Origin of the sequence: Pseudoalteromonas fuliginea, assembly GCF_000690055.1 — a bacterium.
Lineage (GTDB): Bacteria > Pseudomonadota > Gammaproteobacteria > Enterobacterales > Alteromonadaceae > Pseudoalteromonas > Pseudoalteromonas fuliginea.
This window is the reverse complement of sequence record NZ_JJNZ01000069.1, coordinates 1-56,863: the sequence shown is the minus strand read 5'-3', so window position 1 is coordinate 56,863 and position 56,863 is coordinate 1. Positions and strand designations below refer to the sequence as shown.

Sequence of the window (56,863 nt, the reverse complement as noted above, 5' to 3'; positions counted from 1 at the left end):
TATTGAACGGCAGCTTCGGTTCAAAATCATTCCAAATTGGTTCAAATGCAAACGAAACAATTAACGTATCACTGTCTAGTGTAGCGGCAGAAAAAATTGGTTCTAACCAAGTTAATCTACAATCAGCAGCAGCAGATGGTTTTGGTCAAGCTGCAGCTGCTACAGCAACACTAGCAACAAGTGCTGTTGCAGGCGGTACATATGATATCTCTGGACGTAATGACGCTCAAGTTACTATTGCTGCAGGCGCTAGCGCAGAAGATGCAGCTGCTGCAATTAACAGTGTAACGAGCTCTACAGGTGTTACAGCTCAAGCAAGAACTGAAGCTGGCTTATCTCTTTCTGCGCTAGCTGCTGCAGATGAATCTGTAAGTTTTGAACTTAATGGTGAGAAGTTATCATTTGTTGCTACAGGTTCTAAATCAGGTGATGAGCAAGCATTAGCAGAAGCTATCAACAGTGCAACAGACGAGCATGGTGTAACTGCAACGATCGAAAATGGTGCTCTTTCTGTATCGAACAATAATGGTGCAGATATTACATTTGCAGATTTAACAGACAGTGCCGGTACACCTACAGTTGAACTTGATGTTACTCCAGAAGGTTATGATGGGGCTGCTGGTACAGCGGTAACATTAAATACAGCCGCTGGTGCAACGAGAGTATCAGGTGCTGTTCAGTTGAATTCTTCAGAGACATTTAGTGCTCAAGCAAGTGATGCGTCTTTAGCCGCCGGTACAACTGATGTAACAAGTAAGCTAAATGATGTTGCTGATGTTGATATTACAAGCCAGAAAGGCTCGCAAGATGCGTTAGCAATTATTGATAACGCGATTGCAAACATCGACTCACAACGAGCGAGCTTAGGTGCGGTGCAAAATCGTTTTGACCACACAATAAGTAACTTAGCGAATATATCAGAGAACGTGTCTGCATCACGTAGCCGAATTCAAGATACTGACTTCGCAACAGAAACAGCAGAGATGACGAAAAACCAAATATTGCAACAAGCAGGTACATCAATCTTGTCGCAAGCGAATCAGTTACCGCAAACAGCGCTTAGCCTACTAGGTTAATAAGCTAATAGTAGCGGCTAGGTTGTTGGCTAACTAATACAAAAAGTCAGTATTAGTAATTAAAAAGGAGATGGCTTTAGCTATCTCCTTTTGTAGTTTAAAGCTACAATTAGTACCAATCATATGCGTAATGCAGGAGGTGATATGAACACCATAACTTCAAGCTCGGAAACGATGTTGCCAGTTTCAACTACAGCGAGTGATGTAAAGCAAGCAGGTAACACTGCTAGTAATTTAACTGAACGTGCTATTGATGATGTAAAGCAAGTAGATACACAGACCCAGCAGCAATTGCAGCAGAAAATGTATGAAAAAGAGGCTGAAGATAAACAACAGCCTTTAGAACGTGAGCAACTAGAAGAAATGGCGCAACAATTGCAGGACTTTATGGGAGAAATGAATCGCAGTCTGCAATTTAAAGTAGATGAAGATTCAGGACGTGATGTAATTAAAGTGCTCGACAAAAACAGTGGAGAAGTAATTAAGCAATATCCTTCGGAGGAAGTATTAAGCTTAGTGTCTAAGCTGTCTGAATCGGCAGGTATTTTGATTGATCAAACGGTTTAGTATCAATATTAAATTAGTTTGTTTTTTAAGTATTTAAAGAGGTGAAGTATGTCTATTTCGTTTAATGGCTTAGGCTCTGGTTTAGCTGTATCAGATATTGTTGATGCATTAGTAAATTCAGAACAAGCACCAGCTGAAGCCCGTTTAAATACTAAAGAAGCTAGTTTAACAACTGATATTTCAGCCGTTGGGGCGTTAAAGTCAGCGCTTGAAAAAGTGCAAACCTCAATGGAAGCCCTTGGTGATAGTGACAAATATCAGCAACGTAGTACATCAGGCACTGATGATTTTATATCAATAAGTGCAGATGAAGACGCACAACCAGGCAGTTATAACGTAAAAGTGGATGCATTAGCGCAGGCTCATAAGTTATCATCAAGCGCATTTACTTCAGATGAGGCAATAGGGGCAGGTGTAATTACGATAGGCTCTGGTGATAATAGTTTCTCCACTGTTTTATCGGCTACCAATACTTTAGAAGACTTACGAGACCAAATTAATAACGGGCCTTTTACTGGCAATGATAGTAATGACTCAGTTGTTGCAACGATAGTAACAAGTGATTTAGGTCAGCACCTAGTGCTCACAAGTAAAGAGACCGGTGAAGAAAACGCGATTAAAATCACTGTACAAGACAGTGATGGTAATAATACAGATACAGGTGGATTATCTCGATTAGCCTATGATGTAACAGATGCAGACCCCCTAAATCATACAACTAACTTAACTGAAGTAAACGCTGCGCAGAATGCACAAATCACCATTGATGGCACGTTGGTTGTATCTAGCAGTACTAACGAGTTTAGTAATGTGATTGATGGTGTCGATATTACCGCTAAAAAACTGCATGATGCCGCGGATAGTGGTGACATAAGTGACATATCGGTCACTGAAAATAATAATAATATTAAAAGTGGTTTAAGCGGTTTTATTGCAAGCTACAATGAGTTGCTAGAACTTAGTAACACTTTAGGTGCATCTGGCGAAGATGGCGTAGGTGTAATGGCGGGAGATTCCTTATTACGTGGAGTCATGTCTAAACTAAGAGATACAATAACAAATTCAGTTAATGTAGAAGGTAATTCGCTGTCACTTTCACAACTAGGTGTAACAACAGACCGATATGGTGTGCTTAGTTTAGATAGTGATACCTTAAGTGACCAAATTAATGCAGATGTAGGTTCTGTGCAGCAGTTTTTTGTTGGCAGTAACGATGATGATGGTGGTTTTGCACAGTCGTTTGATGAGTTAATGAGTTTCTATACAGATTCTGACGGAATTATTCAAAACAGAATCGATAGTAAAACAAATCAACTAGATGATTTAGATGATCAGCGAGAGAGTTTAACAAGTAAAATGGAATCGTTATCGTCTCGACTATATGCTCAATATAACGCAATGGATTTATTAGTTGCAAGCCTTAATAACACCAGTAGTTATGTTCAAGCTCAATTAGAAAATATGCCAGGTGTAGTTAGACAATCAAATTAATCCTTTAGTAAAAGCTTTACTAAACGTGATCAATAAAAAACCGCTAAGTTTAAACTTAGCGGTTTTTTATTGTGTAATATTTATCTGAGATAATACTTATACTAATCTGCTTATATGGGGTCTATTTAACCTAAACTCTGGACAATAAATCTATCTCGGGCAGCTATTTTCAGCGCTAATACCAATCTGCAATAAAACTCGATAAATTTGAGGGCTTAAACTTGGCGCTAACTGTGTTAAAAATTTCTGATATAGAACAACTAAATAACGAAATTTTTGCCCAGTTATCGACAAGGTTTTCTTTCCTCAAAATAGCTCACTTAATTAAGCTGATTGGTATAAATTACGTGTAATATATAGAGTATTGAATAAAGTTATTTAATTTACTTACTAAGTCGCTTTATAAGCCTTAATAGCCCTTCCTGACTTTTTATACTTAATAATTGCTTTAGATGATTCACTTTTAGCTATGTTAGCTTTAGCTAAAATGGAATTAATTGTAATTTGAATTGACTGTAATTGCTCTGCATTAGGGCTGTTATTACTTTCACACCATTTTTTTAAATCTGTATTTAAGGTTTTTAAAATGGGTTGAGCTTCATCGGCATTATTATCGTTCACTAACGATTCAATTTCCTTAAGCAGTATTTTTATATGTTCTGCTTGATTTGTTGTTAGCTGCTCTGAAGCATTACTCGCATTCATAATATAAGCTAAACCGCAGAAACACGTTGATCAACAGGAATATTATCCCAGCCTTCTTTTATTTCTTTTACAATGTTAGACACCTCTAATACCGCGTCAACATCATTATTTAAATTGGCTTTGGTTAATGTGCGTTGGCAATAATCGTAAAGTGCCAATAAGTTGTTAGAAATACTAGGGTCTTGTTCTACTTCTAAATTAAGTGCATCTTGCAGCGCGCCGAATAACAAAACGCAGGCTGATATATTCTCGCCCTTTTTTTCAATCTCTTTTCGCTCAATAAATCCTTTTGTAGCTGCTAAACGACCAATAATATTACTGAAAATAAGATTTATTTGTTCGTACGGGGTCATTTCGGCAATATTACTTACACGAACTTGACTGTATTTTTTTACTGAAACATGAGCCATGGGGAAATCCTAGATTTAAACGATAAAAATTATGTAAAAATAAAAGCAATAATAATGCCAAGCATTTTTTACTTATCTATTTATCGGCATGTTCGCTTTCAACTTAAGCTAATATTAGATTATATTTACTAAGAAAGTCAGCTTTGCTAAGGAATTAAATAATTTTAAAAAAATAATTTTGACACAACTTTAATAATTGGTACTTAATGATTAACTCTTAAGTATTGTTATTTTAACTAGCTGTCTGTTTTTTGGCGTTTATGTCAAAAAAATGCCGCTATCGCTTGCATCCATGGCGAACTGGCTTACAATTTAGGTAATTAAATAAATGAGTGAAAGTACGGCTCGCTAAATATGATCTTGATTTTAGATAATAATAACAATCGCGCAATAGGTTTAAATGCATCGCTTACTTTTATTGGTGAAGCAGTACAATTGTTAAATGAAACAAATTTTGAACAAGAGTGTGAAAAGTACCAACAAAAAGAATGCATGATCATTTTAGGTGCATTGCAGTTTCTTGATCACGAAGGTTTAATTAAGCGCTACCCAACCTTACCTTTTTTATTAATAGGCGAAACCCTTAAACCATTACTAAGCATTGCTAATGTGGTTGGCCTCATTTGCGAACCGTTTAGTCATGAAGTAACAACACAGTTGCTTCACGATTGTCAGCAATATCAGCGAATGTTACCAAATGGACATAAACATACCAAACCCCTTAAAACCTTTGACGGGCTAGTGGGTGAAACAGATGCAGTAAAAGATGTACGCTTTTTAATTGAGCAAGTGGCAAAAACGGACGCTAATGTTTTAATTTTAGGTGAGTCAGGAACCGGTAAAGAAGTCGTTGCTCGTAATGTACACCTGCTTTCTAAGCGTAACAATGGGCCATTTGTGCCTGTTAACTGTGGTGCTATTCCGGCGGAGTTATTAGAAAGTGAGTTATTTGGCCATGAAAAAGGGGCATTTACAGGAGCAATATCCGCTCGTAAAGGACGCTTTGAACTTGCACAAGGTGGTACGCTGTTTTTAGATGAAATAGGTGATATGCCGTTGCAAATGCAGGTTAAGTTGCTGCGCGTATTACAAGAACGCAGTTACGAGCGAGTTGGCGGTACAAAGGCGATTCAAGCTGATGTACGTGTTATTGCTGCAACGCACCGAAATTTAGAAAATATGATTGAGGAAGGTAGTTTTCGTGAAGATTTGTACTATCGATTAAATGTATTTCCTATTGAAAACCCGTCATTAAGTGAGCGCGCAGATGATATTCCACTGCTTTTAAAAGAACTGATGCGCCGTGTTAACGATCAAACAGGTTCTACCGCTAAGTTTACTGAGCGCGCAGTGGAGAGCTTAAAAGAGCATGCTTGGCCTGGTAACATTCGTGAGCTAGCTAATTTAGTGGAACGAATGGTTATTATGTTTCCTGAAAAGGTAGTCGATATTCCCGATTTACCCAATAAATACCGCTATATTGAGGTAGAAGCATATGAGCCTGAGTACCCAGAAGAGTTAATGGAAAAAGACGCGTTTAACGATATATTTAGCACAGGATTCAGTGATTACGAAAACGAACCTGAAGCAGAGTTTAACCAAGTTGGAAGTGGGTTGTTGCCCGATGATGGTATTGAACTTAAAGATTACTTAGCCGAGCTTGAAATTAGCTTAATAACGCAAGCGTTAGAGCGCTTTGATTACGTTGTGGCTCGCGCAGCAGAAATATTAGGTGTACGCAGAACCACGCTAGTTGAAAAAATGAAAAAGTATAACCTTTCAAGAGATTAGTTTTTGAACGCCTGCAAGCAGCGCGTCTACAAAACAACCTCAAAAACTTTGGTGGTAGACGTCTAGCTTGCTCACGTGAAAAGCGAAGCTTTTAATTATTTAAACACCCATCCAAAAAACTACGTTTTTGAACGCCTGTAAGCAGCGCGTCTACAAAGCAACCTCAAATCAAAACTTTGGCGTAGACGCTGAGCTTGCTCGCGTGAAAAGCGAAGCTTTTAATTACCTACCTATTTACCTGCTTACTCACCACTAAAAGCCTTAATAATTTCTTCTTTTCTAAAACAGTCATTACTGTGATCGTTAACCATACCGCAGGCTTGCATGTGTGCATAGACTGTTGTTGGGCCTAAAAACTTAAATCCTCGCTTTTTTAAGTCTTTAGCAAATGCAGTTGATTGTTCAGTTATAGCAGGGTAGTCCTCAATATTATTCACGTGACTAACAAGCGGCTTATTACTCACAAATTGCCATTGATAATTGCTAAAGCTACCAAACTCTTTTTGAATATCGATAAAACATTTTGCGTTATTAACAGTTGCTGCAATTTTTAAACGGTTACGAACAATCTCTTTATTTAACATTAGACGCTCAATGTCATCTGATGTAAATTCAGCTACTTTTTTTACATCAAAATTAGCAAATGCCTTTTTATAACCTTGGCGTTTTTTTAATATGGTGTACCAACTCAAACCCGCCTGTGCTGATTCAAGAGTTATAAATTCGAATAGTTTTTGGTCATCATAAAGTGGCACCCCCCATTCTTCATCATGGTAAGTAACGTAGTCAGGTTTAGTCGTGTCTAGCCATGGACAACGGCATTCTATTTGCTCACTCATTATTATTCCTTAGCGTGCGTCATTTTTATGTCGCTTGTTTTTCTTATGTAACTTAATGATAAATATATAAATAAACTTTGGTACAAATTGTGCATTTAACTCTGTATCTACATTAGTTTGAGATTTGATTATGGCCCTTGCAAGCGTGCTAAAACCACAGTTTATTTCTGCAAATAAGTATAACCCATGTTTACTTCAAGAGGAGTACATTGGTGAGCTAAGTGATCTTCGTAAGCAGGCAAGTTGGCTTTCGCACTTGGTTGATACAATGCCCACTGGTGTTGTTGTACTTGATGGTAAAGGCATGGTTGCTAAAGCGAACCAAATTGCGATTGATATGCTTGGTGAACCACTTGAAGGTGAAAAGTGGTTTTATGTTATTCAGCGGTCTTTCAAACCACATCAAGATGATGGACACGAAGTATCATTAAAAGACGGGCGTTTAATTAAGCTCGATATCACCGCTTTGGCTCCAGAGCCGGGACAACTTATTTTAATGACGGACTTAACTGAGACGCGACGTTTACAAAAACGTGTTGCACATATGCAGCGATTAAGTGCGCTGGGTAAAATGGTGGCGTCTCTTGCGCATCAAGTACGCACGCCTCTATCTGCAGCAATGCTTTATGCTGCTAACTTAGGCTCAAAGCGCTTGCCAGAAGCATCTCGCGATAATTTCCAAACTAAATTGATGTCACGATTAAAAGATTTAGAAACGCAGGTTAATGACATGCTGTTATTTGCTAAAAGCGGTGAGCAGCAAGTCGTTGAACAAGTCTCTATGCAGCAATTATTAACAGAAGTGAAAACCGGTGCTGATGCCATGGTCGCACTTAATGAAAGCGAGCTGGATGTAAGTCTTCCTGAACCAGATATTGTAATAGTGGGGAATAAGACAGCGCTAGCCAGTGCTGTTCAAAACCTTATTCACAATAGCATTCAAGTGATTGGTTCTGGGGCTAAAGTGCATTTGAGTGCCGCGACTGATTTACAAGATCACGACTTTGTGCGTATTAGTGTAAGCGATAATGGTCCCGGTATTGATTTAAGTCAGGCTGATAAAATGTTTGAACCCTTTTTTACTACAAAAAGCCAAGGCACTGGTCTAGGGCTTGCTGTTGTAAGTTCGGTGGTTAATGCGCATCAAGGACGTGTTGACGTTAGTAACAATGCTCATGGTGGAGCTTGTTTTAGTTTACTGTTGCCAATACGCGCGACATCTAAATTAGAGGAATCATTATGAGTAATATTATTTTAGTCGTAGAAGATGATGCGGGGCTCCGTGAAGCTTTAATTGATACGCTGGAGATGTCAGGTATTGAATGCGTTTCAGCTAATAGCGCAGAGCAAGCGATGTTATTGCTTAAAAAAGAGCAATTTTCATTAGTCGTAAGTGATGTGCAAATGGGAACCATGAGCGGTTTGGACTTACTGCGAAGTATTAAATTAAATTATCCCGATTTACCTGTATTGATGATGACGGCCTATGCCACGATTGATGATGCTGTTGAAGCTATGCGTTTAGGTGCTATTGATTATATGGCTAAACCATTTGCACCTGAAGTGCTGCTAAATATGGTGAGTCGCTATTTGCCTGAAAAAGCGAGAGAGACAGATGGCCCTATTGTTGCCGACCCAAGTAGCATTCAATTACTCGAACTTGCAAGTAAAGTTGCACGCTCTGATGCGAGTGTAATGGTGCTCGGGCCTAGTGGTTCAGGTAAAGAAGTGCTCGCGCGTTATATTCACGATAAATCGAGTCGATGCAATGAACCCTTTGTTGCTATAAATTGTGCTGCGATCCCTGAAAATATGCTTGAGGCCACTTTATTTGGTTACGAAAAAGGGGCGTTTACAGGTGCTATTCAAGCATGCCCTGGTAAATTTGAACAAGCGCAAGGCGGAACAATTTTACTAGATGAAATCACTGAAATGGATTTAGGATTACAGGCAAAGCTACTACGAGTGCTACAAGAGCGGGAAGTAGAGCGTTTAGGTGCTCGTAAGACAATCCAACTAGATGTTCGTGTGTTAGCAACGAGTAATCGTGACTTAAAAGAAGCGGTCGCTAAGAACCAATTTAGAGAGGATTTATATTACCGACTTAATGTTTTTCCATTAATGTGGCGACCTCTTTGCCAGCGCCCTGGTGATATAATTATACTCGCAAAGCATTTAATAGAACGCCATATAAATAAAAGTAAAGAGCCTATGGCCTACTTAGATAAAGCAGCAGAGCAAAAACTACTTGCTCATGCATGGCCTGGTAATGTTCGTGAACTGGATAACGTAATTCAGCGAGCACTGATACTACGAAGTGGTAATACAATAAATGAACATGCTATTTTTATCGAAAACTTAGTAGCAAGCGATTTTGTAATTACACCAACTGAAGTGTTGGAAACAGTAACGTCAAACGAAGCTATAAATAGCTTAAGCACGGCATATTACGATGAAAAAATGCCTATGGTTGGTGAGGCAAAGCAAGATTTACTTGCGGTTGACACGGGGAGCTATAAAGATGAACTTAAAGACAAAGAGCATAGTATTATTTTAGAAACATTAGCCCGCTGTCAAGGTAAGCGCAAAGATGTAGCAGAAACATTAGGTATTAGCCCTCGAACATTACGTTATAAGCTAGCGCAAATGCGCGATTTAGGTATTTCACTTCCTGCATAATCCCTCTAAACCCCAAATTTAATTTGGGGTTGTCAAAACTCTGACTCACAATTTAACTGTAATCAATTGTTTTTATTGTATTTTTAATTGGCATGGTTTGTGCTTCATTCTCTTTATAAGCTTAACTGCATTGTCAGAGAAAAATTATGAAAATTCAAAATAGCGCTGTCTTTCAAGAAATGCAATCAATGGCCCTTGAAGCTGGCCGTAATAATCAAATTAATAAATTGCCAACTCAAGTGCAGTCTACTTCTACTGCACAATTTGGCGATATGCTAAGTAATGCGCTAAATACAGTGCATGAGTTACAACAAGATACAGGCCAAAAAGTAAAAGCAGTTGAAATGGGTGACCGAAGTGTATCGCTTGCTGAGGCGATGATTGCTTCTCAGAAATCTTCGGTTGCATTTGAAGCTACAGTACAGGTTCGTAATAAACTTGTAGAAGCCTACAAAGAAATCATGAACATGCCTGTTTAACTAGGTAGTGGAGAATTATCGTGGCGCAATCTAACCAATCTACAGACCTTGCACTTGCTAGTGGTGATATCGACCAAAGTGATAGTGATGATCAACAAGAACAGAAATCAGGCTATTTAAGTGCTTTAAATGGTACAGATGTATTACGCCAAGTGACACTGGTTATAGCTCTGGCTATTTGTTTGGCTATTGCCATTTTTATCATTATTTGGGCACGTCAGCCAGATATGCGCCCATTGGGTAAAATGCAAACAGAAGAGTTAATTCAAACCCTCGATTTTTTAGATGCACAAAAGATAGAATATCAACTTGATGGTAATGTCGTATCGGTTGATGAAAGTGAATATCAAAATATAAAATTATTAATGACTCGCGAAGGGTTAGACCAAGGACCTACTTCGGGATCAGATATTATCATGCAAGATATGGGGTTTGGGGTTAGTCAGCGTCTTGAACGTGAGCGCCTCAAACATGGTAGAGAGCAGCAATTAGCACGTACTATAGAAGAGCTTAATAATATTACTCGTGCGAAAGTATTGCTTGCGATACCAAAAGAGAACGTATTTGCGCGCAGAGAGAAAAAGCCATCTGCCACCGTTGTGTTAACACTTAAACGTGGGCGCTCTCTTAATGGTGAAGAGATAGACTCTGTTGTTGATATGATTGCTTCAGCAGTACAAGGCTTAGAGCCAGCTAGGGTGACTGTTACAGATCAAAATGGTCGCTTATTAAATTCAGGTTCGCAAAGCTCATTAGCAGCACGTTCTCGTAAAGAGTACGACTTAGAACGTAAACGAGAACAAGAATATTTAGAAAAAATAGACAGCATTCTAATACCTGTCGTAGGGCTTGCAAATTACACAGCCCAAGTTGATTTAAGTATGGACTTTAGTGCGATAGAAGAAACACAAAAACGCTACAATCCAGATTTACCAGCAGTGAGAAGTGAAACCACATTTGAAGAAAATAACATAGGCGGTTTAGCCGTTGGTATTCCAGGTGCGCTTACGAATCAGCCTCCACTAAACTCGAATATTCCAGAAGTAGCAGGACAAGGTGGTGCAGGAGCAGGTACTTCGCCAACTCGTAATCACAAAGAATCTACGCGAAACTATGAGCTTGATACTACTATTTCGCATAAACGCCAGCAAACGGGGGTAATACGCAGAATAAGTGTATCGGTTGCTGTTGATTATATTCCAAAAGTGGGTGAAAACGGCGAAACGACCATGACACCACGATCAGTGGAGGCATTGTCAAATATTCGTCGTTTATTACAAGGCGGTGTAGGGTTTGATATGCAGCGTGGCGATGCACTTGAAGTGGTAACAGTGCCATTTGTGCGTGAAACGACAGGTTTAGACCTTGAAGTTCCAATGTGGGAGCAAGATTGGTTTGTGAAGTATGTGCGTCTGGGTCTAGGTGCCTTAGTAATTATTGTTCTTATTATGGCCGTTGTTAAACCAATGCTTAAACGTCTAATTTACCCAGATAACACCTTGGAAGAGTATGATGAAGATGCATTGAGTTCAGGGGTTGATATTGGTGACAGTACACTTGATATGCTAAATAAAGACTTTGATTCTGCTTCAATTGGCTTCTCTAGCGATGGTACACTACAGTTACCAGACCTACATGGTGACGAGGACTTATTAAAAGCAATTCGTGCCCTTGTAGCTAACGAACCAGAACTATCATCACAAGTAGTGAAAGCGTGGTTAACAGAAGATGACTGATCAAGAACAAAAACAACTGCCAACAGCATTTGATGTTGATAAGCTCGATGGTGTAGATAAAGCGGCTATATTACTTTTGAGTTTATCAGAAGAAGATGCGGCGCAAATACTCAAGCATTTAGAACCTAAACAGGTACAAAAAGTGGGTATGGCAATGGCGGGCTTAGATGACTTGTCTCAAGCTAAAATAAGTGCCGTGCATAATTTGTTTATTGAACAAATTCAGAGTTTTAGTACGATAGGCTTCCAATCAGAAGATTTTATCAAAAAAGCACTTACAGCTGCATTGGGTGAAGATAAAGCAGCCAGCCTTATTGACCAAATTGTTATGGGATCAGGCGCTAAGGGACTTGATTCTCTTAAGTGGATGGACTCTAAGCAGGTAGCGAATATTATTCGTAATGAGCATCCGCAAATTCAAACTATTGTTTTATCTTATTTAGAGCCAGAGCAGTCTGCTGAAATATTGGCACAGTTTCCTGAAAAAGTACGTTTAGATTTAACTATGCGTATTGCTAATCTTGAAGAAGTGCAACCTGCGGCATTGCAAGAGCTCAATGAGATTATGGAAAAACAATTTGCAGGTCAAGCGGGTGCGCAAGCAGCTAAAATGGGCGGTTTAAAAGCTGCAGCTGATATTATGAACTACCTTGATACAAATGTAGAAGGGCAGTTAATGGACTCTATTCGTGAGCACGATGAAGAGATGTCACAGCAAATTCAAGACTTAATGTTCGTATTTGAAAACTTAATGGATGTTGAAGACCGTGGCATTCAAGCAATTTTGCGTGAAGTACAACAAGATGTACTTATGAAAGCGATTAAAGGCACAGACGATGCTCTTAAAGAGAAAATATTAGGTAACATGTCTAAACGTGCAGCAGAAATGCTTGCTGATGATTTAGAGGCAATGGCACCTGTAAGAATTAGTGAAGTTGAAGCTGCGCAAAAAGAAATTTTATCAACTGCACGTCGTTTATCTGATTCTGGCGAGATTCAGCTAGGTGGTGGTGGTGGTGAGGAGTTCCTGTAAAGCATGAGTAAGTTAAAAGGTCGTCCACTCAATGCAGAAGAAGCAGATGAATTATTAAGAAACTGGTCAGTGCCCAATATGGCTCCGGACGAAAGAAGTTTTGGAGATCGTTCAACTGCTTTTGGCACACCACTTTCGGATTTATACAAAAAAGAAATGGCCGACGAGGTACCTGTAGAGGAACCTCAGGAACCTGAATTACCTTCTATTACTATGGCTGAACTTGAGCGAATTCGACAAGATGCTTATGAAGAAGGTCTTAAACAAGGGCATGAGCAAGGTTATATTGATGGTTTTGATAAAGGCGTTACAGAGGGAAAAGAGGCCGGTTATAAAGAGGGGCTTGAACTAGGTAAAACTCAAGGTCATGAAGACGTAAAACCATTAATTGAAGAGCAACTCACGGGTTTGCGTAGCATATTAGATAATTTAACTACTCCTTTGAATAAAGTGGATGAACAAGTTGAAAAACAATTAGTCCAATTGACAGTAATGCTTGCTGAAGCAATAATTTATCAAGAAGTAAAAACCTCTCCTGATGTTATTTTACATACACTTAAACTAAGTATAGATTCGCTTAATGCTGAGCAAGAAAAGGTACGTATACATTTACACCCAGAAGATTTAGAACTCATAAAAAACAGCTATGGAGAACAAACCATCGCAGATAATAATTGGCAACTAATCGCTGAACCTACACTTGAACGTGGCGGTTGCGAGGTTAAAACGGCCCAATCCTCACTCGATATGACCTTGAAAACTCGCGTCAAAGAAACATTGGATAGTTTTTTGCATAATAGTGGTATCTAACTACTTTATTGGCATGTCATGTCTGAACAATGTGCATCTTTAAGCGAACGCTTATCTCAATATAAACAGCATATTAATACACCAGCCCTCGCGGTAGCGGGTATTTTAACACGTGTCGTAGGCCTCACACTTGAAGCAAAAGGTCTACGTGCGCCTGTTGGAAGCCAATGCAAAATAGAAACTATGAATGGTTTTGTTGATGCTGAAATAGTAGGTTTTAATGAGCAAACTCTTTACCTAATGCCTAATGATCATATTTCAGGAGTATTACCTGGTGCTCGAGTGATCCCTCAGGTCAATAACTTAGGTTTACCCGTTGGAATGAGTTTGTTAGGCCGCGTTGTTGATGGATTAGGTCGCCCACTTGATGGTCTTGGTAAAATAAATGCGGAGCATTATTTAAAATTTGCACAAAATACTATAAACCCACTTTCTCGACGTCCGATAAGCCAGCCTATGGATGTGGGAGTGCGTGCTATAAATTCGGTCATTACTGTAGGTCAAGGCCAGCGCATGGGCTTGTTTGCAGGTTCTGGTGTCGGTAAGTCGGTGCTTTTAGGTATGATGACACGCGGCAGTGAGGCGGATGTTATTGTTGTTGGACTAGTAGGTGAACGTGGCCGAGAAGTAAAAGAATTTATTGAAGAGATTCTTGGTGTAGAAGGGAGAAAACGTTCAGTTGTTGTTGCTGCACCGGCTGATTCATCTCCTCTTATGCGTTTAAAAGGCTGTGAAAGTGCTGTAACAATTGCTGAGTATTTTCGTGATCAAGGTTTAAATGTATTGTTGCTACTAGATTCAGTTACTCGATATGCAATGGCACAACGTGAAATTGCACTTGCTGTTGGCGAGCCTCCAGCTACAAAAGGTTATCCGCCATCAGTGTTTGCTAAATTACCGGCGCTGGTGGAACGCGCCGGTAACGGCGGGGAAGGGCAGGGATCAATTACTGCTTTTTTCACAGTATTAAGTGAAGGTGATGATATGCAGGACCCCATTGCTGATGCTGCACGGGCTATTTTAGATGGTCATATTGTACTTTCCCGTGATTTAGCTGACAGTGGTCATTATCCGGCAATTGATATTGAAAAGTCGATTTCACGAGTGATGCCTCAAGTTGTCTCACAAAAGCATATGCAACAAGCTCGTGTGCTTAAGCAGGTATATTCTATGTATCAGCAAAATAAAGATATGGTCACTTTAGGCGCTTATCAAAAAGGCACTGACCAAATGCTTGATCAAGCTATTAATATGATGCCCAGAGTTAATACTTTTTTACAGCAAGGTATGCGTGATGTGATTAGTTACGATGATGGCTTACAAGGCTTAGCACAACTATTAGGACAAGCATAATGGCTAAGAATAAGCTGCATTTGTTGCTCAAACTTGAAAATGAAAAAGAAGAAAACTTGCGCATGAGTTACCTACAAGCAAATCAGAATTTGCAGGCCAATCAACAAAAATTACAAGGTCTGAATGATTTTCGAATGGAATACATGCAACAGTTACATGTAAAAGGCCAGTCAGGTTTATCAAGTGCAGGATTTAGTCAATATCATGCTTTTATAGCAAAAATAGAAGAAGCAATTCGCCAACAGGCGAGTACAGTTAATACGGCTAAGCAAGTAGTCAGTCAACGAAAAGCAATTTGGTTAAAGCAACAAATTAAAGCTAAAGCTGTTGCTAAGTTAATTGAAAACCAAAAATTAAAAGCAGATGTGCTTATTGCGAAAAGTGAGCAAAAAATGTTAGATGAGTTTTCATCCAACCAATTTTTTCAGCGTCGTAAAGTTTTATAAATTAGGCACGTAAATTGCTTTATTTAGGCAGTCTTTAATTTTTGGCAATATGCGGTGGCGTGTTGCCGCAATAGTGTTAGGTGGTTTATGGTGATGAATGATATTTCTAGTTTGGTTGCGTCTGAGCAAGATTCTTATTTAGCCTCTAAAGACAATCGTTTAGCTAAAGATAAAGAAAGTAATGACACCGAGTTTCTAAATCAGTTACACAGTGCGCATAATTCAATTGAAGCGGCAAGTAAACGTAGCTCTTCAGGTGATGCGAAAGATTCGATTCGTGCCGCTGAGCCTAAACAGGCCAAAACCGATATTGTAGAAAATGAGCAAGAAAACCAAGATAATACTAATTTATCTGGAGATAGTATGCTGGCTCAAATCAACTCTGCACAAGCTATTGATATATCAGTTAAAAAACACTCTGAACAGAGTTCTGATACTATTGATACTGATTTAGATAAAACTAAAAGTAAATCCGCTGATAATATAATTTCAAGTGCATCACAAAACATCGGGCAAAAGGCCGCTGAACAAAAAAGCACTGAATCGCAAGCTACTGACAAAGGTACTAGCGATGCTCCAGCATTAAATAAAAGTAATATAAATAAAGGTTTTGCCGCAGAGAAGCTTGATGAGCAATTAAATCCAGTCGTTGATAAAAATGAACACGATAAAGAGGGGCCTATTATAGATAAACCAGGCGTCGCCAAACGTGTTGCTGCTGATGAATCACAAATTAAACCTGCCTTGGTAGACAACAAGCAAACGCCAAAAGGTGAGATCACGAATACTCAACGTGTAAGTAATGTGGATTCTCAAAGCAGTAACAGTGCTGCAGTTGAAACGTTGTTAAGTAAAGATGATAGTGCAATAAAGTTAGATAAAATATTGTCAAGTTTGACTCCTGAGCAGCGTGAACAATTAATTACTCAATCTCAAACCGTAAATAAATCAACTAACAATGATAATATTACGGCTTTAAAACAAATGCTTAATGCGTTTGTGACTGAAAATAATAAACCACAAGCTTTAGTACCTAAACAATCTTTTAATGCAGAAATTAGCGCGTTAACGACGACTGAAAAACAAGCGTTATTGTCTCAGTTAACAACTTATATTAAAACCGAACAGCCACAAGGTGCTCAGTTAACTTATCTCAAAGAAGCGGTAAGTGTGCTTGAAACATCAATCAATTTTGAACAACCAAATAATAAAATAACTACTTTTGTTGCAGGTGAAACTCCAAATACTGTTTACAATCCGCAGAAGCAGAGTGTGAAATCGACAATAAATGAAAATAGTATTCCGCCAGACCAATTAGCTGAGGCGGACGATGATTTGATAAAACAACTAGACATGATTCAAAAAGATGGCTCTAAAATCAATAATGCAGAACAGCTAACCCCGCGTTCTATGAAGCTATTTACACAAATCACAGGCGCACTTGATACCTTGCAAAGGGGCGGATTAAGTAATTACGATACTTTAGGCTATGAACAAGCAATACTAGATACGCAAGTGTTGCAATCTCAACAATTACAAAGCACTGCGCAAGGTAAGCAAATGAGTATTGATCCGGGTGTTATGCAGGCGGTTAATATTATTAAAAGTGATGCCGCTAAGCTCTTGCAAGAGCGCGTCAGTTCAATGCTAAGTATTAACAATAAAGAAGCTGAAATACGCTTAGATCCACCTGAAATGGGCAGTATGCAAATACGTATTAGAAGTGATGCTGAGCAAGCCCAAATTAATTTTGTAGTACAAAATCAGCAAGCAAAAGAGGCGTTAGAACAATCATTACCTCGTTTGCGTGAAATGCTCGCACAACAAGGTATTGAATTAGGCGATAGCAGTATTTCATATGGCGATTCTAAGAACGAAAGCACAGAACAAAATGACGATGATTCAAAAAGCGGTTTGGTTAATAAAAATACCATTAACGAAGAAAATGCCGATTCAGGAGAGGCTCAACTACAAAGTTCTCGACAACAAACTTCATCAGCAATAGATTACTATGCCTAAGTACTGCTATTATAATAACTAAAACAAGTAAGTACCTTTGCAAATAAAGGAAATACAATGGCTGAAGACACTAATTTAGAAATTGAAGAAACAGGTAAAAGTAAAAAGAAGCTGATAATTATTATTGTTGCCGTTGTACTTGTTGTTGGTGCCGCCGCAGGTTATTTTTTAATGTCAGGTTCTGATGAGGTCCCAGCAGAAACGTTAGATGAAGAAACAGCCATAGTGGCTGAGGCTCCTGTTGCTTCTGGCTCATCTGCTTCGATTGGCAGTGCACTGTATGTTGCTATGCCCAGACCTTTTGTATTTAATGTACCAGGTTCAAGTCGTGATAGGATTGTACAAATTAAAGTGCAGTTATTGGTACGTGGTGAAGTCAATGAAGAAACTGCAAAAAAACATATCCCACTTATAGAAGGCACGTTATTAAGTGTATTTTCTACAACTACAGCTGATGAATTAAGTACGAGTGCAGGCAAAGAAACATTGCGTTTTTCTGCGCTTGAAAAAGTACAAACAGCTTTAGCTGGCGTTGAAGGTAGTAAAGTAATTGAGCGGGTTCTGTTTACCGGCTTTGTGATGCAATAAGGGGTTAGCGTGAGCGATTTATTATCCCAAGACGAAATTGATGCGTTATTACACGGTGTTGATGATGTCGAAGAGGAAGAGCACGATAGTGAAGACGGCGGAGGTAGTACACTTCAGTACGACTTTTCTTCGCAGGATCGAATCGTGCGTGGTCGCATGCCGACACTTGAAATTGTTAACGAACGTTTTGCTAGGCATATGCGAATTAGCCTATTTAACATGATGCGCCGTACTGCTGAAGTATCGATAAATGGTGTGCAAATGATTAAATTTGGTGAATATATTCACACCCTTTTTGTACCTACCAGCTTAAATATGGTCCGCTTTCGACCGCTAAAAGGCACCGGACTAATCACCATGGAAGCACGACTTGTGTTTATTTTGGTTGATAACTTTTTTGGTGGCGATGGACGTTATCATGCAAAAATAGAAGGCCGCGAGTTCACACCAACAGAACGTCGTATAGTACAAATGCTACTTAAAATAATCTTTGAAGATTACAAAGAAGCATGGGCGCCTGTCATGGATGTATCTTTTGAATACCTCGACTCAGAGGTCAACCCTGCCATGGCTAATATTGTGAGCCCCACAGAGGTTGTAGTTATTAGCTCTTTTCATATTGAGCTTGATGGTGGTGGTGGTGATTTTCACATAGCATTACCTTACTCCATGCTTGAGCCAATCAGAGAGCTGTTAGATGCAGGTGTGCAGTCGGATACTGAAGATACTGATTTACGATGGAGTAAAGCGCTTCGCGATGAGATTATGGATGTAGAAGTTGGATTATCAACTCAATTACTTGAAGTTGATTTGTCTTTAAAGCAAATAATGGAACTCAAAGCAGGCGATATAATCCCTGTTGAAATGCCTGAGCACATTACAGTATTTGTCGAAGAGTTACCTACATTCAGAGCCAAAATGGGCCGTTCTCGTGATAGTGTTGCCTTACAGATTAGCGAAAAAATTAAACGACCTGATTCAGTTAAATCTGAGCTGCATGTATTTACCAAAGGCGGCAAGAAAATTGACTCAGATGCAGAATTAGCAGAATTAGAGGATGATTTACACCTTTCTGATGGTGTAGATTTAGACTGGTAATTGATTAAAAGGTTAAAAGTATGAGTGATGATCAAGATACTATGGACGAGTGGGCTGCTGCGCTTGCAGAAGCCGATGCCCCAGATGAAGGTGCTGAGGCGCATGTTGCGGAATTAGATGAGTTAAGTGATTCAAAGCACGAAATCAGCGGCGATGAAAAACGTAAACTCGATACGATTTTAGACATACCAGTTACCATTTCTATGGAAGTTGGCCGTTCTAAAATAAATATTCGTAATTTACTGCAGCTTAACCAAGGATCAGTCGTTGAGCTTGATCGTGTTGCGGGTGAGCCATTGGATGTTTTGGTTAATGGCACTTTGATTGCTCATGGAGAGGTTGTTGTAGTAAATGACAAGTTTGGTATTCGCTTAACTGATGTAATAAGCCAAATAGAGCGGATCAAAAAACTACGATGAGCTTATTAGTTGCTTTAACGAGTTCCGTTTTTTCAAAAGCAGGTGTGGCAACACCAACTGGAGATATACTCTCTATGGTGCTGTCACTCGTAATGGTGCTAGTACTTATCATCGTGCTGGCATTTTTTGTAAAGAAGCTTAATCCAAATCTAGCAAACAGCGATGAGTTTAAAGTAGTCAGAAGCCTACCTTTGGGTTCTCGTGAGCGTTTAATGGTTGTTGAAATAGACAATGCGCAGCATTTGCTTGGTGTAACGCCTCACAGTATTAATTACTTACACAAGTTAGAAACCCCATTAAGTGAAAAAGAACTTCCTGAATTAGCTAAACGATTTGGTAAACTTTTAAATCCGCAATCAAACCAAAATAAAAAGAATTAGACCTATGACAAAGTGGCTGCTTATTATTTTCGCCATGGTATTTGTACCAAGTGTCAGTGCTGAGGGTATTGATGCGCTAACCATTACAACAAACGCCGATGGCACACAAGATTACTCAGTAACGTTACAAGTTTTAGCGATTATGACGGCGCTGAGTTTTATACCAGCCGCTATAATCATGATGACCTCATTTACACGTATTATTGTTGTGCTTGCTATTTTACGCCAAGCAATTGGTTTGCAGCAAACACCGTCGAATCAAGTGTTACTAGGCATGTCGCTTTTTTTAAGTATTTTTATAATGTCTCCTATTTACCAGCAGGTAAATGAAAGAGCTATAGAACCTTACTTAAATGAACAAGTAACGTCAATACAAGCACTGGAGCTTGCAAAAGAACCAATGAAAACATTTATGCTGTCTCAGGTCCGGCTAAAGGATTTGGAAACGTTTGCTAAAATAGCTGGTTACGATCAATTAGATTCTCCAGAAGCAACGCCATTAATCGTATTGATACCCGCGTTTGTGACTAGCGAATTACAAACTGCATTTATAATTGGTTTTATGTTCTTTATTCCATTTTTAATTGTTGATTTAGTTGTTGCCTCGGTATTAATGGCGATGGGTATGATGATGCTATCGCCTATGATTGTGTCCTTACCATTTAAAATCATGTTATTCGTGCTTGTTGATGGTTGGAGTTTAGTGATGGGTACCTTAGCAAAAAGCTTTGGTTTAGGAACTTAGTATGCAAAGTATTAATGTAATTCAACAATAGGGGGACAACATGGAACCGGAAATTTTTGTTGATATTCTAAGTGATGCCTTGTTTTTGGTTATTAAGTTGGTGTCTGCAATTGTAGTACCTGGCTTAATTATTGGTTTAATTGTTGCTGTATTTCAGGCTGCAACATCAATCAATGAACAAACACTCAGTTTTTTACCTCGTTTATTAATCACTATAAGTGCGCTAATTGTGGGTGGCCATTGGCTTACTCAAGAGTTAATGGATTTTTTCACTCGTTTAGTATTGCTCATTCCTGAAATAGCAGGTTAAAAGTGGAGTATCCGTTTTCAGTCGTAATTCAATGGTTGAGTGATTTTTTGTTGCCCTTAGTTCGCATCAGCTCAATGATAATGATTATGGCTGGTTTGGGTGCTAAAAACGTCCCTACTCGGATAAAAATGGGGTTATCGGTTGTAGTAACTCTCGTTGTTATACCTGTATTACCCCCGGCCACCTTCACTAATTTGTTTTCGTTTGAAATGATTTTAGTTGTTATCCAGCAAATGTTGATTGGTATTGCGATTGGTTTTGCATCTATACTTTTATTAAACACCTTTGTGTTAGCTGGGCAAATATTAGCAATGCAAACAGGTTTAGGTTTTGCTTCAGTTATTGATCCCTCTAATGGTGCAAGTGTGCCTGCTGTTGGACAGTTTTTTCTGATTTTAGCGACACTTCTATTTTTTGTTTTTAATGGTCACTTAATGATGATTCAGATGGTGGTCCATAGTTTTCAAGTGTTACCGATTGATGGCACGTGGTGGTCTGTAGATCATTACTGGGACATAGTGACCTGGGGCGGCTGGATGTTTACTACAGCACTTGTACTCTCACTTGCACCGCTCACAGCTATGCTCGTTATTAATATGTCGTTTGGTATTATGACGCGTGCAGCGCCGCAATTAAATATTTTCTCTATTGGTTTTCCGTTTACCTTGGTAGCGGGACTTATTATTATTTGGGCGACATTAGGCAACTTTGTTACTCAGTTTGAGTTTCAATGGTTAAAAATGATTGAGCTAATGTGTACTTTAGTTGGTTGTTCACCTTAGGAGAAAGTCATGTCTGAAGACTCAGGGCAGGAAAAAACAGAAGAACCCACATCCAAAAAACTTGACGAATCTAAAAAGAAAGGTCAAATAGCGCGCTCAAAAGAGTTAGGTACCATGTTTGTGCTTATTTTTTCGGCTATATCTCTTTTGATGTATGGACCAGAAATTGGCAAAGGTTTATATAATGTGATGGGCCGTACACTTAGCTTAAACCGTAACGAAGCATTTGATACAACTAAAATGTTTGCCGTTTGGGGAGAAGTTGCTGACGCTTTAATGTTCCCGATGGCCATGTTTGTATTAATTATTGTTTTAGCCGCATTTATTGGTAATACATTGTTAGGTGGTTTTAATTTTAGCTGGGAAGCTGCCGCGCCTAAAGCAAGCAAAATGTCACCAATGAAGGGCTTTAAGCGAATGTTTGGCCCGCAAGCGGCTGTTGAGCTTATAAAGTCACTTTTAAAATTTGGTTTAGTTGCAAGTTTTGCAGTGTTTTTAATTGATACTTTTTTTGATGAAATACTGCACTTAAGCTTAGAAAGTGCACCGAGTAATATTATTCATGCCTTAGAGATTTTAGCGTGGATGTTTTTAGGGCTTTCATGCACTTTAATTATTATTGCAGCAATTGATGCGCCATTTCAAAGTTATAACCATAACAAGCAACTTAAAATGACAATGCAAGAGGTTAAAGATGAGTATAAAAACTCGGAAGGTGACCCACAAATAAAAGCACGTATTAGGCAAACACAAAGGCAAATGTCGCAAAAACGCATGATGCAAGATGTGCCTGATGCAGATGTTATTGTTACTAACCCAACTCATTACTCAGTCGCTTTAAAGTACGATACGGAGCGTGCAGGAGCGCCTATTGTACTAGCCAAAGGTATTGACGAGATGGCAATGCAAATTCGTAAAGTAGCAATTGGTAATGAAGTCCCCATTGTAGAGTCCCCCATGCTAACTAGAGCACTTTATCATACGGCTGAAGTTGGCGATCAAATACCTGATCAGTTATTTACGGCTGTTGCACAAGTGCTAGCGTATGTATTTCAGCTAAAACGTTTTAACAAGGGACGAGGAAAACGCCCTACAAAGCTTAGTAATAAACTCCCCATCCCTGACGCCTACAAGTATTAATATCGCAAATTTACTAACTTGGAATAGTTATTGCTAATTCTATATAGTGTCAATTTTTTGAAATTGTAGAATTATGAGTTTTAAAGCGGTATTACAACAACTTAACAGAGACAAAAAAGAATATGCCAAAGGAGTAGGGACTCCTTTGCTTGTGCTTGCTGCACTGGGAATGGTGATTTTACCATTACCGCCATTTTTACTCGACATCCTTTTTTCGTTTAATATTGCGCTCGCATTAGTTGTATTACTCGTGACTGTTTACACGATGAAACCAGTTGAATTTGGTATGTTCCCCGCTGTATTACTTATCGCTACGATTATGCGCTTAGCGCTCAACGTTGCAAGTACTCGAGTTGTGTTACTTGAGGGTCACAACGGTGGTGATGCTGCAGGTAAGGTCATTGAAGCATTTGGCTCAGTTGTAATTGGTGGTAACTATGCAGTTGGTTTAGTTGTATTTTTAATTCTTATCATTATCAACTTTGTAGTAATAACAAAGGGTGCTGGACGTATTTCTGAGGTATCTGCACGTTTCACCCTTGATGCAATGCCAGGTAAACAAATGGCAATAGATGCCGATTTAAATGCGGGCTTTATTAGTGCTGAGCAAGCGCGTGACCGTCGCGAGGAAGTAACTCGCGAAGCCGATTTTTACGGTTCAATGGATGGTGCGAGTAAGTTTGTAAAAGGCGATGCAATAGCCGGTATCGTTATTTTAATTATTAATATTGTAGGTGGCTTATTTGTTGGGATGATCCAGCATAATTTAAGTTTTAGCCATGCAATGGAAGTATATACACTTCTAACCATTGGTGACGGTCTGGTTGCTCAGCTTCCATCATTATTGCTCTCAATTGGCACGGCAATTGTAGTAACACGTCAAAATGAGTCGCTTAATATGGGTGACCAATTCAAGAAACAACTTGGTAACGAAAAGTCACTCTTTATTGCTTCAGGTATTTTGATCATCATGGGGTTAGTCCCTGGTATGCCGCATTTTGCTTTTTTGAGTTTAGGCGCACTACTTGGTTACTTAGCCTATTACACGCAGCAAAGTAAAATCAAAGCTGCTGCAGCCGAAGCTGAAGAGGCTGCAAATGGTGGAAGCACGGCGACAGGTGTTGCTAATAAACAAGAGCAAAAAGAGCTTGGTTGGGATGATGTTCAACAAGTTGATGTAATAGGATTAGAAGTAGGGTATAGATTAATCCCGCTGGTTGATCAATCACAAGGTGGTGAACTGCTCAACCGGATTAAAGGAGTGCGTAAAAAGCTTTCTCAAGAGCTTGGATTTTTAGTTCCTCCTGTTCATATTCGCGATAATTTAGAGCTAGACCCTAATGCTTACAGAATAACGCTAATGGGAGTATCTACTGGTGAGGGGGAGCTTAAGCATGGTGATGAGCTGGCTATTAACCCAGGGCAAGTATTTGGTCCAATAAAAGGAATTGAAACTAAAGATCCTGCATTTGGATTAGACGCGGTTTGGATTAAACCGGATCAAAAAGACGAAGCTCAATCTTTAGGCTATACCGTTGTTGATTCTGCCACAGTGGTTGCAACTCATATTAGTCAGTTGTTAACTAACAGCGCAGCGTTGTTACTAGGGCATGAAGAAGTTCAAAACTTACTTGATATGCTTGGAAAGAGTCATCCTCGTTTGGTTGAAGGACTTGTCCCTGATGTATTGCCATTAACCGCTATTGTAAAAGTACTACAGAACTTATTGAACGAAGGGGTGGCTATTCGCGATATGCGATCAATTGTACAAACCCTTGTTGAGTATGGTCCTCGTAGCCAAGACCCTGATGTATTAACGGCTGCAGTGCGTATTTCTCTGCGTAGATTAATTGTTCAAGATGCGGTTGGAATGTCATCTGAAATACCTGTCATAACCTTGGCGCCTGAGTTGGAACAGATGTTGCATCAGTCATTACAAAATGCAGGCGATGAAGGTGCCGGTATAGAGCCAGGACTTGCAGAGCGACTTCAAGTGTCATTGAATGAAGCGCATCAAAATCAAGAAATGGCCGGTGAACCTTCAATACTGTTAACGTCAGGAATGTTACGTACTGTGTTATCTCGTTTTGTTAAGTACACCATCCCAGGATTAAGGGTGATGTCTTATCAAGAGGTGCCAGACGAAAGACAGATAAAAATTGTCAGCTCTGTAGGCCAACAATAAGATTTTAAAGGGGTTGAATAATGAAAATTAAACGTTTTTTTGCTAAAGATATGCGTACAGCACTTAAAGAAGTGAAAGATGAACTTGGTGTTGATGCGGTTATTATGTCTAACAAAAAGCTGGCTAATGGCGTTGAGATTGTAGCCGCAGTTGATTATGAAAAAGCGGCCCCTAAATCAGTTGCACAGCCGCAAAATACTTTAGCGCGTGCGGATGACTCAGCACAATCACACAGTATACATAATTTTGTAAAGCCAGAGCCACAACGCCCTAAAGCGGCTCCCCAAGCTAGGGTTGCAGATAGTTTAGAAGCTTTACTAGAGCGTCAATCTCCTCGCCCACGTTCACCTGAATTAGCATCAATGTTTTCTCAATCGGGTATTGAAACGACCGATAATTATCAAGAGCCCGTTGTCAAACCTCGCTCAGCGAATATGTTTGCTCGCGAAGATATTGCACCAACACGTCCACAGACCCAAGCCGATAGTTTAGGTTTTGATGACCTAGATCGTGATTTTGATGATCTAGATAGCCCTGTAACACCTCAAGCGCACGTTAAAAATAATGAAAGTGAAGAAATGACGTCAATGCGTGAAGAAATGAACGCTATTCGTCAATTGCTAGAGCACCAAGTATCAGGTTTAATGCAACAAGATATGGCACGCCGTGACCCCACACGTGCTTGTATGATTGACCGTTTAGTTGGTATGGGAATCGATAAAGAAGTTGCAGAACAAATGGCGTGTTTTGTACCTGATGACGTATCTCGCCAACAAGGTTGGAAGGCTTTGTTAACAATGGTCGAAGACCAGATGCAAACTACGAATAATGAAATACTACGTCAAGGTGGTGTTTACGCATTGGTAGGCCCAACTGGTGTGGGGAAAACGACAACAGTTGCAAAGTTAGCTGCTTTAGGCGCACAGAAATACGGTGCAGATAAAGTGGCGCTAATAACCACCGATACATACAGAATTGGTGCTTATGAGCAACTTGCAACATACGGTCGAATTATCGGTTGTGGAGTAAAGCAGGTTAAAGATGCTAATGAATTAGCTGAAGTTTTATACCATTTACGAAATAAACGTCTAGTATTAATTGATACAGCAGGTATGAGTCAACGAGACTTACGTTTAACAGAGCAATTGAATACGCTTATGCGCAATCAACGTGTTGATATTCGTAGTTATTTAGTATTAAGTGCAACAGCGCAAATAAATGTCTTGCAAGAAACAGTACGACACTTCAAAAAAGTGCAGTTAAGTGGTTGTATTTTCACCAAGTTGGATGAATCTTTAAGTTTAGGTGAGATTATTAGTATTGCGATTCAAAATCGCCTTCCAATAGGGTATCTTACTAATGGTCAACGAGTTCCAGAAGACATTCGTGTTGCAAATGCAGAAAAACTAGTAAAAAAAGCTGAGCAATTGTATTTGAAAAGAATAAAAGCACAACATTCACGACACCAAGCAGTGGCGTCGAGCACAGTAGGGATGTATGATTAACACAGTATTAGATCAAGCAAGCGGCCTGCGCAAAATGAGTCAAAACAATAACAACGGCGTAAAAGTTATCGCTGTTACTGGTGGCAAGGGTGGTGTAGGTAAAACAAATGTTTCACTTAACACGGCAATAGCATTAGGCCAGCAAGGTAATCGAGTTTTAGTACTTGATGCCGACTTAGGTCTAGCGAACTGTGATGTGATGCTCGGATTACGGGTTGAACGTAATTTATCACATGTACTTTCTGGTGAGTGTGAACTCGATGAGATTTTAGTTGAAGGTCCTGCAGGAATTAAAATTGTACCAGCGACCTCTGGTTCTCAGAGTATGGTGGAATTATCACCGTCTGAACATGCAGGCCTTATACGCGCTTTTAGCGAATTAAATACCGAATTTGATATCTTAATTGTAGATACCGCTGCGGGTATTTCAGATATGGTACTGAGTTTTTCTCGTGCTGCTCAAGATGTAATGGTTGTAGTGTGCGACGAACCGACTTCAATCACAGATGCTTATGCACTTATTAAAGTGTTAAGTCGTGAGCATGGGGTGTATAAATTCAAAATTGTAGCTAATATGGTTCGTAGTATGCGTGAAGGTCATGAGTTATTTGCAAAACTTTCAAAAGTAACGGACCGATTTTTAGATGTGTCAATGGAGTTGGTTGCAACAATCCCCTATGACGAAAATATGCGTAAGGCAACTCGCCGTCAAAAAGTGATTGTAGAACTTTTTCCTAGTTCTCCTGCTTCAGTTGCCTTTAAAGCACTGGCGACAAGAGCAGTGAAATGGCCTATACCTAACCAACCTTCAGGACATTTAGAGTTTTTTATAGAGAAGCTAGTTAACGGCTAATTATGACAACATTGGTAAATAGAGCTATGGGATATCAATCAACACAAAATTTAAATGTGATTGTTGAAAAACATGCATCGCTAGTCAAAAAAGTGGCATGTCATTTAATTGCTCGTTTGCCTCCAAGTGTCCAACTCGATGACCTAATTCAGTCGGGTATGATAGGCCTAATTGAAGCATCAAAAAACTTTGATGCAACCAAAGGCGCAAGTTTTGAAACGTTCGCGGGAATACGAATTCGCGGTGCCATGCTTGATGAAATGCGCCGTGGTGACTGGGCTCCTCGGTCGGTTCATAGAAAAAGCCGTCTTGTAGCCGAGACGATTGCTGGATTAGAAAGTAGCTTAAATCGTGAACCAACCGATATAGAAGTTGCTGAAAAACTTGAAATTTCGTTAAATGAGTACCATCATATTTTAAACGATGTAAACACAAGTAAAGTGTTAGGCATCGAAGACCTCGGGGTCGATGAAGATGTTATTACCACGGCGGGCCAAGATTTAACGCTAGACAAACCGTTTAATAACGTTAAAAATGAACGATTTAATGAATCATTATTAAATGCTATCAAGTCATTACCAGAGCGAGACGCAATGGTACTTTCTTTGTACTATAACGATGAAATGAATTTAAAAGAAATTGGACATATACTCGATGTAAGTGAATCGCGTGTAAGTCAGATACATGGTCAGGCGATGATTAAGCTAAAAGCAAAAATCAATGACTGGATAAACTAGTAGTAAGTAAATACAGGTTAAGACCTCACTGGAGGATGTTTTGGATAAAAACATGAAAATTCTTGTTGTTGATGATTTTTCGACAATGAGACGTATTATTAAAAATCTATTGCGCGACTTAGGCTTTACCAACGTCCAAGAAGCGGATGACGGCTCTACAGCCTTACCCATGTTACAAAATCAAGTTTTTGATTTTGTGGTAACAGATTGGAACATGCCAGGAATGCAAGGTATTGATCTTTTGAGAGCGATAAGGGCTGACGATAAATTAAAACACCTTCCTGTTTTAATGGTGACAGCTGAAGCTAAAAAAGAACAAATAATAGCAGCGGCTCAAGCTGGTGTTAATGGCTATATTGTAAAACCATTTACAGCTGGCACATTAAAAACTAAATTAGAAAAAGTGTTCGAACGCTTAGGTTAATAATAGGGGAAAGGCTTATGCCAGCACCTGCTGCGCCTCGGATAACGTTAGAACAAGCTCGTCAGCTCGTCACTTTTTTAGAAAATGGCGAACATGATAAAGCTGATCAACTAATTTTAGATACTGCATCTAAAGAGCAGTCAGAAATATTTGACGAAGTGGGAAAGTTGACGCGTCAACTACATGAAGCTTTAAAAGGCTTTGAGCTAGACACGCGCCTAACAGATCTCACTAACGACGCTATACCTGATGCTAAAAAACGGCTTAATTATGTCATTGAGATGACAGAAAATGCTGCAAATAAAACCATGGATGCGGTTGAGGCGAGTTTACCGATAGCACAACAGTTAGCGGATGAAATATCCCATATCAAACCGACATGGGACCGTCTAATGAGTCGTGAAATTGAACTCGGTGAATTTAAAGTACTGTGCCACAGCATTGATAAATTCATGAGCAGTTCTCATCATAAAACTGATGAGTTACAAAGCTTCATGACTAACATATTAATGGCCCAAGATTATCAAGATTTGACAGGTCAAGTAATTCGCCGAATTATAGAACTTGTTAGGGAAGTTGAAGAAAGCTTACTTCATCTTTTAACTGCTTTTTCTGAACAAGATATCAGTAAAGCAGTCGCCCTAAAACCACAAAAAATAGATGACCCAGTTGACCCAGAAACATTAGCAGGTCCTGAAGGGCCTATTATTGATAAAGAATCACGTAATGATGTTGTGTCTGATCAAGATGAAGTCGATGATCTTTTATCAAGTTTGGGCTTCTAAGAGGAGAGTAACTGCATGTTTGAAGTCGATGAAGATATTTTACAAGACTTTCTTGTAGAAGCAGGAGAAATCCTTGAGCTTTTATCTGAACAGTTAGTTGAACTGGAAAACAATCCAGAAGATACCGAGTTGCTAAATGCTATATTTAGAGGCTTTCATACCGTAAAAGGCGGTGCTGGATTCTTAGCTATGACTGAGCTTGTTGACGCATGTCACGGCGCAGAAAATGTATTCGACTTGTTAAGGCAGGGCGTTCGTTCTGTTAATTCTGAGCTAATGGATGTTATCTTACAAGCACTTGATACTATCAATGAAATGTTTGCGACGATTCAAAATCGTGATAAACCAGAACCTGCGGATCCTCAACTACTTGAAGTTTTACATAAGTTAGGTCTCCCCCCCACAGAAGACGAGTTATCAGGTACTTCTCCTGAAGTTGTTGTAGAACAGCCTCAAGAAGCCGCTGAAGCACAAACTCCCAGTACTGATGGTGCGGACCCTTTTGCTTTTGATGAGCTGTTTAGTGGCCCAACTTCATCTGAAACTGACTCTCAAATTGATGAAATTACAGAGGATGAGTTTGAAAACCTACTTGATGAATTACATGGTACAAGCCAAGAATCGGCAGTAAAAGCCCCCACAAATAGTCATGATTTGAATGGTGATATTACAGACGATGAGTTTGATAATTTACTAGACGAGCTTCATGGTGTTGGCAGTTTCGGCTCTGTTGCAGCGCAAGAAAGTAATGTTACACCTGATGTACAAAAGCCATCGCCTTCGACTAACAATACAGATTCATCGAACGATGATATCAGTGATGATGAATTTGAATCACTGTTAGATGAACTTCATGGTAAGGGAACTGCACCTAAATCTTTAGAAAGCACTCCTGCGATTGCTGAAAAACCAGCCGCAAAACAAGCTGTTCCTAAGCCCAAAGCAGCCCCAGTACCAAAAGTTGAAGCATCAAAACCAGTACCTGCAAAACCTGCTGAAAAAACAGCTGCTGCAGCTCCAAAAAAGGCTACTGCACCAACTGCTGAAACGACAGTGCGTGTTGACACTAAACGCTTAGATCAAATTATGAATATGGTCGGTGAATTGGTACTTGTTCGTAACCGCTTAGTTAGCTTGGCTACGAATTCTGAAAGCGAAGCAATGGGTAAAGCTATATCTAACTTAGATGTTGTTACTGCTGATATTCAAGGTGCGGTTATGCAAACCCGCATGCAACCAATTAAAAAAGTGTTTGGCCGATTTCCTCGAGTTGTTCGTGATTTAGCACGCAGCTTAAATAAAGACATTAATCTATTATTAGTTGGTGAAGAGACTGATTTAGATAAAAATTTGGTTGAGGCATTAGCCGACCCTTTAGTGCATTTAGTGCGTAACTCTGTTGATCACGGTATTGAAATGCCAGATTTTCGTGAGGCTGCTGGAAAACCAAGAACAGGTACTGTTACGTTATCAGCATCTCAGCAAGGCGATCATATTTTACTTACCATTAAAGATGATGGTGCTGGTATGGATGCTGAGAAGCTGAAAAAAATAGCGATTAGTAAAGGTGTTCTTGATCACGACCAAGCAAGCCGGCTTTCTGATACTGAAGCATATAATTTAATTTTTGCACCTGGTTTTTCAACAAAAGAAGAGATTTCGGATATTTCAGGTCGTGGCGTTGGTATGGATGTAGTTAAAACCAAAATTACCCAACTTAATGGCTCAGTAAGTATTCAGTCAGAGTTAGGTGTTGGGACTACTTTAGAGATAAAAGTACCATTAACTCTCGCTATCTTGCCGACCTTAATGGTTGTTGTTGGAGAGCAAACATTTGCATTACCACTTGCGGGTGTTAGCGAAATATTCCACCTCGATTTAACTAAAACGAATGTTGTTGATAGTCAATTGACAATTATTGTGCGCAAAAAAGCAATTCCATTGTTTTATCTTGAGCATTGGCTAGTTAAAGGCGCTGACCGCTCTCAGCGTAAAGCACATGGTCATGTAGTTATTGTCCAAATTGGTACACAACAAGTAGGCTTTGTCGTAGATTCGTTAATAGGGCAAGAGGAAGTTGTAATAAAACCTCTTGATGCTTTATTACAAGGAACACCCGGTATGGCTGGTGCTACAATTACTTCCGATGGTGGTATTGCACTTATTTTAGATGTACCAAATATGTTAAAACATTACGCGGGCTGATAATAAATAAAGTAGGTGCACTGTAAAAGTGCCCTACACTTCAATTTAATAAGAGAGCTAAATGGCCGTTAAAGTTTTAGTTGTTGATGATTCTAGCTTTTTTCGCCGCAGAGTGAGCGAAATACTTGAGCAAGACAGCGATATAAAAGTAATAGGTTTTGCTGTGAATGGCAGAGAAGCTGTTGAAAAAACAGCTGAACTACGCCCTGACATGATTACAATGGATGTAGAAATGCCTGTGCTTGACGGTATTAGCGCAGTTAAAGAAATAATGTCGAGTAATCCGACACCAATTTTAATGTTTTCTTCACTAACTCGAGATGGTGCAACGGCAACGCTTGATGCATTAGATGCCGGAGCAATGGATTTTTTACCGAAAAAATTCGAAGATATTGCACGTAACAATGAAGATGCAATAAAGCTTTTACAAGCTAAAGTGAAAGAAATTGGTCGAAGAAGAGTTCCCCGTACATTCAAGCCCATAAAACAAGCTAAACCGCAAAGTATGCCATTAGCGACTCCAAGTTCATTAAGGAACACGGCAACGTTAAAGCAGCCAGATAGAAGCTTTCAACGTACGAATTCTAATGCCTCCGTTCATGCTAGTGGTAAAAAATATCAACTTGTTGCTATTGGTACATCGACTGGCGGACCCGTTGCATTACAAACAATATTAACTCAATTACCAGCAAATTTCCCGCATCCTATATTATTAATTCAGCATATGCCTGCCGCATTCACACCTGCATTTGCTTCGCGTTTAAATGGTTTATGCCAGATAAAAGTAAAGGAAGCTCAACAAGGGGATCGATTACAACCAGGGACTGCATACTTGGCTCCAGGTGGCCAACAAATGATGGTTGAGGGGCGTGGGTCTTCAAAAACATTGCGCGTATTTGAAGATAACAGTGAGCGAATAACATATAAACCAAGTGTTGATGTGACTTTTGCAAGCGTTGCAAAAGCTTGTCAAGGTGACGTACTGGCTATTGTTCTTACTGGTATGGGGGCTGATGGGCGTGATGGTGCTCGAATGTTGAAGCAGACTGGCGCCACTATTTGGGCACAAGACGAAAAAAGTTGTGTTGTTTACGGTATGCCACAGGCGGTTGCAAGTGCTGGCTTAGCAAGTGAAAGTCTTGCTCTAGATGATATAGCTCTAAGGATTAAAAAAGAGATTGGTTGTGGATAAGCTTTCTATATTAGGTTTATTTATTGCGTTAGGCGCTATAGCGATAGGTTATTCTTTAGAAGGCGGTGTTGTCTCTGCGTTATTCAATGGACCAGCACTTATAATCGTAGTTGGTGGTACGCTTGGCGCTGTGATGTTGCAAACATCATCTAGTACTTTTAAAAAAATGCTAAAAATAAGCCACTGGGTTTTTATTTCGCCAAAGCATGATGTAGACGAAGCGATCGAACAAGTTAAACAATGGTCTCACAAAGCACGACAAGAAGGCTACTTAGCACTTGAAAATGAGGCCTTAATTCATCCCGATCCATATGCAGCTAAAGGTCTTAGCTTACTTGTTGATGGTTGCTCTGAGCAAAAGCTGCGCGATACACTTGAAATTGATTTATTATTAGAACGCGACCGTTTATTAGAGGCAGGACGCGTTTATGAAGCTATGGGCGGGTATAGCCCAACAATAGGGATTTTGGGCGCAGTGCTTGGTCTTATTCAGGCTATGTCATTTATTACCGATCCGCAAAAGCTGGGTGCTGGTGTCGCGACAGCATTTATAGCCACTATTTATGGTGTCGGTTTAGCTAATTTACTATTTTTACCGATGGCAAATAAACTAAAACAACGTGTTGAACAAAAAATGTTGTATCACGAACTGTTAGCTGAAGGTGTTATTGCAATCAGTTTAGGCGAAAGCCCTGTTAATATTGAACTAAAGTTAGAAGCTTATCGTGTAGAACGCCCTAATTTAGTGGATAAATAACGATTATGCTACGTCGACGTTTACGTCACACTTCCTCTAAAAGTCAGCATACTGAGCGTTGGCTTGTGTCTTATGCAGATTATATGACGATAATGTTTGCTTTTTTTGTGGTTATGTACGCTATTGCTATAGATAAGGAAGAAAAATTTCAAATATTATCGGATTCGCTCGAGCATGTTTTTGATAAATCTGCGCGCCAACATTCACAAGTTGGTGACGGTGTTAATGGGAGTGGGATCTTAACCGACAGAGTAACGCCGGAACAAGAGGTGTTGTATGGCGAAAGTATTCAAAAAAAGGAACAAGGCCCTGAGTTATTAGATGGTCAAAGTGACACAAGTAACATTAAACAAAAATATTTAGGAAAACCATTAGATAGCTTGTTAACTAAACTTCAATCAGCACTCATTGATGAAATTCGTGATGGAGAAGCGAGTCTTGAATTGAATCAAGATTGGCTCATTATAGAGTTGAGTTCAGGAATGTTATTTTCTAGTGGTAGTTCAGTTGCTCATTCGCGTGCTAAGCAAGTCGTAAAAATTGTCAAAGATATTATTGATCCAGTCGATAACTACATTAGAGTGCGCGGTTATACAGATAATGAGGTTATTAGTAACGAAATATTTCGTTCAAACTGGGAGCTTTCAGTTGCAAGATCCACCTCAATTTTAGTCGAGCTTGAAGCGTTGGGTATTAATTCTGCACGAATGGCAATAGAAGGTTATGGCCAGTATTCTCCTTTTGCTGATAATAACACAGAGAAAGGTCGAGCTGAAAACCGTAAGGTTGTAATCGCTCTTTCTAAGTATGGTTTACCACCTAAAGATAGTCCATCGTTAGAGCAAAAAAATATAGCAGTACAGACAGAGCCTGAAGTGGAACTACCATCAGACGATAATACAATAAAAATAATTCGTTTACCTCATGGTGGGATCCGAATAACGACGCGAAATTAATAGCAATTAGGATGTAATGTGAAGATTTGGACTGTTGCGAATCAAAAAGGCGGGGTCGGTAAAACAACAACGGCAGTTAGCCTAGCCGGTATTTTAGCGTTACAGGGCAAACGTGTATTGCTTATTGATACAGATCCCCATGCATCACTAACTTATTATTTTGGTATCGACTCTGAAGATTTAGAAGTCAGCGTGTACGATATTTTTGCTCGCGGAACAAGTATGCAAAGTGAAGAAATATTGCAAGCACTTTGCCCGTCAACTCTTGAGAATCTTGATATTTTACCCGCTACTATGGCAATAGCTACACTTGATAGAAGTATGGGTAATAAAACAGGCATGGGTTTAATACTAAAGAAAACGCTTGCTAAAATTAGTGAGTATTATGACTATGCAATACTTGATTGCCCGCCGGTTTTGGGGGTTTTAATGGTTAATGCATTAGCTGCGAGTGAGCGTATTTTAGTTCCCGTACAAACCGAATTTTTGGCCCTGAAAGGGCTTGATAGGATGATGCGGACTATGGAATTAATGCAAAGCTCTCAAGCGAAAAGTTATCAATATACTATAATTCCTACTATGTATGATAAACGCACTAAAGCATCGTTGGAAGCATATAAAACTTTACAAGAAACCTATAAAGATAAAGTGTGGCCAGGTGTTATTCCTGTTGATACAAAATTTAGAGATGCGAGTTTGGCACAAAAAGTGCCAATAGAGTTTTGTCCTCGTTCCCGTGGTGTTTTTGCATATAAAGCATTATTAGACTATTTAATAGAGCAAGGTTAATGAATGAGTAAGCAATTATTTGCTAATGAAAAAGTAATGACTCAATATTTAGGTGCGTTATTACGTGATGACGAGCCTACAGATAACCTTGAACCTGTGGCAAAACTGCTTGAACAAATACCGAGTGAACAGCAAAAAGGGCAAGTACATTTAAAGCCTAATGAACAATTAAAAGCAGCGGAAAAAATATTTGCTCAAGATCTGCAAACAGAAGAGCTAAAACCATTAGATATTACTAATGAGCCAGAGCCAGTTAAAGCTGATTTAGTTGTAGAGACAAGCTCACATTTATCAGTAGAGCCGGAACAAAGAGCAGTAACAAAAAGCCAAGAAGATTATTTTGACGGTGAGTTTCAAGCATTATTTTTTGAAGTTGCGGGTTTGACTTTGGCTGTACCATTAAAAGCGTTAGGTGGGATTCATCAGTTAGGTGAAGTAAATCACTTATTTGGTAAGCCAAAATGGTTCAAAGGCGTTATGCTTAATAGAGATGAAAAACTTAATGTTGTTGATACAGCGCATTGGGTGATGCCTGAGAAGTATGACGAAAAACTAGAAGCGTCACTTAACTATCAATATTTAATAACGTTAGGTGACAGCCAATGGGGGTTATTAGCTGAAAAGTTAATAAATAACATTACATTGAGTAAAGAAGATGTAAAATGGCGTACAGATCAAAGTAAGCGCCCATGGCTTGCTGGAGTTATTAAAAAGAAAATGTGTGCTTTAATTGATGTAGATAATTTAAATGCGCTATTAGAGAAAGGCTTAGATAGTCGTCAGTAATAATGACCATTACGGAGTAACAGCATGAATCAAGATAAATTACTGTCAGCAAATAAAAATGCAGACAATGACGAAATATTACAGTGGGTTACCTTTAAGTTAGAAGAAGAAACTTATGGCGTAAACGTAATGCAAGTCCAAGAGATATTACGTTACACTGAAATAGCTCCAGTACCAGGTGCTCCTTCTTATGTAATTGGTATTATTAATTTACGGGGTAACGTAGTAACAGTTATTGATACGCGTGCTCGTTTTGGTTTAGACGCCGCTGATGCAACCGATAACTCTCGTATTTTAATAATAGAAGCTGAAGAGCAAGTTATTGGTATTTTAGCCGATAGTGTTTCTGAAGTTGTATATTTACGCAGTTCAGAAATTGACAGTGCACCTAATGTCGGTACTGAAGAGAGTGCTAAATTTATCCAAGGTGTTTGTAATCGTGATAATGAGTTACTTATTTTAGTCGATTTAAACAAGTTACTCAGTGATGATGAATGGGATGAGTTAAGCGATTTATAAGCTTTACCAATAAAAATATGCTGTTACTTAGTATTGCAATAGCTGCGCTGGCGATAGGTCTAATATCGTTAGCGTTAGTTTTTGCATTGAAAAATAAACAAACGAGTGAGCTGAATTTTGTCATGCAGCAGCTTAAAGATACCTCCGAACAAACTCATATTTTGCGAAGTGAGGTTTCTGAATTACGAACAGGCTTGTTGAGTATAGGTAAGCGTGTACTTGATGTTGAACAGCAGCATCAAGAATTAGTTCAACAACAAGCGGCTCAAAAGTATGATGATCCAGATGCCAAAATTTATTCGCGTGCTGTTAAAATGGTTGAGTTAGGGGCTGATTTAGAGGAGGTAATACGCGAGTGTGAATTACCTCGCGCTGAGGCTGAATTACTCTTTTCATTGCATAAACAAAAAGGCGCTTAGCGCCTTTTTAGTTATCAGCGTATAAATAATCTCATGCTTTAATATTCAACTTACCTTGAAAGTCTTGCCAACCTGGCGGGAATTGACCCCTTAATACATACGAAAATGCAATGAGTTCTGCAATTACATAATAAAGTTCTTTTGGGATCTCTTCTCCTAACTCTAAATGCGACAACGTTTTAGCAAGTGCAGCATCTTCGTGGATCATAATTCCTTTTAGTTTAGCCGCTGCTATTATTTCATCAGCTAACTCACCAAACCCCTTCACACTTACAGTGGGGGTGTTGCCAGCTTCGTATAAAAGTCCAATGGCTGATTTATTAATAGGTGTATCACTCATAGCTAAACCTTAATATTAATAATTGCATGAGATTTATAAAATGCCTGATTGTTAGCATCTCCTCGTTTTAAATTAAGTTCACCAACTTGCAAACCATGTTTAGCTAGTTTTGATCTTAAATTATCTAGGTGAGGGTGAGCAATTGCGCTTACTTCTTGGCTTGAGGCTAATAGCTGGCAATCAAGTGCTTTATCCATTAACTCAGCAGTAATTTGTAGCTGCCCAAGTTGGGCGTAATCAAAGTTTAGCCTTACAAACCATACATTTTTATCTCCTAATTTATCTGCGTTTGGCTTTTTATATTGCCCCAGTGTTATTTCTGTTTGTGCTGCTTCTGGAGGTAATCTCATGGGTAATAAAAATTGTGCAAGCGGGTTTGTGTCTGGCTGTTGATTTGGTGTTGAGACACTTACTTGGGTAAGTGTATTTTTAACTTGTACAATTTCGCTAGCCAAAGCTTGAACTTGAGCCTGTTGGAGTTGCTCAAGCATTTTTGCTCCAGTGTTACCTGTTTTAAAAGTAGGTATAAGTACTTGCAAAAGTGCATCTAAGCCAGTTTGATTATTAAAACTGATAGGTGTTACTGACTGGCTAATTATAGGGGCGGCTAAAATACTCACAGCTACTTGTTCAAGCCCTTTAGTGAAACTACTTTGCAAAATGTCCCCCGTTAGATGAGACGGTTGTAAAGTAGCAAGTATTTCACGCTGTATGGTCGCAGGGTGTGTGTTATTGCTTGAGACCATACGATTAAATGCTTGGTTGATTAACCGAGTTAAATCGGGTGTTTCTTTTGTTACTTTATTTGTAATATCAGTGATCTGATTACTTAAAAGTTGTTTATTGCTAGCCATTTTATCTGTAGAGGCGGTGGTGTCAGGAAGCTTTAATAATATAGTTAATAGCTTTGCTTCTATTGGTTGAAGCATTTGACTACGAGATCCTGTATTAGATAACGGCTCTGCTAATGAGATAATATTTTTAGTAACTGTTTCATTTGTAGTCTTAATTAACGTGTCAGTTTTACTGTTAGTACTCGCATTTAGGATGTTTAATTGATTTGCTTTTAAATCACTTGGTGTAGAGCTAGCTACTGTATTTTGAGTAATGTTATTTGTTGTTGGCGTGTTGGTTGTTATGTTTGAAGATGATTGCCAAACACTAACACTTCCTTTCATAAGCTGAGTTAGTTGCACAACCGGCGGGAGTCTAGAAAAGTGCTCGGTCAAAATGTTACTTGTATTTTTTGATATCTGAACACTTGCACTTTGGGTAATGTTAACTCTGTCTAGTGATACAACTTTGGTGTTTTTTTGTAAGGCGGCGGATGAATTGGCAGCTGTAAACTCTGACTTATTTTGTGTCGTAAAAGGCTTACTTTCAAAATATTTTACCGCATCATTAATTCGTGTTCTTAAGTCACTCAAGCTATTTTGTAGCCACGATTTTATTGGGCTATCAGTAGTAAGTAATGGATTTACTTTAATATTACTCGCAGAAACGGCTACTTCAGGTGCATTATTTTTTTGAGCTAAAAGCAACTCGTTAAATGGTTTCGAGAAGGAGTTATTAAGCATCACTTTTATGTTGCTAGTATCGGTTTTAATAAACAATTTATCAGCCTGGTTTACTAAGTTTACCTTAATAGTCGTGCTGGGTAGTTCACTAACTTGTTTATTATTTATAGGCGTTGTAAACGACCCCGACTTTTGTGGATGAGTTAAAATGGCCAGTTTTGGTGTTGCTTGCAGTTGTGCATTAGGTAGCAGCGCTGCGAGTAATTTAGTCAGTCTTGTTTGACTCAGTGGTTGCGAATGAACTGTATCAGCAAAGCTGTTAATAATATTTAGCTGTGCGCCTTTATTGTTAGTGCTTACAATTACTTTTAAAGGTTGCTCGGTTATAAGTAGCTGCGCTACGTCTTTATTTATTGCAATACTGGCGTTGAGTTTATCAATGACTAATTTGGGAGTAGGCGATAAAACAACCTGGACATCCATTGGCTTACTTTCTACCTCAGTGCCTGTGCTTACATAATTTAATAAACGCTGTAACTGAGTTGGTTGACTTAAGGTGAGGGTTGTACTGTTTGGTATAATGTTGAGCTTTTTGCCATCAGGGCTGAGCTGTATGTTAGCACTGGCTATTTTTTGTAAGTTTTGAGGTGCGCTTGTAGTGCCAAGCCTTAATGTTTGCCAATGCTTATCAATAAATACATCAAGCGTAATCGAATCTTTCGAAAATTGTATATTTTTAGCGGCAAGCACCTCATCAGGTAATTGCGATAATTCATTCGTTTGAGCATTGCTCGATTGATTGATAACCAATGAATTAGATAATGTGATTTGCGTTGGCGTATTCATTATTTTAAATCAAGTTTTCTCTATTTTAAGTGAATCGATTTTAAAGCAATATTCGTATTACCCTATCATTATGGTAGACTAACGCCTAATTTTTGGCAGAGAGAATCGTCATCTTGTTACACATTAAGTCCGTCACCTGCATCAAGCAAGATCGTTGTTTGTTTGCGGATCTTAATTTTAGCCTTAATAACGGTCAAATCATGCAATTAGCAGGCCCTAACGGGGCTGGAAAAACATCGTTATTGCGTATTGTCGCAGGCTTTTCTGCGCCTGATGAAGGGGCTATATTATACCAAGAATTGCCGATATCTAAGTACTATGAAGAGTATGCCAGAGAGCTATTGTTTATAGGTCATAAAACGGGCGTAAACACTCAGCTTAGTGCAGTGGAAAATGTTAGCCATTGGTTGCAAATTAATGGCTATAGCGAGCCTGAACTATACCCTATTTTAGCGAAACTAGGCCTTGTTGGACTTGAAGATGTGCCTGTTAGGATGTTATCTGCAGGGCAGCAGCGACGTGTTGCTTTAGTAAGACTATGGTTAAGTGATGCTAAACTATGGGTGCTTGATGAGCCATTTACTGCGCTTGATAAAAGTGGTGTCGCCTTTTTACAACAACGATTTACTGAGCACTTACAAAGCGGTGGTGCTATCTTATTAACAACCCACCAAGACTTAACGACCCACTTTAGTAACTTACAAACGGTTACACTGGAGTATCGCCACTAATGACTCGTCAACACTCTTATTGGTTGCTATTTAGTGCGGTATTTACCAAAGATGTAAAACTTGCGTTTCGCCAGCGCGCCGAAATTGTAAATCCTATTTTATTTTTCTTAATTGTAATCTCATTGTTTCCGTTAGCAATAGGGCCTGAGCCCGGTCTACTTGCGAGAATGGCGCCAGGTATTATTTGGGTTGCCGCATTACTCTCTACCATGTTGGGCTTAGATAAGTTGTTTAGGGATGATTTTAACGATGGCTCGTTGGAGCAGTTAATTGCATCCTCTTATCCATTATCGCTAACCGTACTTGCTAAAGTGGCTGCTCATTGGGTGGTAACAGGTTTACCGCTTGTATTAATGACACCATTGTTTGCATTGTTATTGAATCTAGAAAGTTCGGCGCTAACAGCGACCGTTTTAACATTATTATTAGGCACACCGCTATTGAGCTTTATCGGCGCAATTGGCGCTGGGCTTACTGTGGGATTACAAAAAGGGGGAATTTTGATGAGTTTACTCGTACTGCCTTTGTATATTCCAGTTTTAATTTTTGCAACGTCGGCTATCGATACCAGTACCATGTCACTGGATTATAGTGGACAGCTTGCTATCCTTGGTGCAATGTTACTTATTGCTATTATTAGCGCACCAATTGCCATATCGTCAGCTTTAAAAGTGAGTGTAAGTTAATGTGGAAGTGGTTACATCCCTATGCTAAAGCGGAGCGTGCATATCAATTATGCAATACGTTACTGCCTTATTTTGCCGTAGTTACTGTAGTTAGTATGATTGTTGGTTGGGTATGGGGGCTTGGTTTTGCACCTGCCGATTACCAGCAAAAAGACAGCTACCGTATCATTTTTATTCATGTTCCTTCCGCCATTTTATCTATGGGCGCTTACTCATCAATGGCTATTGCAGCTGTTGTTGCACTTGTATGGCAACTACGAAATGCCGAACTTGCCGTTATTGCTATAGCGCCTGTTGGTGCTTGTATTACAGCTATAGCGCTTATTACTGGCGCTGCATGGGGTAAGCCTATGTGGGGTGCTTGGTGGGTATGGGATGCGCGTTTAACGTCTGAACTTATTTTATTATTTTTATATCTTGGCGTGCTTTCGCTTTACCATGCATTTGAAGATAAGAAGTCAGCAGGGCGTGCGGCTTCTATTTTAGCGATTGTGGGCGTAATCAACTTACCTATTATTCATTACTCAGTTGAGTGGTGGAATACGCTACACCAAGGCGCAAGCATTACAAAATTAGACACAAAAGCAATAGACCCAAGTATGTTTTGGCCACTTATGGTTAATATTTTAGCCTTTGCTGCTTTTGTAGGAACAGTGACTTTAATTCGTCTTAAAAATGAAATTTTACAACGCGAAAAGCACCGACCGTGGGTACGCTCGTTGTTAAATAAGGGGTAATTATGCAGTTTGACTCTTTTTCTGATTTTATTGCAATGGGGGGCTATGGGTTTTATATATGGCTTTCTTTTGGTACATGCGCACTTATTTTACTCGGTATTTTAGTGAGCTCTTTAAGAGATACCAAACGCATTATGGCTTCAGTAGAACAGCAAATAATACGCGAAGCGCGAATTAAAAAAGCTAAACAGGAACAAGTCTCATGAATCCAAGACGTAAAAAGCGCCTATTGGTAATTATTGCCGTGCTGTTTGGTATTGGTGGATCAATTGGTTTAGTGCTTTATGCACTTCAAGAAAACATTAATCTTTTTTATACGCCAAGCGAACTTATTGATGGCAAAGGGCCTAATAAAGAAAAGCCTTTCATTGGCCAAAAGTTACGTATTGGCGGCATGGTTGTACCAGGCACCGTTGAGCGTAATGAACAGAGCTTACAAGTAAGCTTTAAGCTAATAGATACAGGTCCATTAGTGACCGTGCGTTATCAAGGTATATTGCCAGACTTGTTTCGTGAAGGGCAAGGCATTGTAGCGCAGGGCGTATTAATCGAACCTAACGTTATTGAAGCATTTGAAGTGCTAGCAAAGCATGACGAAGAATATATGCCAGCAGAAGTTGCAGAGGCAGTTAAAGGTATTAAGCACGAAAAACCAAAATACAACTTAGATAGTGGTAATTAGCTATGATCCCAGAAATTGGTTATTTTTCTTTAACGCTTGCCATGGTATTAAGCGTTTTACTGTGTATTTTTCCTCTTTGGGGCGCGCATACCGGTAATCTTCGATTAATGCGTGCAGCTCCCTCTTTAGCAATTGGGCAATTCGCTTTTGTTTTAATCTCTTTTGCAGCACTTATTTACGCCAGTGTAACGGATGATTTTACCGTATCGTACGTAGCATATCATTCAAGTAGCACGCTGCCTTGGTATTACAAAATCACCTCTACATGGGGCGGCCATGAAGGCGCTATTTTACTGTGGCTTGTAATGCAAGCGGGTTGGACTGCAGTAGTTGCTGCACGCTCTAAATCACTCCCTTGGGTGTTACGTGCTCGCGTATTGGGTGTGCTTGGCTTTTTAGGTGTCGGTTTTATGATGTACACCTTGCTACTTTCAAGCCCGTTTGAGCGCCTACTTCCTTATTTTCCGGTAGAGGGGCGTGATTTAAATCCGTTACTTCAAGATCCGGGTATGATTATTCACCCGCCATTACTGTACATGGGTTATGTAGGGCTATCGGTTGCTTTTTCTTTTGCTATTGCTGCGTTATTAACCGGTAAGCTTGATAACACATGGGCTAAGTGGTCACGTCCATGGACAATGACTGCATGGGGCTTTTTAACTCTAGGAATCACAATTGGTAGCTGGTGGGCATATTCAGAGCTTGGCTGGGGCGGCTGGTGGTTTTGGGACCCAGTAGAAAACGCATCGTTAATGCCATGGCTTGTGGCAACCGCATTACTGCACTCATTAAGCGTAACTGAAAAACGCGGTGTATTTAAATCATGGACTGTTTTACTAGCTATCGCAGCGTTTTCATTAAGCCTTTTGGGAACCTTTATTGTACGCTCGGGTATTATTGTATCGGTACACGCTTTTGCAACAGACCCTGATCGTGGCTTATTTATACTTGCCTTCTTAGGCATCGTTGTAGGTGGTGGCTTGGCGTTATATGCACTGCGTGTGTCACAAGTTCACAGTGAAGGACGATACAAGCTGGTATCGCGCGAAGTGGCGTTATGGCTCAATAATATATTTTTAGTGGTTGCTACATTGATCGTATTGCTTGGTACGCTATTACCTATGGTACATAAAGAGATGGGCCTAGGCAGTATTTCTATTGGCGAACCGTTTTTTAATAAAATGTTTGCAATAATTTTAGTGCCGTTTGCTATTTTGATGGGTATAGGACCATTTTTACGCTGGAAGCAAAATAAATGGGCTTTCTTACAAAACAAAATATTAATGGGCGTATTAGCCAGTGTTGTAATTACCTGCGCTTGGTTGTTTTCAAGTTACGACTTAGTAAAACCACTTACGCTATTAGCTACTACGCTTGCGGTTTGGATTGCAATATCAACCGGGATCGATATTTACACTAAAGCCGCAGTGCATGGCACCTTAAAAGAAGGTTTAAAACGCTTAGGTGTAAGTTACTGGGCTATGGTGCTTGGGCATATTGGTATTGCATTTGTTATTGCGGGTGTAACGCTTACATCGGCATATTCAGTTGAGCGTGATGTATCTATGAAACAAGGCGATACAGTCCAGCTTAATCAATATGAATACCGCTTTGATGGTGTTAAAGCTATTCGCGGACCAAACTACAGTGGTCATGCTGGTGTTGTATCTGTGCTTAAAAATAATGAACTAGTAACACGCTTACACGCCGAAAAACGTAAGTATGATATTGGTATGCAGTTTATGACCGAGGCGGCAATAGATGCAGGCTTTACACGTGATTTATACTTAGCGTTAGGTGAGCAGTTAAGCCAAGGCGCATGGTCACTTCGCATTTATCACAAACCGTTTGTTCGTTGGATGTGGATTGGTGGTGTGCTTATTTCCCTCGCTGGATTTATGATTTTATTTGATAAACGCTACCGCACATCAGCTAAAACAGCGCGTAGGGCTGCATCAGAGAGTGTTTTATGAACCGTAAAATTTTAGCTATTGCGCCGCTTTTAGTGTTTGTTTTTGTGTGTGTATTTTTATACCAAGGTCTTTTTGCTAACCCTCGTGAAATTCAAACGGGGCGATTAGGTCAAGAAATGCCAGCATTTAATCTACCTGATTTAATGCAAGACAATAAGCCATGGACTAACGAGTCTTTAAAAGGCGAGGTTTACTTATTAAATGTATGGGGCACTTGGTGTCCTACATGTTTAGTTGAGCTTGGCTATTTAACTAAGTTACGTGAGCAAGGTGTTAAAATTATTGGGCTTTATTACGTACAAGGTTACGATGCTGATTTTGATGGCCCTTTTGATATGCAAACACTTCGCACAGAAGTGAGCGATATGCTGCAACGTGCGGGTGACCCATATCAATTTAATATCTTGGATTTACATCGTACTTTGTCGTTGGATTTAGGCGTGTCGGGTGCGCCTGAAACATTTTTAGTCGATAAAAACGGCACTATTTTGTTGCATCACACGGGCGATATAAACCCGCGAGTATGGCGAGCTAAATTTGCGCCAATTATGCAGGAGCTTAAATAATGAAGTGGTTACTACTTACGCTTAGCCTTTTTGTAAGCATGGGTGCGTTTGCACAGCAAGATCGCTATCAATTTGATAACAACAAACAAGCAATATTGTTTGAAGAGCTAACTAAAGAGCTACGTTGCCCTAAGTGTCAAAATCAAAACATTGCGGACTCCGACGCTGTTGTTGCTAAAGACTTGCGCGATAAAGTACTCGTATTGGTTAAAGAAGGTAAGAGCAAAGACGAAGTGATAGATTATATGATTGACCGCTTTGGCTATTTTGTTCATTACGACCCACCTGTTACACCAGCGACTTTAGTGCTGTGGGTACTACCTGTATTAATTGTAATTGTTGGCTTTGGTTTTATTGTTATTCGCCAACGAAAAGCATCAGTAAAACAAACATGGAGCAGCGACGATGAAATGCTGCTAGCGAAGCTAATTGAACAAAATAAACGTCAGGAGCAAAGCTAAATGATTTTAATGTGGGCGTGTTTTGCCTTACTCACACTGGTTGCTCTTAGCTTTGTTATGATACCTTTTTTAAAAAAAGAGCGTGTTCAAACGATTACTCATAACGCCAATGCTGAATTAATTAGTATTTATGAGCAGCGTTTAGTCGATTTGCAAACTGATTTAGATAATCAACGCATTGATAGCGTAAATCACGCAGAATCAATTGTTGAATTAAAACGTCGCTTATTGAACGAGCTATCACCAGAGAAATCACTTAACAGCAAAGGTAATAACCGTATTTTTGCTTTAACAGGCGGTGCATTTGTTCTTGCACTTACAGGGATTTTTTATAGTTTTACAGGCAGTCAGCAGCAAATTTCGGCTTGGCATGACGCAATGGATAATTTAGCTGATTATGGCGAGCGTGCTGTAATGCAAAAAGGTGAGCCGCTTAGCCAAAATGAGCTGCAGGCTTTTGCATTGGCGCTCCGTACTAAACTTAGCCGCTCTGGCGATGATGAAGTCGCTTGGATGCTACTTGGACGAGTTGCTATGTCGCTTAATGAATTTGACATGGCGCAGCAGTCATTTGATAAAGCACTACGTATGAATCCTGATAATATGCAGGTACTTATTAGTTATAGCCAAGTTTTATTACTAGAAGGCAGCGAAGCTAATATGACCCGTGCGGCAGGTATGCTCTCAAAAGTACTAAAAGTTGAGCCTACCAATTTAGATGCTATTTCGTTACTCGCGCTTATAGCGTATGAGCGTAAAGATTGGCCGCAAGCTAAAACTGCATTTGAAGTTTTATTGGCAAGTATGGGAAAAAATGATTCTCGTTATAGCATGATCTCTGAGCGTATTGCTGATATAGAGCAGCAAATGCAAACGGAAGGCTCAGTTATGCCAGTTACTACTACAACGGGTGCTATTGCAGTTACTGTCGACATTGCAAAAGAGCTTATTGATAAACAACCAAAAAACGGTATTTTATTTATATTTGCAAAAGCTGCAACTGGCTCACCTATGCCATTAGCTGCTGTTAAGCTCGCTAAATATTCATTTCCAATTACAGTCGAGTTGAGTGATAGTAGTGCAATGGTTGCAGGGCTTAACTTATCGAGTGCCGAAAATATTATTATTTCGGCGCGTATTTCTATAGATGACTCGGTTATGCCAAGTTCTGGTGAGCTAGAAGGTCATTCACAGTCGTTAAAGCGTGAAAGTGTAAGTGACTACCAACTTCAAATTGATACATTAATACCTTAAGGACGTTAGATGTTAAAGCATAGTTTTACTTTTTTATGTTTATTGGTACTGGCCGGTTGTGCTCAAGTACCACAAAGTAAAGTAGATGAGAGAGATCCTCTGCAAAGTATTAATCGTCCATTATATGACTTTAATATGGATGTACTCGATGCATACTTGTTGCGCCCCGCAGCAGTTGGTTACATGACAGTTACACCTGTACCTGTACGCCAGAGCGTTGTCCATTTTACCGACAATATAACGGCTCCTGTAGATATGATAAATGCCGGCCTGCAAGGTAAGCCGGGTAATGCAAGTGTTAGCCTTGCGCGTTTTTTAGTTAATTCTACTGTTGGCATATTTGGTTTGTTTGATGTTGCCAGCTCATTAGGCCTTGAAGTTGTAGATGAAGACTTTGGACAGACCTTGGGTGTGTGGGGGGTGGGCGATGGCGCTTATTTAATGCTGCCTGCTATGGGGCCAAAAACAGTGCGTAACTTAACGGGTGATGTCGTCGATAACTTTGTACTACCTGAGGTAGCATTAACGACTCCACAAACTATTCTAGTGTTTGTTTTAAAGGCAGTGGAAGCGCGCGCCTCATTAATCCCTCAAGAGGGGCTATTAAATGATTCACTTGATCCATACTTGTTTGTGAAAGATATTTATTTCCAGCGTCAAATTTATGAACTATACGATGGTAACCCGCCAATCAAAGAAGAGCCCGCTGATTTTGATGAAGACTTTTTAGAAAGCTTATAACCCAACACCAGCAAACAAAAACGCCAGCTAAATGCTGGCGTTTTTGTTTGCTGGTGTTGTTATTATTCGTGAATCATTAAATGCATTTGCTCATCGACCCAAGCTAGCGCTTCATGGTAGGCATCAGGTACTTTTTCACCAAGGTTTAGTTCTGTAGTTATGTCGTTGGCCGCTGACCAGTTTGCTTGCTCATAATACTTAACTAGGTTGAGGTATTGTGCCAATAAACCTTCGTTATCGAGTAATGCTGCTTTTATTTCGTTAGATAAAGGTAATTTCTGCATTACGCTTTCCATACTCTCATCTAAAATAGCATCCATTAGAGACATCATACCGGTTAAAAAAGCCATGCCAGTATCTTTAAATTGGCCATGAGAAATAGCGAGTAATTCACCAAAACGTGCTCGGGTTAAGGATAACTTGATTAATTCAACGGGCTTATCTGCAGATACTTGCGCGGCAAAAAGTAATGATAAGAGCTTTTTAATTTCGCTAGCGCCAAGCACAATAAGTGCCTGCTTAATTGTACTGATTTCAGCACGCCTTGCAAAGGCAGCAGAATTTGAATACCTAAGAAGCTTATAAGATAGATTTACATCACGCTCAAATACATTAGTGATTTTTTTAAGATCTATTTCAATACTTGAGGTTTCATACAGTAATTCAGCTAATGCCATCTCTGATGGTGGCAATGCTTTACTTTGCACCATCTCGGGTTTTGAAAAGAAGAATCCCTGAAAATAATCAAAACCGAGTTCTAATGCCAAGCTATACATTTCATACGTTTCAACTTTTTCGGCAAGTAATTTAATATGAGAATGTTGTTTTATATCGTCAATAACGTTTTTTATTGTACTTGTATCACATGTTAAGAAATCAATTTTAATGATGTCTATAAATGGATAAAAGTGACGCCACACAGGCTGATGAATGTAATCGTCAAGTGCAATAGTATACCCTTTATCTTTTAGGTCTTTAACAATTGCTAATAAGCGCTTCCCGGGTTGAACTGTTTCGAGTATTTCAACCACAATTGTATCTTTACCCAGTAGTGTTGGATAACCTTTTGATAACGTATCCAACGTAAAGTTTATATAAGCGGGCTTATTATCAGTTAAATCTTCTAAACCAAAGTTGAATTGACTGCCTTCTATTAAACGTGTTGTCGCTTCGTCACCATCTATATCGGGAAACACATTATCGACGCCATCGCGAAATAAAAGCTCATAACCAATGAGTTCTTTTTCACGATTTAAAATCGGTTGGCGTGCGGCATAAAAGTACATAAACAATTCCGTATGAGTAAAGTCAGCAGGTATTGTAATAATATATTGGAAAACATTCAAAATAGCATTACGTATATTTGCATGATTAATAAATTATCATTAAAAATAAGAGGGTTTGTCTGTTTTATTTTGTGAGTTTACATAGTGTTGTTCTAAAAGTGTGCAGCATGAATATTTTTAAACTAGGAAAAGGTAACAAGTTGGAGATTTCCATATTAGGCATGATATAGTCGGCTGGAATGCTTTTACCTCAATGCTGTCTTTATTATAAAATTTTAAGAGTCAATATTCGGATTAAAAGCTTGGTATTATTAAATGTGCGGAGGCTAATTTGGAAACAGGAATGATTATTTCACTGGCGTTATATTTTGTTGTAATGCTAGGTATCGGACTATATGCATATAAACAATCTACAAGCGATGTCTCTGGTTACATGTTAGGTGGGCGAAACCTTTCCCCCAGTGTCGCTGCATTATCTGCTGGCGCATCTGACATGAGTGGTTGGATTTTAATGGGCTTGCCCGGTGCAATGTTTGTAAGTGGATTTAGCAGTACATGGATAGCGATTGGTTTGATCGCAGGTGCTTGGTTAAACTATTTTTTAGTAGCTCCAAGACTCAGAGTTTATACAGAAAAAGCAAATGACTCGATTACTATTCCAGATTATTTTTCAAATCGTTTTAACGACAAATCTAACTTACTACGCGTTGTATCTGCAGTAGTTATTATTGTTTTCTTTACGCTTTATACCTCTTCTGGTGTTGTTGCCGGCGGTAAATTATTTGAAAGCTCATTTGGGCTAAGTTATGAGATGGGTTTGTATATCACTACAGGTGTTGTTGTTTTATATACTTTGTTTGGTGGTTTTTTAGCCGTCAGCTTAACTGACTTTGTTCAAGGTTGTATTATGTTCATCGCACTAATTTTAGTGCCTTGTGTAACCTACTCACTTTTAGAACAGCCTTTAGAGTCCACTTTACATAGTGTAAACCCCGAAATGCTTAATTGGATAGGTGCAGGGTCTACTTTAGGGATTATTTCAGCAATGGCTTGGGGGTTGGGATACTTTGGACAGCCTCATATTATTGTGCGCTTTATGTCTGTTCGTAGTGTGAAGGAGATGCCCACAGCGCGTCGTATAGGTATGACTTGGATGATTGTTGCTGCTGTTGGTGCAGTTGCTACTGGTATTTTTGGCGCCGCTTACACATATGAAAATAATATTACGGTCAAAGACCCAGAAACTATTTTCTTAGTGCTTTCAGAGCTTTTATTTCATCCACTAATAGCAGGCTTTTTACTTGCCGCTATATTAGCTGCAATTATGAGCACAATCTCATCTCAGTTATTAGTGAGTTCAAGTTCACTAACAGAAGATTTTTACAAAACATTTTTGCGTAAAGAGGCGAGTGATAAAGAGCTAGTGGCTGTTGGCCGTATCAGTGTTGCTATAGTTGCTATGTTTGCCATTTACTTAGCTTACGACAGAGATAGCTCTATTTTAGATTTAGTAAGTAATGCTTGGGCAGGCTTTGGCGCCGCGTTTGGACCATTGGTTTTATTTAGCCTTTATTGGAAACGCATGAACTTTGCCGGTGCATTATCGGGTATGTTAGTGGGTGCATTTACTGTGCTAATTTGGATTTATGGCCCATTTACTATTAATGGCGAAAGCTTAAGTAGCTTTATGTACGAAATTGTACCTGGCTTTATTTTATCTTGTATCGCAATTGTTGTTATCAGCTTAGTAACAAAAGAGCCAGAGCAAAACATCACTGCTTTATTTGATGAAGTAGAGAAAGAGCTTTAAATAGCAATTACCACCTATTTTAAAATAAGTGGTAAGCAATAAAAAAGGGAGCAACTTAGTTGCTCCCTTTTTTATTTAGCTTAACTCATCCAGTAGGGAGCAAACGGCTAGTTAACTTGCTTTTTTATCGTTGTTGTCTTCAGTTGATGCAACGTTATCTGACTTTTTAGTTTTTGTTGGGGCTTTGGTGACAACTGGGTCTTTGCCACCTTTTAATATAGTCATAAAGTCTTCTTTACTCTTTGCTATTTCTAAAGCAAGTGACTCTATTTGTTGCTCGCTTAATGGCACATCTACCTTTTCTAACATTAGCTCAAGCGACTCAGCAATATCGAGCATTTTGTCATAAGCATCAGCTTCTTTTTTAGTAGTAAACGTCATGCGCTCGACTCCGTTTCGTTCTACAACATATTTAACAACAACAGCCATGATTTCTCCTGCAAGCTTGCGTGGCAATGTGGTTTATGAAAACCATTAGATTACTGTTTTTATGTACAGTAATGGTTTGTGGTGTAATTTGCAAGTATCTGATATTAATTTTTAGTTTATTTAAGATTTGACAAAAAACTGTAACTTTACTTTATTTAATAAATCACTTGTTGTACCAGCTGCATTTTAGGATTTCGGATAATAGTGATCATGTGTTTAGGTGATTTTATATAATGAGCTATTTTTATTTTACTATTTCCTGAGCAAAATTTAATAATTCGAAAGTACAATAAGGAAAATAAATGCGTCTTTTACAAAAACTCTTATTCATAAGTATATTATGTTTGCTCCCGACTACTGCAGCGTTTTCACAGGTAGTTGATGTGGTCAAAGAAATGCCTAAATATGATGTTGTAAGTATTAATGATGCTGATGCGAGTATGCTCGCTAAGCTACCAGGAATAGGGAAGAAAAAAGCACAAGCAATAGTTGATTATAGGGAAGCAAATGGAGAGTTCACTGAAGTAAACGATTTAGCGAAAGTGAAAGGTGTAGGAAAAAAGTTAATAACTAAGCTAAAAGATAAAATAACATTATAAGTGGGTTAGGGCGCTTCTAAGCGCCCTGATCATATTCTTTTAATGCTTTACTAAGATTTTTTTTTGCAAAATTAATTTCGATAGGCGTAGTTAATAATGGATAACAAAGTACACCAAGCATTAAAAATGGTATAACTACCCAGCCTTCAAATAGGGTAAATATTAAAAACAGTGGGCTTAACAATATAAGCTTTATTATACGTAATAACACGCGTTCAGTAGGTGAAATCAGACCTAGCGATAGGGCTATAACGGCTTGCCTTTCGCGTACTTTTAAATGTTTTAATTCTATAATTTGACTCGAAAAAAAAGTAAACATACTAATTAAACCGATCTTTTAAAAAGTAAACGACTACTAATCACTATAAAAAATACACTAGCAAATAGTCCAAATATGATTTCCATCCAAGCGGGCATACTCAAACCCAAAAATTGCCAGTCTATATTTCCACAATCACCAGTTGCCTGAAAAAAGCTAGGGATCCACTCATGCAATGGTAAAAATGATGGGAAATTAGGTTCAAATTCACAGCTAAAAGCAAAAGGGTCTGTGGTGGTTTGCATATCTATATGTTCTTGAGCAATCAGGTATCCCCAAACACTTGATACGCCCCAAGTTAAGTAAGCCGCTATTCTGACTACTTTGTTTTGCGGTTTAATTGAGCCAATAATACCAGCACTAAGTAACCCTAGTACTGCGGTACGTTGATAAATACACATTATGCAAGGTGCTAACCCCATTTTGTATTGAAAGAAAAGGGCGGTTACTTCAAGTAAAAAAACAATAACGGTGAATAAAATCCACGGGGTACGTTGAGTCGGTAATTGTGCAAGCCAGTTCATAAAAATTCCACGCTTAAATAAGACGATATATTATGGCGTAGGATAAAGTCCGCAGCAACAAAAAGGAAAAAAAAGCTACCGAAGTAGCTTTTTTTAAGATGAGATTAGTGACTACTTGATGCAGCCCCTATGGTCGCTACATGATGATCTATCCAGCCCCATTGATACATTAGTTCGGTCATATCGCTTAAACCTATGTAAGTAAAGGTAAGCCCTATAGTAGTTAACACGATTGTATATGGTAATGCCATGTAAACCATTCTCCCATAGGACAAACGCAATACTGGGGCAAGTGTTGATGTAAGCAAAAATAAAAATGCAGCTTGACCGTTTGGAGTCGCAACACTTGGTAAATTGGTACCTGTATTAATAGCAACAGCTAAAAGGTCGAATTGATCACGGGTAATTTCCCCAGATTTCAGTGCCGCTGCAACTTCGTTTATATACACAGTACCAACAAATACATTATCGCTTACCATGGAGAGTAACCCATTGGCGATAAAGAACATGACTAATTGTAATTGCCCTTCAAATGTAAGTACCCAAGCAATAACAGGTGTGAATAGGTGTTGGTCTATAATAACGGCAACAACGGCAAAAAACACACATAAAAGCGCTGTAAATGGCAGAGCTTCCTCAAATGCTTTTCCTAGTTGATGTTCTTCAATAATACCGGCAGAGGCAGTTGCCAATATAATCACTGATAAACCTATTAACCCAACAGCGGCTAAATGCATTGCTAAACCGACAATAAGCCATACCGCAATGAACGCTTGGATAGTTAAGTTAACTTTATCGCGTTTAGTTCGTTTACTATCAAGCCCTTCAGCGTGATTTTTTAAGATAGTGTGAATTTTTTTAGGTAATTTAGCGCCATACCCAAAGGCTTTTGTTTTTTCCAGAACAAAAGTAGTTAATAAACCAGCAAAAAATACAGGCAAGGTGATAGGCAGCATTCTTAAGAAAAACTCACCAAACTGCCAACTCGCTCGCTCAGCAATAATTAAATTTTGAGGCTCACCAACCATAGTACAAACACCACCGAGTGCAGTGCCAATAGATGCATGCATTAATAGGTTACGTAAAAAAGCACGAAACTCTTCGAGTTCTTGGCGATTAACTTCTTTTACTTGATTATCATCATTTATATCATGTTCGCTGTTGGAGTCTTTTCCTGACGCGACTTTGTGATAAATACTGTAAAATCCCATTGCAACGGCAATGACTACTGCCATAACTGTTAATGCATCTAAAAATGCAGATAAAAAAGCAGCTGCAAGAGTAAACGCTAAAGATAAAATAGATTTACTTCTGACTGACACGACTAGTTTCGTGAAAATGTAGAGTAATAAATCTTTCATGAAGTAAATGCCGGCGACCATAAAAATCAACAGCAAAATTACATCTAAGTTTTGTGCTATTTCATGTTCAACTTGTCCTGCAGTCGTCATTCCTATAAATAAGGCTTCAATGACAAGTAAGCCACCAGGCTGCAGTGGATAGCATTTAAGTGCCATTGCCAAGGTGAATATAAATTCTAATACTAACGCCCAGCCTGCCACGTATTGATTTAGTTGAAAAAGGATAGGGTTAATAATTAGAAACGTAATGATCGTATATTTATACCATTGTGGCGCATTACCTAAAAAATTCTTAAATGTTGCAGTTAAAACACTCTGCTGCATAGGTGTTCCTTTTTATTGTACTTATATGTATAGCTAGTGCCCGTTAAGTTAATTCAGCTAAAGCTTTGTGTAAACAAAAATATGCGAGTGATAACAATGTACCTAATGTGAATGTGGCCTATATTTATATACACTGTAGCTAAAATAGAAAAATCAAAATTTAATTATTTATAAATATTAAATTTCTACTCATTTGGTTGAACTAATATGCCTTACTTTACTTGTTAGTTGTGCTTCCTCTGGTACAATCAGTCAGTTATTCGTGTAAGACGATAAGTTGTAGATTACTTCGAGTGGGAATTGAATGAGAATTTTTAAAGCGAAAAGCCCAGCAGGATTTGCTGAAGAATATATAGTTGAGTCTATTTGGAATGGCGATTTCCCTCCAGGTTCAATTCTACCTGCCGAGCGAGAGCTCTCAGAGTTAATTGGTGTCACAAGAACAACTTTACGAGAAGTACTACAGCGTTTAGCTCGCGATGGTTGGTTGACTATCCAGCACGGTAAACCGACACGAGTTAATAATTTTTGGGAAACGTCTGGTTTAAATATTCTTGAAACGTTAGCACGCCTTGATGAAGATAAAATGCCTGAGCTGACAGATCAGCTTTTATCGGCAAGAACGAATATTAGTGCTATTTATACGCGTGCCGCTATTAAGTTGAATCCAGAGCGCGTTATTGAAATTTTATCACAAAGCCATGAATTAGAAGATACTGCACAGGCATTTGCTGATTACGATTATAAAGTTCATCACGAATTAGCAGTTGCTGGTAATAACCGTATTTATGTATTAATTCTTAACGGTTTTAGAGGGTTTTATTCAAAGATTGGTTGTCATTACTTTTCAGATGCAGGAACACGAGAGCTTGCCCGTCAGTTTTATAAAGATTTAACTATACTGGCTGAAAATAAAGAGCATGATGGCGCTATTTCTATGATGCGTAAGTATGGTCATCAAACGGGTGAAATTTGGCAGAATATTCGAGGTGATATGCCTTCGGATATAATGGATTAAATCTAAACGAAAAACCTGCATTTGCAGGTTTTTTTATCTGTAAAAATTCATACCACATTATATGTTTTTTTTAAACAATTTAATGTATTAACCCTTCTTCAGTAACGCTAAAAATACTATCTAATTACAACGCAATTTACACCTCAAAATAGATCTATTATTCAAGCAGATTAGTGCAAGTTGTAAGTGTTCGTTATTTTCGATTGCTCACATCGCTAAATACGATTGTTCTTTTTAAACTAAAAAATTTAGAATGCCAATTAATTATATGTATGCGCTATTGGTTTTTAATTTTTAGCGCCCATATAAGTACCAGCATTGCGAAAGCAATTGAAAACAAACTCAAAATATTTGGAGAATAAAATGGGTGTATTAGTAGGCCGCCAGGCACCAGACTTTACCGCTGCAGCTGTTCTTGGTAACGGTGAAATTGTAGATAGCTATAACCTTCATGAAACAATCAAAGGTAAAAAAGCAGTTATCTTCTTTTACCCACTAGATTTCACGTTTGTGTGTCCTTCAGAACTTATTGCATTTGATAAGCGTTTTGAAGAGTTCCAAAAGCGTGGCGTAGAAGTTATTGGTGTTTCTATCGATTCACAATTCTCACATAACGCATGGCGTAACACTGCTGTAGCAGATGGCGGTATTGGTAAAGTTCAATACGCACTAGTTGCAGATGTTAAACACGAAATTTGTAAAGCATATGACGTTGAGCATCCTGAAGCGGGTGTTGCGTTTCGTGGGTCATTCTTAATCGACGAAGAAGGCAATGTACGTCACCAAGTAGTGAACGATTTACCACTAGGTCGTAACATCGATGAAATGCTTCGTATGGTTGACGCACTAGCGTTCCATACTGAACACGGTGAAGTATGTCCTGCTGGTTGGACTGAAGGTAAAAAAGGTATGGACGCAAGCCCTGAAGGCGTTGCAAAGTTCTTATCTGAAAACGAAGGCGAGCTATAATTTAGCCCTTAGTTTTAAATAAAAAACCGCCAATTGGCGGTTTTTTTTGTGTCTTTTACTTAGAAGGAGAAGCTTACTTTAGTATACAGGTAACGGCCACGAGGGTTGTGCACACCTGACGCATAACCATATAAATCGCCATCGCCATCACCAATAGCAAATGGTGGCTCTTCATCAAATAAGTTATTAACACCTAAAGATATTTTAGCTGATTCAGTAATACGGTACGATGTTTGTAAATCCACAAGCGTTTGTGAATCTATCATACGCGATGTATTACTATCAAAATCTAAATTACCATCAAAGTCGATATCAGGTGTATCTTCAAATTCACCCACATAACTGATATTTACGTTAGTGTTAAAGTCGCCAATTTCCCAGTTAGTTGAGAAAATAAAGCGGTGCTCTGGGTAACCATATTCACCCGTGTAATCACGGCCATCTTTTTCAAATTTATCTTGATATGCCCACTCTAGATTAAATTTAAGTAAACCTAAGTCATCAAGAGAGTGATTATAGTTTGCTGAAACATCAACACCAGACACTTCCTGCGATGATAAGTTTTTGAAGGTGCTGTGTATTTTTTGTATTGTGCCCAAGCTTGCACCACCCGTTGGGCTGACGAATCCCCAAAACGTGACAGGCACAGCAATTTATGATCTTATGTAAATCACCACAACCC

The 56,863-nt window shown here is 39.0% G+C and carries 59 protein-coding genes and 1 pseudogene; 49 read left to right on the top strand and 11 right to left on the bottom strand.

Going from position 1 to position 56,863, the window contains the following annotated elements; genetic code table 11:
* The 3 genes from DC53_RS03325 to fliD form a co-directional block, all read left to right on the top strand.
* Nucleotides 1-1,076: flagellin (locus DC53_RS03325; RefSeq protein ID WP_033031496.1), on the top strand; the 1,076-nt coding region annotated here is incomplete at its 5' end.
* Between the two features lie 144 nt (nt 1,077-1,220).
* The gene (locus DC53_RS03330) at nt 1,221-1,643 is read left to right on the top strand and encodes a flagellar protein FlaG (protein ID WP_007379096.1); all 423 of its coding nucleotides are present in this window, start codon (nt 1,221-1,223) and stop codon (nt 1,641-1,643) included.
* 48 nt (nt 1,644-1,691) lie between these two features.
* Nucleotides 1,692-3,134, top strand: a complete 1,443-nt coding sequence (gene fliD, locus DC53_RS03335; RefSeq protein WP_007379097.1) for a flagellar filament capping protein FliD — start codon at nt 1,692-1,694, stop codon at nt 3,132-3,134.
* A gap of 390 nt (nt 3,135-3,524) precedes the next feature.
* Here the strand turns inward: fliD and DC53_RS03340 are convergent, their stop codons facing one another.
* Together DC53_RS03340 and fliS are read right to left on the bottom strand one after the other, a co-directional pair.
* Nucleotides 3,525-3,839, bottom strand: coding sequence for a hypothetical protein (locus tag DC53_RS03340; RefSeq protein WP_033031494.1), 315 nt, complete (start codon nt 3,837-3,839; stop codon nt 3,525-3,527).
* 8 nt (nt 3,840-3,847) lie between these two features.
* Nucleotides 3,848-4,249 (bottom strand): flagellar export chaperone FliS, encoded by a 402-nt coding sequence (gene fliS / locus DC53_RS03345; protein ID WP_007377968.1) that lies wholly within the window; start codon nt 4,247-4,249, stop codon nt 3,848-3,850.
* Between the two features lie 354 nt (nt 4,250-4,603).
* On the opposite strand from fliS, the gene DC53_RS03350 reads away from it, so the two are divergent.
* Nucleotides 4,604-6,040: a sigma-54 dependent transcriptional regulator gene (locus DC53_RS03350; protein WP_007377967.1), complete on the top strand. Its 1,437-nt coding sequence runs from the start codon at nt 4,604-4,606 to the stop codon at nt 6,038-6,040.
* 242 nt (nt 6,041-6,282) lie between these two features.
* On the opposite strand, the gene DC53_RS03355 is transcribed toward DC53_RS03350, so the two are convergent.
* Complete coding sequence (locus tag DC53_RS03355) at nt 6,283-6,879, bottom strand: DNA-3-methyladenine glycosylase I (RefSeq protein ID WP_007377965.1); 597 nt, start codon at nt 6,877-6,879, stop codon at nt 6,283-6,285.
* A 130-nt stretch (nt 6,880-7,009) separates the two neighbouring features.
* Here DC53_RS03355 and DC53_RS03360 point away from each other — a divergent pair, with 130 nt between their 5' ends.
* The 31 genes from DC53_RS03360 to DC53_RS03510 all read left to right on the top strand — a co-directional run bounded on the left by DC53_RS03360 (nt 7,010) and on the right by DC53_RS03510 (nt 37,008).
* The gene (locus tag DC53_RS03360) at nt 7,010-8,122 is read left to right on the top strand and encodes a sensor histidine kinase (RefSeq protein ID WP_007377964.1); all 1,113 of its coding nucleotides are present in this window, start codon (nt 7,010-7,012) and stop codon (nt 8,120-8,122) included.
* Nucleotides 8,119-9,558, top strand: a complete 1,440-nt coding sequence (locus tag DC53_RS03365; protein WP_033031492.1) for a sigma-54-dependent transcriptional regulator — start codon at nt 8,119-8,121, stop codon at nt 9,556-9,558. The genes DC53_RS03360 and DC53_RS03365 overlap by 4 nt, the downstream gene beginning before the upstream one ends.
* Nucleotides 9,559-9,704: 146 nt before the next feature.
* Complete coding sequence (gene fliE, locus DC53_RS03370) at nt 9,705-10,037, top strand: flagellar hook-basal body complex protein FliE (RefSeq protein ID WP_007377962.1); 333 nt, start codon at nt 9,705-9,707, stop codon at nt 10,035-10,037.
* Between the two features lie 20 nt (nt 10,038-10,057).
* Complete coding sequence (gene fliF / locus DC53_RS03375; protein ID WP_033031490.1) at nt 10,058-11,773, top strand: flagellar basal-body MS-ring/collar protein FliF; 1,716 nt, start codon at nt 10,058-10,060, stop codon at nt 11,771-11,773.
* On the top strand, nt 11,766-12,806 hold the full coding sequence (fliG, locus tag DC53_RS03380) for a flagellar motor switch protein FliG (protein WP_007377960.1): 1,041 nt from the start codon (nt 11,766-11,768) through the stop codon (nt 12,804-12,806). The genes fliF and fliG overlap by 8 nt, the downstream gene beginning before the upstream one ends.
* Nucleotides 12,807-12,809: 3 nt before the next feature.
* Entirely contained in the window at nt 12,810-13,616 is an 807-nt protein-coding gene (gene fliH, locus DC53_RS03385) for a flagellar assembly protein FliH (protein WP_033031488.1), read from the top strand.
* Nucleotides 13,617-13,634: 18 nt separating this feature from the next.
* A complete protein-coding gene (fliI, locus tag DC53_RS03390; protein ID WP_033031486.1) occupies nt 13,635-14,969 on the top strand; it encodes a flagellar protein export ATPase FliI in 1,335 nt (444 codons plus the stop codon).
* Entirely contained in the window at nt 14,969-15,415 is a 447-nt protein-coding gene (gene fliJ, locus DC53_RS03395; protein WP_033031484.1) for a flagellar export protein FliJ, read from the top strand. Before fliI ends, fliJ begins: the two co-directional genes overlap by 1 nt.
* Nucleotides 15,416-15,508: 93 nt before the next feature.
* Nucleotides 15,509-17,434, top strand: coding sequence for a flagellar hook-length control protein FliK (locus tag DC53_RS03400; protein WP_050484163.1), 1,926 nt, complete (start codon nt 15,509-15,511; stop codon nt 17,432-17,434).
* 57 nt (nt 17,435-17,491) lie between these two features.
* Nucleotides 17,492-18,022: a flagellar basal body-associated protein FliL gene (fliL, locus tag DC53_RS03405; protein ID WP_033031477.1), complete on the top strand. Its 531-nt coding sequence runs from the start codon at nt 17,492-17,494 to the stop codon at nt 18,020-18,022.
* A gap of 9 nt (nt 18,023-18,031) precedes the next feature.
* Nucleotides 18,032-19,120, top strand: coding sequence for a flagellar motor switch protein FliM (gene fliM / locus DC53_RS03410; protein ID WP_007377954.1), 1,089 nt, complete (start codon nt 18,032-18,034; stop codon nt 19,118-19,120).
* 20 nt (nt 19,121-19,140) lie between these two features.
* A complete protein-coding gene (gene fliN / locus DC53_RS03415; RefSeq protein WP_008136723.1) occupies nt 19,141-19,539 on the top strand; it encodes a flagellar motor switch protein FliN in 399 nt (132 codons plus the stop codon).
* A complete protein-coding gene (gene fliO, locus DC53_RS03420; protein WP_033031475.1) occupies nt 19,536-19,919 on the top strand; it encodes a flagellar biosynthetic protein FliO in 384 nt (127 codons plus the stop codon). Before fliN ends, fliO begins: the two co-directional genes overlap by 4 nt.
* Nucleotides 19,920-19,923: 4 nt before the next feature.
* On the top strand, nt 19,924-20,664 hold the full coding sequence (fliP, locus tag DC53_RS03425) for a flagellar type III secretion system pore protein FliP (protein ID WP_008136725.1): 741 nt from the start codon (nt 19,924-19,926) through the stop codon (nt 20,662-20,664).
* Between the two features lie 40 nt (nt 20,665-20,704).
* Complete coding sequence (locus DC53_RS03430) at nt 20,705-20,974, top strand: flagellar biosynthetic protein FliQ (RefSeq protein ID WP_007377950.1); 270 nt, start codon at nt 20,705-20,707, stop codon at nt 20,972-20,974.
* Nucleotides 20,975-20,976: 2 nt separating this feature from the next.
* On the top strand, nt 20,977-21,756 hold the full coding sequence (gene fliR, locus DC53_RS03435) for a flagellar biosynthetic protein FliR (protein WP_033023775.1): 780 nt from the start codon (nt 20,977-20,979) through the stop codon (nt 21,754-21,756).
* 9 nt (nt 21,757-21,765) lie between these two features.
* On the top strand, nt 21,766-22,896 hold the full coding sequence (gene flhB / locus DC53_RS03440; protein WP_033031473.1) for a flagellar biosynthesis protein FlhB: 1,131 nt from the start codon (nt 21,766-21,768) through the stop codon (nt 22,894-22,896).
* Between the two features lie 73 nt (nt 22,897-22,969).
* Complete coding sequence (gene flhA / locus DC53_RS03445; protein WP_007377947.1) at nt 22,970-25,081, top strand: flagellar biosynthesis protein FlhA; 2,112 nt, start codon at nt 22,970-22,972, stop codon at nt 25,079-25,081.
* 20 nt (nt 25,082-25,101) lie between these two features.
* The gene (gene flhF / locus DC53_RS03450) at nt 25,102-26,586 is read left to right on the top strand and encodes a flagellar biosynthesis GTPase FlhF (RefSeq protein ID WP_007377946.1); all 1,485 of its coding nucleotides are present in this window, start codon (nt 25,102-25,104) and stop codon (nt 26,584-26,586) included.
* The gene (locus tag DC53_RS03455) at nt 26,579-27,439 is read left to right on the top strand and encodes a MinD/ParA family ATP-binding protein (RefSeq protein ID WP_007377945.1); all 861 of its coding nucleotides are present in this window, start codon (nt 26,579-26,581) and stop codon (nt 27,437-27,439) included. The genes flhF and DC53_RS03455 overlap by 8 nt, the downstream gene beginning before the upstream one ends.
* 26 nt (nt 27,440-27,465) lie before the next feature.
* The gene (locus tag DC53_RS03460) at nt 27,466-28,176 is read left to right on the top strand and encodes an RNA polymerase sigma factor FliA (RefSeq protein ID WP_033015920.1); all 711 of its coding nucleotides are present in this window, start codon (nt 27,466-27,468) and stop codon (nt 28,174-28,176) included.
* Nucleotides 28,177-28,216: 40 nt separating this feature from the next.
* A complete protein-coding gene (gene cheY, locus DC53_RS03465; RefSeq protein ID WP_007377943.1) occupies nt 28,217-28,600 on the top strand; it encodes a chemotaxis response regulator CheY in 384 nt (127 codons plus the stop codon).
* Nucleotides 28,601-28,617: 17 nt separating this feature from the next.
* Entirely contained in the window at nt 28,618-29,385 is a 768-nt protein-coding gene (locus tag DC53_RS03470) for a protein phosphatase CheZ (protein ID WP_033031472.1), read from the top strand.
* Between the two features lie 15 nt (nt 29,386-29,400).
* A complete protein-coding gene (locus DC53_RS03475; protein ID WP_033031470.1) occupies nt 29,401-31,590 on the top strand; it encodes a chemotaxis protein CheA in 2,190 nt (729 codons plus the stop codon).
* A gap of 61 nt (nt 31,591-31,651) precedes the next feature.
* On the top strand, nt 31,652-32,782 hold the full coding sequence (locus tag DC53_RS03480; protein ID WP_033031468.1) for a protein-glutamate methylesterase/protein-glutamine glutaminase: 1,131 nt from the start codon (nt 31,652-31,654) through the stop codon (nt 32,780-32,782).
* Complete coding sequence (locus DC53_RS03485) at nt 32,775-33,539, top strand: flagellar motor protein (protein WP_033031466.1); 765 nt, start codon at nt 32,775-32,777, stop codon at nt 33,537-33,539. The genes DC53_RS03480 and DC53_RS03485 overlap by 8 nt, the downstream gene beginning before the upstream one ends.
* A 5-nt stretch (nt 33,540-33,544) precedes the next feature.
* Nucleotides 33,545-34,495, top strand: coding sequence for a flagellar motor protein MotB (locus DC53_RS03490; protein ID WP_033031464.1), 951 nt, complete (start codon nt 33,545-33,547; stop codon nt 34,493-34,495).
* An 18-nt stretch (nt 34,496-34,513) separates the two neighbouring features.
* Nucleotides 34,514-35,284 (top strand): ParA family protein, encoded by a 771-nt coding sequence (locus DC53_RS03495; RefSeq protein ID WP_007377937.1) that lies wholly within the window; start codon nt 34,514-34,516, stop codon nt 35,282-35,284.
* A 3-nt stretch (nt 35,285-35,287) separates the two neighbouring features.
* Nucleotides 35,288-36,070 carry a chemotaxis protein CheW gene (locus tag DC53_RS03500; protein ID WP_007377936.1) on the top strand — a complete coding sequence of 261 codons (783 nt, stop codon included), beginning with the start codon at nt 35,288-35,290 and terminating at the stop codon, nt 36,068-36,070.
* A gap of 24 nt (nt 36,071-36,094) precedes the next feature.
* Nucleotides 36,095-36,589, top strand: coding sequence for a chemotaxis protein CheW (locus DC53_RS03505; protein WP_007377935.1), 495 nt, complete (start codon nt 36,095-36,097; stop codon nt 36,587-36,589).
* Between the two features lie 17 nt (nt 36,590-36,606).
* Entirely contained in the window at nt 36,607-37,008 is a 402-nt protein-coding gene (locus DC53_RS03510) for a DUF2802 domain-containing protein (protein ID WP_007377934.1), read from the top strand.
* A 31-nt stretch (nt 37,009-37,039) separates the two neighbouring features.
* Here the strand turns inward: DC53_RS03510 and DC53_RS03515 are convergent, their stop codons facing one another.
* Nucleotides 37,040-37,348 (bottom strand): EscU/YscU/HrcU family type III secretion system export apparatus switch protein, encoded by a 309-nt coding sequence (locus DC53_RS03515; protein WP_007377933.1) that lies wholly within the window; start codon nt 37,346-37,348, stop codon nt 37,040-37,042.
* Between the two features lie 2 nt (nt 37,349-37,350).
* Complete coding sequence (gene fliK / locus DC53_RS03520) at nt 37,351-39,711, bottom strand: flagellar hook-length control protein FliK (protein ID WP_033031462.1); 2,361 nt, start codon at nt 39,709-39,711, stop codon at nt 37,351-37,353.
* A 113-nt stretch (nt 39,712-39,824) separates the two neighbouring features.
* Between fliK and ccmA the strand changes: the two genes are divergently transcribed.
* From ccmA to DC53_RS03570, 10 genes are read left to right on the top strand one after another with little or no spacing between them, the layout of a single operon-like run.
* Nucleotides 39,825-40,442 carry a cytochrome c biogenesis heme-transporting ATPase CcmA gene (gene ccmA, locus DC53_RS03525; protein ID WP_108912434.1) on the top strand — a complete coding sequence of 206 codons (618 nt, stop codon included), beginning with the start codon at nt 39,825-39,827 and terminating at the stop codon, nt 40,440-40,442.
* Complete coding sequence (gene ccmB, locus DC53_RS03530; protein ID WP_007377929.1) at nt 40,442-41,128, top strand: heme exporter protein CcmB; 687 nt, start codon at nt 40,442-40,444, stop codon at nt 41,126-41,128. The genes ccmA and ccmB overlap by 1 nt, the downstream gene beginning before the upstream one ends.
* A complete protein-coding gene (locus DC53_RS03535; protein WP_007377928.1) occupies nt 41,128-41,865 on the top strand; it encodes a heme ABC transporter permease in 738 nt (245 codons plus the stop codon). Before ccmB ends, DC53_RS03535 begins: the two co-directional genes overlap by 1 nt.
* A gap of 2 nt (nt 41,866-41,867) precedes the next feature.
* Entirely contained in the window at nt 41,868-42,071 is a 204-nt protein-coding gene (gene ccmD / locus DC53_RS03540; RefSeq protein ID WP_007377927.1) for a heme exporter protein CcmD, read from the top strand.
* Nucleotides 42,068-42,547, top strand: coding sequence for a cytochrome c maturation protein CcmE (gene ccmE, locus DC53_RS03545; RefSeq protein WP_007585848.1), 480 nt, complete (start codon nt 42,068-42,070; stop codon nt 42,545-42,547). The genes ccmD and ccmE overlap by 4 nt, the downstream gene beginning before the upstream one ends.
* Before the next feature lie 2 nt (nt 42,548-42,549).
* Nucleotides 42,550-44,520 (top strand): heme lyase CcmF/NrfE family subunit, encoded by a 1,971-nt coding sequence (locus DC53_RS03550; protein WP_008136761.1) that lies wholly within the window; start codon nt 42,550-42,552, stop codon nt 44,518-44,520.
* Nucleotides 44,517-45,086: a redoxin family protein gene (locus DC53_RS03555; RefSeq protein WP_033031459.1), complete on the top strand. Its 570-nt coding sequence runs from the start codon at nt 44,517-44,519 to the stop codon at nt 45,084-45,086. The genes DC53_RS03550 and DC53_RS03555 overlap by 4 nt, the downstream gene beginning before the upstream one ends.
* On the top strand, nt 45,086-45,547 hold the full coding sequence (locus tag DC53_RS03560) for a cytochrome c-type biogenesis protein (RefSeq protein ID WP_002959280.1): 462 nt from the start codon (nt 45,086-45,088) through the stop codon (nt 45,545-45,547). Before DC53_RS03555 ends, DC53_RS03560 begins: the two co-directional genes overlap by 1 nt.
* On the top strand, nt 45,548-46,801 hold the full coding sequence (gene ccmI / locus DC53_RS03565) for a c-type cytochrome biogenesis protein CcmI (protein ID WP_033031457.1): 1,254 nt from the start codon (nt 45,548-45,550) through the stop codon (nt 46,799-46,801).
* A 9-nt stretch (nt 46,802-46,810) separates the two neighbouring features.
* The gene (locus DC53_RS03570) at nt 46,811-47,542 is read left to right on the top strand and encodes an MlaA family lipoprotein (protein ID WP_007377921.1); all 732 of its coding nucleotides are present in this window, start codon (nt 46,811-46,813) and stop codon (nt 47,540-47,542) included.
* A 62-nt stretch (nt 47,543-47,604) separates the two neighbouring features.
* Here DC53_RS03570 and DC53_RS03575 read toward each other — a convergent pair whose 3' ends face one another.
* Entirely contained in the window at nt 47,605-48,828 is a 1,224-nt protein-coding gene (locus tag DC53_RS03575; protein ID WP_008133803.1) for an EAL and HDOD domain-containing protein, read from the bottom strand.
* A 331-nt stretch (nt 48,829-49,159) separates the two neighbouring features.
* Here DC53_RS03575 and putP point away from each other — a divergent pair, with 331 nt between their 5' ends.
* Nucleotides 49,160-50,638, top strand: coding sequence for a sodium/proline symporter PutP (gene putP, locus DC53_RS03580; protein WP_033031455.1), 1,479 nt, complete (start codon nt 49,160-49,162; stop codon nt 50,636-50,638).
* A 111-nt stretch (nt 50,639-50,749) separates the two neighbouring features.
* Here putP and DC53_RS03585 read toward each other — a convergent pair whose 3' ends face one another.
* Nucleotides 50,750-51,067, bottom strand: coding sequence for a YebG family protein (locus DC53_RS03585; protein ID WP_033031453.1), 318 nt, complete (start codon nt 51,065-51,067; stop codon nt 50,750-50,752).
* Between the two features lie 302 nt (nt 51,068-51,369).
* Here DC53_RS03585 and DC53_RS03590 point away from each other — a divergent pair, with 302 nt between their 5' ends.
* Nucleotides 51,370-51,666, top strand: a complete 297-nt coding sequence (locus tag DC53_RS03590; RefSeq protein ID WP_007378631.1) for a ComEA family DNA-binding protein — start codon at nt 51,370-51,372, stop codon at nt 51,664-51,666.
* 16 nt (nt 51,667-51,682) lie between these two features.
* Here DC53_RS03590 and DC53_RS03595 read toward each other — a convergent pair whose 3' ends face one another.
* The 3 genes from DC53_RS03595 to nhaB form a co-directional block, all read right to left on the bottom strand.
* Complete coding sequence (locus DC53_RS03595) at nt 51,683-51,985, bottom strand: DUF6170 family protein (protein WP_008133810.1); 303 nt, start codon at nt 51,983-51,985, stop codon at nt 51,683-51,685.
* Between the two features lie 5 nt (nt 51,986-51,990).
* Nucleotides 51,991-52,509: a disulfide bond formation protein DsbB gene (gene dsbB / locus DC53_RS03600; protein WP_033031451.1), complete on the bottom strand. Its 519-nt coding sequence runs from the start codon at nt 52,507-52,509 to the stop codon at nt 51,991-51,993.
* A 104-nt stretch (nt 52,510-52,613) separates the two neighbouring features.
* Nucleotides 52,614-54,194 carry a sodium/proton antiporter NhaB gene (gene nhaB / locus DC53_RS03605; protein WP_033031450.1) on the bottom strand — a complete coding sequence of 527 codons (1,581 nt, stop codon included), beginning with the start codon at nt 54,192-54,194 and terminating at the stop codon, nt 52,614-52,616.
* Nucleotides 54,195-54,498: 304 nt separating this feature from the next.
* Here nhaB and fadR point away from each other — a divergent pair, with 304 nt between their 5' ends.
* Together fadR and DC53_RS03620 are read left to right on the top strand one after the other, a co-directional pair.
* Nucleotides 54,499-55,212 carry a fatty acid metabolism transcriptional regulator FadR gene (gene fadR / locus DC53_RS03610; RefSeq protein WP_007378635.1) on the top strand — a complete coding sequence of 238 codons (714 nt, stop codon included), beginning with the start codon at nt 54,499-54,501 and terminating at the stop codon, nt 55,210-55,212.
* A 363-nt stretch (nt 55,213-55,575) separates the two neighbouring features.
* Complete coding sequence (locus DC53_RS03620; RefSeq protein WP_007378637.1) at nt 55,576-56,181, top strand: peroxiredoxin; 606 nt, start codon at nt 55,576-55,578, stop codon at nt 56,179-56,181.
* A gap of 59 nt (nt 56,182-56,240) precedes the next feature.
* Here the strand turns inward: DC53_RS03620 and DC53_RS03625 are convergent.
* Nucleotides 56,241-56,804 (bottom strand): annotated as a pseudogene (locus DC53_RS03625) (TonB-dependent receptor domain-containing protein); the annotation flags it as partial.
* Nucleotides 56,805-56,863: the final 59 nt, after the last annotated feature.

Excerpts from the sequence above, each read along its gene's own strand:
- DC53_RS03355 (WP_007377965.1), bottom strand. The coding sequence starts at position 6,879 with ATGAGTGAGCAAATAGAATGCCGTTGTCCATGGCTAGACACGACTAAA.
- ccmB (WP_007377929.1), top strand. The coding sequence starts at position 40,442 with ATGACTCGTCAACACTCTTATTGGTTGCTATTTAGTGCGGTATTTACC.
- DC53_RS03500 (WP_007377936.1), top strand. The coding sequence starts at position 35,288 with ATGAGTAAGCAATTATTTGCTAATGAAAAAGTAATGACTCAATATTTA.
- DC53_RS03470 (WP_033031472.1), top strand. The coding sequence starts at position 28,618 with ATGCCAGCACCTGCTGCGCCTCGGATAACGTTAGAACAAGCTCGTCAG.
- nhaB (WP_033031450.1), bottom strand. The coding sequence starts at position 54,194 with ATGCAGCAGAGTGTTTTAACTGCAACATTTAAGAATTTTTTAGGTAAT.
- ccmE (WP_007585848.1), top strand. The coding sequence starts at position 42,068 with ATGAATCCAAGACGTAAAAAGCGCCTATTGGTAATTATTGCCGTGCTG.
- DC53_RS03475 (WP_033031470.1), top strand. The coding sequence starts at position 29,401 with ATGTTTGAAGTCGATGAAGATATTTTACAAGACTTTCTTGTAGAAGCA.
- DC53_RS03350 (WP_007377967.1), top strand. The coding sequence starts at position 4,604 with ATGATCTTGATTTTAGATAATAATAACAATCGCGCAATAGGTTTAAAT.
- DC53_RS03455 (WP_007377945.1), top strand. The coding sequence starts at position 26,579 with ATGATTAACACAGTATTAGATCAAGCAAGCGGCCTGCGCAAAATGAGT.
- DC53_RS03330 (WP_007379096.1), top strand. The coding sequence starts at position 1,221 with ATGAACACCATAACTTCAAGCTCGGAAACGATGTTGCCAGTTTCAACT.
- DC53_RS03360 (WP_007377964.1), top strand. The coding sequence starts at position 7,010 with ATGGCCCTTGCAAGCGTGCTAAAACCACAGTTTATTTCTGCAAATAAG.
- fliH (WP_033031488.1), top strand. The coding sequence starts at position 12,810 with ATGAGTAAGTTAAAAGGTCGTCCACTCAATGCAGAAGAAGCAGATGAA.
- fliL (WP_033031477.1), top strand. The coding sequence starts at position 17,492 with ATGGCTGAAGACACTAATTTAGAAATTGAAGAAACAGGTAAAAGTAAA.
- fliK (WP_033031462.1), bottom strand. The coding sequence starts at position 39,711 with ATGAATACGCCAACGCAAATCACATTATCTAATTCATTGGTTATCAAT.
- DC53_RS03510 (WP_007377934.1), top strand. The coding sequence starts at position 36,607 with ATGCTGTTACTTAGTATTGCAATAGCTGCGCTGGCGATAGGTCTAATA.
- fliJ (WP_033031484.1), top strand. The coding sequence starts at position 14,969 with ATGGCTAAGAATAAGCTGCATTTGTTGCTCAAACTTGAAAATGAAAAA.
- ccmD (WP_007377927.1), top strand. The coding sequence starts at position 41,868 with ATGCAGTTTGACTCTTTTTCTGATTTTATTGCAATGGGGGGCTATGGG.
- DC53_RS03585 (WP_033031453.1), bottom strand. The coding sequence starts at position 51,067 with ATGGCTGTTGTTGTTAAATATGTTGTAGAACGAAACGGAGTCGAGCGC.
- DC53_RS03590 (WP_007378631.1), top strand. The coding sequence starts at position 51,370 with ATGCGTCTTTTACAAAAACTCTTATTCATAAGTATATTATGTTTGCTC.
- DC53_RS03490 (WP_033031464.1), top strand. The coding sequence starts at position 33,545 with ATGCTACGTCGACGTTTACGTCACACTTCCTCTAAAAGTCAGCATACT.
- DC53_RS03365 (WP_033031492.1), top strand. The coding sequence starts at position 8,119 with ATGAGTAATATTATTTTAGTCGTAGAAGATGATGCGGGGCTCCGTGAA.
- DC53_RS03340 (WP_033031494.1), bottom strand. The coding sequence starts at position 3,839 with ATGAATGCGAGTAATGCTTCAGAGCAGCTAACAACAAATCAAGCAGAA.
- DC53_RS03560 (WP_002959280.1), top strand. The coding sequence starts at position 45,086 with ATGAAGTGGTTACTACTTACGCTTAGCCTTTTTGTAAGCATGGGTGCG.
- fliE (WP_007377962.1), top strand. The coding sequence starts at position 9,705 with ATGAAAATTCAAAATAGCGCTGTCTTTCAAGAAATGCAATCAATGGCC.
- fliN (WP_008136723.1), top strand. The coding sequence starts at position 19,141 with ATGAGTGATGATCAAGATACTATGGACGAGTGGGCTGCTGCGCTTGCA.
- fliS (WP_007377968.1), bottom strand. The coding sequence starts at position 4,249 with ATGGCTCATGTTTCAGTAAAAAAATACAGTCAAGTTCGTGTAAGTAAT.
- fliI (WP_033031486.1), top strand. The coding sequence starts at position 13,635 with ATGTCTGAACAATGTGCATCTTTAAGCGAACGCTTATCTCAATATAAA.
- DC53_RS03550 (WP_008136761.1), top strand. The coding sequence starts at position 42,550 with ATGATCCCAGAAATTGGTTATTTTTCTTTAACGCTTGCCATGGTATTA.
- DC53_RS03430 (WP_007377950.1), top strand. The coding sequence starts at position 20,705 with ATGGAACCGGAAATTTTTGTTGATATTCTAAGTGATGCCTTGTTTTTG.
- DC53_RS03460 (WP_033015920.1), top strand. The coding sequence starts at position 27,466 with ATGGGATATCAATCAACACAAAATTTAAATGTGATTGTTGAAAAACAT.
- flhB (WP_033031473.1), top strand. The coding sequence starts at position 21,766 with ATGTCTGAAGACTCAGGGCAGGAAAAAACAGAAGAACCCACATCCAAA.
- DC53_RS03480 (WP_033031468.1), top strand. The coding sequence starts at position 31,652 with ATGGCCGTTAAAGTTTTAGTTGTTGATGATTCTAGCTTTTTTCGCCGC.
- fliG (WP_007377960.1), top strand. The coding sequence starts at position 11,766 with ATGACTGATCAAGAACAAAAACAACTGCCAACAGCATTTGATGTTGAT.
- fliP (WP_008136725.1), top strand. The coding sequence starts at position 19,924 with ATGACAAAGTGGCTGCTTATTATTTTCGCCATGGTATTTGTACCAAGT.
- DC53_RS03535 (WP_007377928.1), top strand. The coding sequence starts at position 41,128 with ATGTGGAAGTGGTTACATCCCTATGCTAAAGCGGAGCGTGCATATCAA.
- DC53_RS03575 (WP_008133803.1), bottom strand. The coding sequence starts at position 48,828 with ATGTACTTTTATGCCGCACGCCAACCGATTTTAAATCGTGAAAAAGAA.
- DC53_RS03555 (WP_033031459.1), top strand. The coding sequence starts at position 44,517 with ATGAACCGTAAAATTTTAGCTATTGCGCCGCTTTTAGTGTTTGTTTTT.
- flhA (WP_007377947.1), top strand. The coding sequence starts at position 22,970 with ATGAGTTTTAAAGCGGTATTACAACAACTTAACAGAGACAAAAAAGAA.
- DC53_RS03400 (WP_050484163.1), top strand. The coding sequence starts at position 15,509 with ATGAATGATATTTCTAGTTTGGTTGCGTCTGAGCAAGATTCTTATTTA.
- fliD (WP_007379097.1), top strand. The coding sequence starts at position 1,692 with ATGTCTATTTCGTTTAATGGCTTAGGCTCTGGTTTAGCTGTATCAGAT.
- DC53_RS03570 (WP_007377921.1), top strand. The coding sequence starts at position 46,811 with ATGTTAAAGCATAGTTTTACTTTTTTATGTTTATTGGTACTGGCCGGT.
- ccmI (WP_033031457.1), top strand. The coding sequence starts at position 45,548 with ATGATTTTAATGTGGGCGTGTTTTGCCTTACTCACACTGGTTGCTCTT.
- fadR (WP_007378635.1), top strand. The coding sequence starts at position 54,499 with ATGAGAATTTTTAAAGCGAAAAGCCCAGCAGGATTTGCTGAAGAATAT.
- DC53_RS03515 (WP_007377933.1), bottom strand. The coding sequence starts at position 37,348 with ATGAGTGATACACCTATTAATAAATCAGCCATTGGACTTTTATACGAA.
- DC53_RS03595 (WP_008133810.1), bottom strand. The coding sequence starts at position 51,985 with ATGTTTACTTTTTTTTCGAGTCAAATTATAGAATTAAAACATTTAAAA.
- dsbB (WP_033031451.1), bottom strand. The coding sequence starts at position 52,509 with ATGAACTGGCTTGCACAATTACCGACTCAACGTACCCCGTGGATTTTA.
- flhF (WP_007377946.1), top strand. The coding sequence starts at position 25,102 with ATGAAAATTAAACGTTTTTTTGCTAAAGATATGCGTACAGCACTTAAA.
- DC53_RS03505 (WP_007377935.1), top strand. The coding sequence starts at position 36,095 with ATGAATCAAGATAAATTACTGTCAGCAAATAAAAATGCAGACAATGAC.
- fliO (WP_033031475.1), top strand. The coding sequence starts at position 19,536 with ATGAGCTTATTAGTTGCTTTAACGAGTTCCGTTTTTTCAAAAGCAGGT.
- DC53_RS03620 (WP_007378637.1), top strand. The coding sequence starts at position 55,576 with ATGGGTGTATTAGTAGGCCGCCAGGCACCAGACTTTACCGCTGCAGCT.